Genomic DNA, 47464 nt, shown 5'->3' on the forward strand with positions numbered 1-47464 from the left:
TTTTAGGATTTCTAGTAGCAGTTGCAACAAATTTTTTAATAAATTAGTTATTTGCAACTTACATTAATTATTATTAAATAAAAAAGGTTCCTTTTCAATTAGTTGAAAGGAACCTTTAAAAAGAAAAATAGCGTTTGATGAACTTAAAAATTAAACGATTTGTGAAATTTGACTTTCCCAATCTTTAATAAAAGCTAGTAGTTTATCTTTAGAGGGTTTTGTTTTAAAAAATTCTAAAGCTTTTGGTTGGCTGCTTAAATGAGCAATTTTAGCTAATAAATGTAAATGGCGTTTATCATCTGCAGCAAATAAGAAAAATAATGTATTGACAGGTTTACCATCTAAGGCGCCATATTCAAGAGGTTTATCTAAAAATACAACAACAATGGCATCATGCTGGGCGTGTAAAGAATCCCTTGTATGAGGAATTGCAACGCCATTATTAAGAGCGGTAGGCATCATATTTTCACGGTCTAATAATAATTCAGTCATGACTTCAGCGTCGACGTTTAAGTCTTTAGCCGTTTTTTTCATTGTCTTGCGAATAATTTCTTCTTTTGTTTTACCAGATACATTGTATAGAACATCACCTTTATGAATCGCTCTAAATAAACTAAATTGTTTACTTCCACCTGTAGCAGGTTTTTTTTCTGCAACAGTTGTTTTGATTGATTGTGTAAATGGAGAACTACTCTGGTTTTTATCGAATTTATGAGAAATCACCCAATTTTCTATTTCAGTGCGAGAAAAATAATGATGTTTATTGATACTATAAGAAGGGATTTTTCTATCTGAAACCCAACGACGAATTGTTGTTTCTGATACATTCAATAAATCGGCAACATCCCTAATTTTTAAATCCTGGGTCATACTTCCTCACTTAATATTTATTAAATAATATTTTGAGAATGTTTATAGGAATAAACAGACTCTTACTATATCTATCGGATTATACACTTATATAAGACAAAGAGATTTTTCAAGTTTCGCAGAAAGATTAGATGAATCATGAGGTTATGTTCACAAGAAGCTTTGCCTGATGGATTATTATTATTAGGCATACAACTTTATCAACAAACTAACCGTAGATTTTCATTTTTAGTTCAACGAATAGCACAAAAAATCTACAACAAAATTAAAATTATTTCTTTTCTAATTATTCAATGAATGGTTTTATTTAGCAAGCTTTAAGTCTCTTGAAATAATTCAATAATTTCTTTTGGATTTGAAAGAGTCAATAATTTCTTTCTTCTCTCTTCATTTTTAATAGCTTGAGTTAAGTTAGATAATAATTGTAAATATTCGGTTTGTTTATCATCGGGTCCTCCAATCAGAAAAATAAGACGAACAGGTCCGCCATCTAAAGCATGCCATTCGACAGCTTTTTGAAGAATTCCAATCACAATAAAAAACCGATCATAGGAAGGGAGTTTAGCATGTGGAATAGCAGCCCCCATTCCAATACCAGTTGAAACAATTTTTTCTCGTTCAATAATTGCTTGGTAGAATAATTCTTCATTATCCAACTTGCCTGATTCATAAGCGACATGAACAAGCTCTCTTAAAGCTTCATTGCGTGTAGGAGTGCTTAAAAAAACGACCAAATTAGAATCGAGATAGTTAGAAATAGGCTTTTTTTTCATGTTCAATCTCAGAAGGCTTAACCGGTATGGCCAAATCCTCCCACTCCTCGTTGAGTAGATTCTAATTCTTCGGATAAAACAAAATTTGCTCGTAAGACTTGAGCTAGAACTAATTGAGCAATTCTCATTCCAGGTTCAACAATAAATGCGTTAGTTCCATGATTAATTAAAATAATTTTAATTTCTCCTCGATAGTCTGCATCGATTGTTCCGGGAGTATTTAAAACTGTCACTTGATGTTTCAATGCTAAACCACTTCTCGGGCGAACTTGAATTTCATAACCCTCAGGAATAGCTAATCGCATGCCTGTGGGAATTAACGCAGACTGTCCGGGAGGAATCTCTAGCGACTCTTTCAAATAGGCTTTAACATCTGCTCCTGCTGCTTCGGGAGTCATATAGAAGGGAAGTAGCTCTTCATTTTCAATTAAAGTAGGAATAGTCAACGTATTTGAATAAGATTGGGTCATGAAAATACTTAATTTTTATCTTTTGAAGGAGAAGTTTTTTTAATTAAATTTTTAGGAGTGGGGGAAGGCTCATCTTCTTCAGAAAAATTTCCTTTTAAAAAGTCAATAAGCTCGGCCAATTTTTGTTTGAGTTCAGGCCGTTTGACGATACAGTCGATCATTCCATGCTCAAGTAAAAATTCTGATTTTTGGGCTCCTGAGGGGAGTCGTTGACCAATAGTTTGCTCAATAACTCGTGGACCTGCAAAACAAATCAAAGCATTCGGTTCTGCAACAATAATATCACCTAAAGAAGCAAAAGAGGCTGTCACGCCCCCAGTTGTTGGATTCGTTAAAACAGAAATATAGGGGATACGCGCTTCATGTAACTTGGCAAGTGCTCCTGAGGTTTTGGCCATTTGCATAAGAGATAGAATCGACTCTTGCATACGAGCTCCGCCAGAGGTCGAAACAATAATTAAAGGAAGTTTTTCTTTTAAAGCATGTTCAATTAGACGTGTGAGCCGTTCACCTACGACAGACCCCATGGAGCCGCCCATAAAGCTGAAATCTAAGACTCCTAGAGCAATTTTATGTTTATTTATCATACACGTACCGACAACAACAGCTTCATTGCTAGTCGATTTTTCCTGAGCATTTGCAAGTCTTTGGGGATAGGGTTCCGTATCAACAAAATTAAGAGTGTCAACAGGTTGTAAGTTTTGAAATAACGGTTTAAAAGTATTAGGATTACTTAAACTTTTAATACGATCTTCAGTTGAAAGACGATAGTGATAATCACATTTTGGGCAGCAGTTGCTATTTTGTTCTAATTCATTAGCGTGGATTAGCTCATTGCAATGCGTACATTTTAACCATCCACTAAACCCATCCTTTTTGGTGGTTTGGATTTTAATTTTTGGCTTGTCCCGAGAGAATAATCCCATCGTTGGTATCTCAATTAATTTTTATAAGAAATATAGTATTTATTGAAAATTTGGGTAGATATATATGATTTCAATTATCTTAATAAACTATCTTGTATAACTCAAGAGCTTTTCTATATGAATTCGAAAATTAACCAATGATTCAGCTAATTTTCGAATGTTTTATTGAGAGCGTTTTTAGAAATTTAACTGCAATAAAAATTAAAAAAATTATTTACTTTTAGCAGCTTGGTATCTTTCCGCTACGTTTTTCCAATTAATGATGTTCCAAATATTTTTTACGTAATCAGCCCGGACATTTTTATATTGTAAATAATAAGCATGCTCCCAAACATCAATACCGAGTAAAGGAATGAGACCTTTTGTAGAGAGGGGGTCTTGGTTTTCACAAGTGGCAAGAGTTAAACGATCTTTAGCTTTATCATAGCCGAGCCAACCCCAACCAGAGCCTTGAATAGCGACTGCTTTCGCACTTAATTGTTCAATTAGGGTTTGTAAAGATCCAAACTCTTTATTAATCGCATCAGCTAAAATTCCCTCTGGTGCCATTCCTCCAGCTTTATTTTTTGGAGCAAGATTCGTCCAAAAAATCGAATGATTGACATGCCCACCTCCATTAAATTTAATGACTGATTGAAGAGCAATCATTGTAGATAAATCATTATTGGCTTCGGCTTCCAAATACTGTTCTAAAGCTTTATTTAAATTTGTTACATAAGTTTGATGGTGTTTGGTATAGTGAAGAGACATAATTTCTGCACTAATGACAGGCTCTAAAGCATTAAAATCATAAGAAAGATCGGGAAGTTTATAAGCTTGTGATTTTTGTTGATTCATATGGACTCCTTATAAAAGCATTTAGCTAGTTGTTAACGTTTTCTAATGGAGAGGAATAATTAACCATCTTATAATAAGAAATTTGCACTTGTTTATTTCATTAGTATGCTTAAATTAGTTTTTATTCAAAACTTGCATTTGGTTAAAATAATATTATTTTGAACAAATAGAGAAAATTAAGCAATAAATGAGACTTAAAAATGACCAAAAATCAACTGTTCAGTTGAGGTATGTAAGTTTGGAGGCATTGTAGGGTGATCGGACCAATTGTGACATATTTTTTATCGATGGGGAAATAGCCAAATATTTTTGCAAAAGCGTGAACAGTTGAAGGACTTGTAAAAACTATCTCGTCAAATTGTTCTAATGAAGGGATGTATTCAGGTTGCCGAAATTGAGTATCATAAAAAGGGCAAGCGTAATAATTCAAGTGACGATCAGTAAAAAAATCAATTAAAACAGAACGAGCTTGGGCAGAATGGGGCCAAAAGAAGCTGGCTTTTTGAAGAGAAAGGGGATGCAATTCAATGATAAGTCCCTCTGCCGTTTCTTCTTTAGCAATTAGCGCAGGTTGAATACCAAGGGCTCGCAAATGAGATCCCGAGACTTGACCAACAGCTATCGAAGTTTTAGATTTCCAATCGTCTAATGATAAACCGAAATGAGAAAGATGGTCATGTAAGAGATGAATACTCGTTTTAGAAGTAAAAATCAGATGCGTAAAAAGGTGAAAGTCGCGAAAAGCTTTTTGAATGCAGGGATCAGTCAAAGGGCGAGGAATAATTTTGATTAAAGGGCAATGAGTTAATTGGTCAGTGTAGCGATAATAAGCGGGATTTAAGCCTGTGTATAAGATTTTTCTCAATTTTTTCTCACATCTAAGCAGGCAAAAAGAGTTTGCATTCTTGTATCGTCCTTCCGTGCGATAATGGCCAGTTGGCCTTGCCCTTCTACCGTTGTTCCTGGTAGGCGAATACGATTCAAATGCGTTAAACCCAGCCGGATTAGTGCAGCTTCAGCCACCACAACACCGTCCGCCTGTTTTTTTTCAAGCAAAGCTAGTCTTTGGTCAATGGTGCCTCTCAAATCTAAAAAAATGAAATCGTTTCTTAATAATTTGACTATATTTTCTCTTCTTATAGAAGAAGTCGCAATTCGTGAGTGAGGAGGAAGAGTTTGTAAGGTTTCTCCATCGCGCAAGACCAAGACATCACTGCAGTCGACGCCTTTTGTTAGACAAATGAGTTGAAGGCCATCTGGAATTGGATCAGGGAGATCTTTTGCCGAATGGATGCCAATTTGACACTTTTTTTGAAGAATAGCTTCATCAATTTCTTTGGTAAAAAAATTGGTTTTATCAAGGTCTCGCAATGAAGTTTTTTGATCCAGATCACCTATTGTGTCGAAATAAGAAATGGTAAATTCTATAGAAGGATAAAAAGATCTAAGTGCTTTTAAAATCTCTTGTACTTGCGCACGTGAGAGTGGTGAAGAACGAGCCCCGACAGAGATAGAATAGGGTTGGGAATTATTTGAGTAAAGCATCGATCGCTTCCTCAACAAATTCTACGCCTTGTACCACAATCTTTCGAAGAATATCTTCAGCAATTCCTTTAGCGTTTCTTTTAGGGATAATGCAACGTCTAAATCCCATATGAATGGCTTCTTTAAGTCGACTTTCAATTCTCGGAACGCTTCGTATCTCGCCTCCCAAACCCACTTCTCCAACGACAGTTGTTTCGGGGTCAATGATTGAATTACGCATTGAAGAAGCCGAAGCTAAAAGAAGGCCTAGATCGATGGCAGGTTCTATAATTCTTAGACCTCCTGCGACGGAAACAAAAACATCACATTTATGAAGTTGATATCCCATCCTTTTTTCAAGCACAGCAAGTAGTAGAGCAAGTCTATTTTGATCTAATCCTGTGCATCTTCGTGAAGGAGTGCTAAAGACTGTTTGCGTCACTAAAGCTTGTACTTCAATAAGAATAGGGCGAGAGCCTTCTAACGTAGGTATGATGACAGATCCTATGCTATCTTTTCTTCGTTCTTCTAAAAAAATTTCGGAAGGATTGGGTACTTCAACCAGCCCTGATTGTTTCATTTGGAAGACTGCAATTTCATCTGTAGGGCCAAAGCGATTTTTAACAACTCGAATCATTCGATAATGGTGTTGTTTATCACCTTCAAAGTAAAGAACAGTATCCACAAGATGTTCTAAAACTCTTGGACCTGCAATTTCGCCAGATTTTGTGACGTGTCCAATTAAAAATGTTGAAATCCCACGTCCTTTCGCTAAATGCATAAACTCTGTTGTAGTTTCACGTACTTGTGTCACCGATCCTGGAGCTGAAGTAATTTCGCTTTTATAAACGATTTGAATCGAATCAACGATTAAAACATCAGGGTTGAGTTGATCGATTTGAGATTTTATTAAAGAGAAATTGGTTTCCGAAAGTAAAAATAGATTATCTGTTTGAATGCCCAATCGATTAGCTCTTAAAGAGGTTTGATCAACAGACTCTTCTCCACAAATATATAAGACAATAAGTCCTTGTTTGGCTAAAGCATAAGAAAGTTGTAGCATCAAGGTGGATTTTCCAATACCTGGATCACCTCCCACTAAAGTGAGCGAACCCGGAACAAGTCCTCCTCCTAATAAACGGTCACATTCTCCAATCTTCGTTTGAATACGTGGTGTTTCTTGGAGTTTTACTTCTTTCAATTTGATGGGGCGGGTTGTAATAGCGGTTTGGGACTCAAAACGTTTAGGGAGAGAAGATAATTCTAATTCTTCTTGAAAAGTATTCCAGTTTGTACACGAAGGACATTGTCCTAACCATTTAAGTTGTTTATGCCCACATTCAGAGCAATACCAGACAGTTTTTTGCTTAGCCATTTAAACGTACCTTTAAGAAAAACATTAAGGAAGTTCAACTCGTGAAAGAGCATCAGCAGCGGCAGCTTGCTGAGCTTCTTTTTTGGATGTTCCCTTTCCTCTACCTAATTCTCTATCTTGAATCCAAACAGAAATTTGAAAAACTTTACTATGATCAGGACCTGATTCATGTAGAACTTGATATAGAGGGGTTTGTTGATAATTTTTTTGGCAATAATCTTGTAATAGAGCTTTCCAATTACGTAGAGGGGTCGCTAATATTATTTCAATATGCTGATGGAAGTTTTTAAAAAGAAAATCCTTTGCTGCTTGGAGACCTCCATCCAAGTAAATGGCTCCAATGATAGCTTCAAATAAATCTGCCAAAATAGATTCTCTACCTCTTCCATCATTCATGCGTTCTCCTTTTCCAAGTAGTAAATAGCCACTTAAATCTAAGGATTGAATGTAATGCACACACGAGCTGGCTTCGACGAGGCGAGAGCGTAAATAAGAAAGTTGTCCTTCTGGAGTTTCGGGGAGTTTACAATAAAGATAATCGGAAATTAACATACCCAGTACAGAATCTCCTAAAAACTCCAAACGTTCGTTATGTTGGTTAACTTCTCGATTTTCATTGATAAATGAACGATGTACAAATGCAAGCACGAGGAGTTGTGGATCTTTAAAAGTATAGCCTAATTTGGCTTCAATGGCAGGAGCTTGTTTAATTACATGTTCAATTGGATTCATGTAAAGTATTCTAGGCAACAATCCTTTTTTCTGCTAGCCTTATTCGATTCAGTTAGTCACTTATAATTGAACGCATTATATTACCTCATTATTATAATTTTATTTTATGAAATTTGCTATTGCTAAAGAACATAGAGATTTTTTTCAAAAAAATGGTTTGATAGAATTTGAAGATTTTTTATCAGAAGAACAAGTATCAACTGTCAATCGGGCAATAGATCAAGTTTTGACTGAACGTTTAAAAGTGACTCCTCAACGTCTAAAACTTCTTTCTTCTGAATGCGCATTTTCTCAAGGAAGAGATTTGTGGCGATCAAATGAAGAGCTAAAAAAAATCGTTTGCCAGCCAAAATTTGCTGAAATAGCTGCTGAATTAATTGAAAAAAAACCTTTGCGTTTAGGATATGACCAGTTATTCCCGGCTCATTACCAAACTAAATTTAGTTCTAAACAACAAAGAGTTTATGCACAATTTCTTGAACAATCTCTAAGTTTAGAATCGATTAGTGGCGTAAGTGGCGTCCTTTGTGGTTTAATGATATGTCTTGGAGAAAAAGGTGAGTTTTTTTCACAAGAGCAATTCTCTATTGAAGGAATAGATATTTATTCAAGGCAAGCAGGCCATGCTATTTATTTTAATCCAAACGCTCTAGTGAATTGGCGTAATTTTTATGCGCATTCTGCTTATCGTTATTTTCTAATTGTTTATACGCAAACCCATTCTCATTATCAATTACAGGTAAATGATCCTCATACTCATTTTCTTAAACAATTAGGATATATTTTTAATGATAAATTGAACGATCGATTACATCCGATCGTTTATCGTTAGAGTTTAATCTCGTGGAATGGCAACTAATTGATTCTGGCAAATTGTCTCCGCAAGCCATTATGGCTAAAGATGAAGAATTACTAAAAAATCTTCAGCAAGAAAGTCTTCCTATTCTCCATCTTTATGATTGGAGTGTTCCTTGTTTAACTTACGGTTATTTTATTGATCCGCAAAAATATTTGAATTTAGAGGCATTACAAAATTATCAGATCGGTTTAGCCCGCCGTCCTACTGGAGGTGGAATTATTTTTCATTTAACCGATCTCGCGTTTTCTGTGTTATTGCCAAGTAGTTATCCAGGTTATTCTGTTAACACCTTAGAAAATTATGCCCTTGTGAATCGTCAGATTGCGCATGCAATTGCAGGTTTTAAAGATAAACAAGCGACTCCTGTACTTTTATCTAAAATTTCATCTCATGAAGCTGATTATCAAGGATTTTGCATGGCGAAACCTACTCAGTACGATTTAATTATTGATGGAAAAAAAGTAGGGGGCGCTGCCCAAAGAAGAACCAAACAAGGATTGTTACACCAAGGAAGTCTTTCTTTAGCCTTGTTGCCAGAAGAATTATTAAAAAATGTTCTTAAAAATCAAGAAGTGACTAGTGCAATAAAACAACAATCTTATTGTTTGCTTCCTGAAGCTTGGACTGATCAGGACTTGAGGCAAGCTCGACAAACTCTAAGGGATTTGATTCAGATGGAATTGACTAAGCGATCATGAGCTAAAAAAAATATGAGATTATTAGTGCGGAAATGATTAACTACATAATTAGATATGCCGCGAGCAATAACAAATAAAGGAACGGCTGGACAGATAATACTGATAATGATTTTGGTATAATAACGGATTCTATCCTGAGTAATAGACTCAACAATGGGATCAATCACTTTGTCAAAAATATTTTGAACTTCATAGTAGTCTCTATTTTTAAAGCAATAATCAGAAAAAGCAACTTTCAAAGATTCTTGTAAAACTCTCATACCTAAAATAGGAAAGAACGCGAAGTCAGTTCCTTTGAATAGTTTCTTGACATCTGGTTCAGAAATATCTGAAAGACCTCCAATTGGCTCGCCGTCAAATAGATAAACTTTATTACTTCCATCGCCTGCAAATCGAATGTTATTGATATGCATGTCTGTTAGATGAGTGTGCTTAATAACTAAACAGACTTGTTTAAGAATTTCAGCTAGTTCATTTGGATTGTTTTTTGCTAAATCAATAAATTTTTGGATATTGTCATATGAATTGAGAATAGAAACTTTTTTTGATATGACAACATATTTCTTATGAATTGGTGCATTTGTTGCGGTATCAGGAAGGCGAAATAAGTATTCTTTACACGCTTCAATCCGATCTAGATGCTGTTTTTTTATGTATTGTCTAGCTTTTTTCATTGTTACAACCCGTAAAGGGTTTAACACATCATTGGGAACTCGGATATTTTTCGTTCGATCTTGTGAAAACCAGTCTTTAAATCGACAAAGCCAAAAAGGAACACGGGCAGCAGAACAAAATCTAAATATTTTTCCCGATCCTGGATGTGCAAAAGAAGTCGTGATAGAAAAGTTTTGTTTGATGAGAAAATTAGGAATCAGAGGATGTCCAAGAACAATTCCTGCTATATCATCGCAAGATGAGTAAAGTTCAAATTGATTTTGTTTAAGCAGATATCTGTCTAGAGGAGTAATAATAGAGGATTTTTTTAGAAAATCCCCGATTTTAGCACCATTGACTTCAAGATGGAAATCTAAAATGTCTGCAACTAACTTTGCTTGCTCAGGTTCGCGAGAGTCAAAAGAATAATCATCAATATTAGCTTCTATATTTACTTCCGGAGAATGATAATAAGAAACATTTAGTTCATAGAAATTGCTCCAACTGTCAGATATAAAGTTTGCAAGAGATGTCATTGATTTGTTACTCATAAAGTTAATTATGAGAAATATTTTATTTTCTCTGATAATTTAAATCAAACTGATTTATTAATTAAATCTTCGTTTAATTGATTTAATTTTTATGGTTTATTTTAGACAAAATGAAAAATTAAACGGCTACTATTTTTTCAATATATGTATCCCACCTTTCTTGTCTTGCTTCAGGCATTAAAATTGTTTAGAGGAAAGAGTATTTTTGATATAATATATTCTCTTTAAGAATAAAAAATTTGCGTTTTTTTGTTTGTAAAAGTCCTTACAATGCAGATTTTATGAGATTGTAAAATTCAATCCTTACACATTTTGCTAATGATTTAAATCTGGAGTTACTTAATTATGCTCGATTTTTTCCGGAGATACCAAAGGTATTTTTTCTTTGTAATTACAGTTGTAATTATTATTTCATTTTCATTTTTTGGTACCTACAGCACACTTGGAACAAACTCCTGGCGTGAACAAGTCGCTTTTAAAGCTGTCGATGGGAAAGAAATTACTCGTGCTGAAGTAGATGAAATGGCAATTTTTCTAGCTACTGATAATGAAGATAAACGTTTATATAACGGAGTTTGGGGACCCAATTTCCTCAATGACGGAGTCATTCGTAAAGATTTTCTCGAAACAGGCTTAGCGCAAGAACTTGTTGAAGCATATCAAAATGAAATGAAAGATCCCTTGAATAAGCGCCTCGAAAAAGAAAAAAAATTCACTCTTTACACGCATCCACAAGCACCTTTTTTAAGCGTTGAAAATGCTTGGGGGTATTTTTCTCCTGAAATGAATGAGCATTTTAAAATTTTGCAATCGACTCATGATAACGTGAGTCCTAAAGCTTTTGATAGTCGTGTTAAGTTGTTTTTAGCAGAAAAGAAATTTTCCCCTGCAATGCTTAGACAAGTTTTGCGTTATCAAGAAAAACAATATAACTGGTTAACTCCTGATCAAGAATTAGATCGAATAAATCTTTCTTTATTTGGTTACCACACACTGGAAGATTGGTTTACCCCTTACTTTACTCGACTCGTTAGCGAATTTATTATTAATACTGCGCTTTTAGCAGAACAGCAGGGTTATGAAGTTACAAAATCAGAAGCAATTGCAGATTTGATTCGCAACACTCAAATCAGCTATCAACAAAATCAAAATAATCCTTCAATTGGAGTACCTTCTCCAGAAGAATATTTTAATGAGCAGTTACGCCTCTTGAATATGGATCAGGCAAGAGCAATCAAAGTTTGGAGGCAGGTACTTTTATTTCGTCGTTATTTCCAAGATGCGGGTCACTCTGCCTTAGTCGATACGTTAGCTTATCAAGTATTTAATAATTATTCGTATGAAAGTGTCACTGTTGATTTATATCGTCTTCCTGCTGCTCTAAAATTTGCTAATTATGATTCGCTTCAAAAATTTGAAGTCTATTTAAATATTATTGGTAAAGGAGATCGTAAAGATTCACTTTCACTTCCAGAAGAATTTTTAGATGTAGTAGAAGTAGAACGTGTTTATCCCGAACTTGTTCAAAAACGTTACGAATTAGAGGTCGCTCAAGTTTCTCAAAAAGTTTTACAGGCTCGTATTGGAATTAAAGAGTTATGGAGTTGGGAAGTTGATGATAAGAATTGGGAAATACTTAAAGTTCAATTTCCAGATTTAGCTTTAAGAAAAGCAATCACTCGTGAAGAACGTTTTAGTGTTTTAGATGACTTAGATAAAACGACGCGTTCGAAAGTCGATAGGTTTGCAAAAGAGGCTATAGTTCGCTCTCATCCAGAGTGGATTCTTGAAGGTCTATCTAAAGTGAATTCTCAAAAAATGAATGTTGGACTGCGAACAACTGGTGGTAAAATTCCTTTTACGGGGTTGGATAAGAAGGAAAAGCGCCAAGAATTTATGCAATTACTAGATCATGCTATATTAGGGGAGGCTCCTACGGGAGACTTGAAAGCATATACAGCTGATAATCAAAATTACTACCAGATTAAAGTATTAAATCGTGCTCCTCAATCTGAAATTTTAACTTTTGAAGAAGCCAATCAAGATGGAACGATGGATGAAGTACGTATGAAAGCTTTAGAAAAATATTACTTGGCAATCAGAGAGCAAAGTCCTAGCACTTATCAAAAAGAAAATCAAGAATGGAAATCTTTTAAAAGTGTTCGAGAAATAGTTGCAGGCGATTATTTTAGTAAGGTTTTAATAACTTTACAACCTGCTCAGAAAACTCTCTTAGCTAGTGAGAAGGAACCTGCAAATTGGAGTAAAGATCAAGCGGCGTCTCTTCGACTTTACTCCTATGTTCAACAAATTAAAGCGAAACTAGAAAAAGATCCTTCATTAGCAAGCCTATATGTAAAAAATCAAGAGTTAGAGCAAAAACCTGTATCTTTAAAAGATCAATGGTTATTAGAACGGACGAATGTCTCTTTAACTCGTCAAGATCAAAAAGATGGTATCAATACAGAAGAAGCTTTTATTCTTCCTGTAACGGCTTGGTCCAATTTATCCACTCCAGTTAATGGAGATTTAGCATTTTTCCAAGTTAAAGAAAAAGGGGAAGATGTTTCTAAAAAGGAAGTTGCTATTGCTGAGCAAACTAAAAAAGCTCAAGCCATTTTATCAATAGATGTTCAAAAAGTGTTAATGCACCACATCTTAGATAAAATTAAAGCTAAAGATGCTATTTCATTAAGTTACCTTCAAGTTTCCCAAGAGACTTCAACAGACGAATCAGCATTAGCAAATCCTGATTTTTAAATATTAAGAATCAGGAATCATATAACAATGATGGTTCCTGATTCTTTTTTACACGAAAGGGAAATTCTAGTTTTATGGATGAAAATGAATCTTTTTCTTTGAATCCTATTGAGTTTTTTGCTTTATCCTGTGATTGTCATCACTTAGCAAAAAAAGAACAGGTGCCTGCGTGGCCGTCATTTGGTTTACCAGACACTTCATCATTAACTCATGAGTATTTGTTTTCTAAAGTTGCGATGGGATGGCACGAAGAAGGGATTGCTTGGCAAATCCAGGTTAACCAACCCTACACAAGATCTTCCTATCCTGATTTAACGAAAGGGGACAGTGTCGAGTTGTTTATTGATACAAGAGATTTGAAATCCGCAGGATTCAATACCCGATTTTGTCATCATTTTTATTTTCTTGCTGAACCTTTAGAAGGAAATAGATGTGGAGAAAAAACGCATTTTCGAACAGAAGATAACCATCCCTTGTGCGATTCGCAACTCCTACACAGTCAGACACAATTAGCGAAAGATTCATATAAATTAAAAATTTTCATTCCAAAGCAATGTTTATATGGATATGATCCCAAACAATTTGATCGTTTAGGCTTTACCTATCGAATTAATCGCGTTGGTGGTCATTCTCAACACTTCTCGGTTGTTTCAGAAGATTTTCAAGTAGATCAACAACCCTCTTTATGGGCATCGGTAAAGCTTATTAAGTAACACCAAAATCCAAATTAAAATAATGCAAACTGCTTTATATTCTCGCCATCTTAATCTTCAGGGTAAAATGATTGATTTTGCTGGATGGAGCATGCCTATTCATTACAAAGGTATTTTAGCAGAGCATCAAGCTGTGAGAGAAAAAGTTGGGTTGTTTGACGTCTCTCATATGGGAAAAATCGATATTCGAGGACCTGATGCAGAGCGTTTTTTAGATTACCTTTCCACGAATCGTATTGTAGGAAAAGGGTCAAACACAGCTACTTATACTGTTTGGTGTAACTCTCAAGGAGGATCTATTGATGATGTTATTATTTATCGTCATTCTTCGACCCATTTTTTTGTCATTGTAAATGCAAGTAACCGCCAAAAAGATTTAGCTCATATGCAAAAGCAGGCAGCTGAGTTTCAAGTAACTATTCAACCTCAATTTGAAAATTCTGGGATACTTGCTTTACAAGGACCCTCCTCGTTTCCATTAGTCGACATGCTTTTTCCAGGAAATTTATCATTAAAACCTATGTCGTTTACGTCGATTCAAGAACTAGATCAACCTTTGATTCTTTCGCGTACAGGTTATACCGGAGCTGGAGGATTTGAATTTTATGGTACAAATGAACAAATAATTTCTTTATGGGATCGCCTGCTTAATACAGGAAAAACTTTGGGAATTGAACCTATTGGGCTTGGAGCAAGGGATACACTGCGTTTAGAAATGGGTTTTGCTTTATACGGGCACGAAATATCAGATACTATTGCCCCAACTGAAAGTGTATCTGCTTGGGCAGTAAAATTTGATAAAACTGATTTTTTAGGAAAGCAAGCCTTAAAAAGCCTTGAGAAATCACCCATAAAGCGAATGGCATATGGGATCAAATTAAAAGAACCTGGTATCGCTAGACAAGGCTATCCTGTTTTTAAAGATGGTATTAGAATTGGAGAGGTTACCTCAGGTTCTATATCCCCTTCTTTAAATGAGGCCGTTGCTTTAATTTTAGTGGATACACCACTCAAAATCAAACAAGATATTAAAATACAAATTCGGCAAACACAATGCCACGCTGAAGTGGTTCAATTGCCTTTTATTAGGAAAAACAGATGAAATATACAGATTCTCATGAATGGGTTGTTTTAGAATCGCCTGATGTAGCTCGTATTGGTGTGACGCAGTTTGCGCAAAAAGAACTCGGTGATATTGTTTATGTTGAACTGCCAACTCTACATAAAAAAGTTACTGCTGGACAGGAGGTGGTGGTTTTAGAGTCTACTAAAGCGGCCGCTGATGTTTATTCTCCTGTTAGTGGAGAAATCATTGAAGTGAATCAAAATTTGTCTACTCAGCCTGAACTCATTAATCAGTCTTCCGAAAAAGAAGGATGGTTATTTAAACTTCGTTTATCTAATTCCTCAGAATTAGACTTATTAATGGATGAAAAGGATTATCATGCGATGTTAAACGGAGCATAAATGGATTTTATTTCAAATAAAACTCCTCAAATTGAAGCCATGTTAACTGAAATTGGGATTCAAAATGTTGAAGAATTATTTAAATCAATTCCTTCTTCGTTGATTTTGCAAGCTCCTAGCGTAGATGACGGGCTTTCTGAATATGAGGGAATTCAATTAATAGAGTCATTAGCGGTACGTAATACTTTCCCTAATTTAGTCAGTTATTTAGGAGCCGGAGCTTATGAACATCATATTCCAGCCTTAGTGGGAGCTGTCTGTAGTAAATCTGAATTTTTGACTGCTTATACTCCTTATCAGGCCGAAGCTTCTCAAGGAATGCTCCAAATTATTTTTGAATTTCAATCTGCTATATGTGCATTGACGGGAATGGATGTTGCCAATGCATCTGTTTATGATGGAGCTTCTGCTTGTGCTGAAGCAATTTTAATGTCTCTTAGACATCATAAAACAAGGAGACGAATTCTCCTTTCTGACAGTTTACATCCCCACTATAAAAAAGTTATTGAACAATACCTCAAAAGTCAAGATTGTGAATTAATTACTATTCCTTTTTCACAAGAAGGAACTTTAGATGCCTCTTTTTTAAAAATGTATTTAAATGATCAAACAGCTGCGATTCTTTTACAATCCCCCAATTTTTTTGGTTGCATAGAAGATGTTCAACCTATTACTGAAATGGCTAAATCTCAAGGAGCCTTAACAATTCTTTGTGCAAATCCTATTTCTTATGGACTGTTATCTTCAGCTAAAGAATTAGGTGTAGATATTGCTGTAGGTGATTGTCAACCGTTTGGACTTTCTCTTTCTTTTGGAGGACCTTATGCAGGCTATATGGCTTGTAAACAAGAGTTAATGAGACAATTGCCAGGCAGGATTGTTGGGGAAACATTAGATGTTCAAGGGAGGCGTGGTTTTGTTTTAACACTCCAAGCACGAGAACAACACATTAGAAGAGAAAAAGCGACTTCCAATATTTGTACTAATCAAGCTTTAGCAGCTTTAGCTAGTTTAGTGGCAATGCTCTGGTATGGCAAAGAGGGTGTGAAAGAATTAGCATTAACGAATTATCAAAGAGCAAATTATTTGAAATTTCACTTAGATAAAATTTCTACAATTAATGTTTGGAATCAAGGAGCTTCGTTTAATGAGTTTGTCGTTGATTTTAAGCAAGATTCTAATCAAGTTTTAGAGTTTTTTCGGTTAAATGGAATTGAACCTGGGATCGAACTAAAACGATATTATCCTTCTTTAAAAACATGCTTACTGATTGCTGTCACAGAAACGAAAAATCAAATTCAATTGGATCAATTCATTAAAGTTTGTAAAGAACTCTTTTAAAACCTCATTTTGTGAAAACGTTATGACAAAAACTATTTTTGAAAAATCACAATTTAAACAAAAGGCTTACAGCCTTCCTTATTCTTGGGAAAATTTAAAAGAATTCACTTTGCCTAAGAAGTTTTTAAGACAGACCTCTCTTCCGCTGCCTGAAGTTTCTGAGATTGATTTAACTCGTCATTTTGCAGTTCTTGCTAAACGTAATATGGGAATTGATACAAATTTCTATCCTTTAGGTAGTTGTACGATGAAATTGAATCCTCGGATCAATGAATGGTGTGCAAATTTGCCTAATTTTACTAGGGTTCATCCATTAGCTCCAGATCATACCATACAAGGTAATTTGCAAATCATTGACGAACTCATTCAAATGTTATGTAAAGTCAGCGGAATGACGGCAGGTTCATTGGTTCCTAATGCAGGAGCTCAAGGGGAGTTTGCTGGTATTCAAATGATTGCTGCCTACCATCATCATCACGGGGATTTTGAACGAGACGAATTACTTATTCCAGATAATGCTCACGGCACAAATCCGGCTACAGCAGCAATGGCAGGATTTAAAACAATTTCTTTAAGAACAAATGCTCAAGGGGATGTAGATATTGATCATTTGAAAAGTCTTGTTTCAGACAAAACAGCAGGGCTGATGTTAACAAATCCTAATACGCTTGGTTTGTTTAGTTCGGTAATTAAGGAGATAGCTGACATTGTTCATCAAGTTGGTGGTTTTCTGTATTACGATGGGGCCAATCTCAATTCCATTTTAAATGTTGCGCGGCCAGGAGACATGGGATTTGATGTGATGCATATCAATCTTCATAAGACATTTTCAACTCCTCATGGTGGAGGAGGTCCAGGGTCTGGACCTGTTCTTTGTGGAGATCTTTTAAAACCTTTTCTTCCTAATCCAAGAGTAGAAAAAGAGAATGATCATTATGTGGTCAAGTGGAAGGATTCGATGAGCATAGGACAAATAGCGTCTTTTCACGGTAACTTTGCTATTTATTTAAGAGCTTATTTGTATGCCAAATTGCATGGTCATTATGGGTTAAGAAAAATTGCTGAAGTAGCTGTTCTCAATGCTAATTATTTAAAAAAGAGAATCTCGAAGTTATTTAACATTCCATTTGAACAATTTTGCATGCATGAATTTGTAGTACAGGCCGATAACTACTTAGGAAAAGGAGTTAGGGCATTAGATATTGCGAAACGTTTATTAGATTACGGCGTGCATGCACCAACTGTTTATTTCCCTTTGATTATTAAAGAGTGTATGCTCATTGAACCGACAGAAAGTGAATCTAAAAACACTCTTGATCAATTCGTTTCAATTTTAGAAAGGATCGTAGCAGAGATTCACCAAGATCCCCAGACTATAATAAATGCTCCTCATCAACAATCCGTTAGCCGTCTAGATGAAGTGTTAGCAGCAAAAAGGCCTATTTTAAAACACCAAGCTGATTGATTTATGAGCCTTTGCTTCGCGTCAAATAGAGATATTTGATAAACATGCGGACTAGATAAATGAGAAGTGAAATGGTGGCAAAAATAAACAATCCTAAATAGATGAATTCAATCGGATGTTGATAAGATAAATGAAACAATAGCTGCCCATTTTCTCGGTCAATCAAGAATGATCCTAAGAGGACAATACCGAGGTAAAGTCCAAAAAATAAAAAACCCAGACCAAACGTCATCCAAATTTTTTCTCTGAAACCTCTTAGCAAATGACTTAAACGATATCTTTTTCCTTTAATTAAGAAAACTAAATAACGCATACTAGTGTAACTCATCAGTGTAATGATAATAAGCCCTAATAAAACGCCTATCCATTGACCCATATTTAAAGACATTTGAATACCTATGTATTTTTCATGATTATGAAAGAAGATTTATTTGAAAATCAAAGAAAAGATATGATTTTAGGTCAAGGTGCTATTTTGTTTGCGGGGTTGGCCAAAAAAATAGACAAATCTTTGTTATCTTCAGTACAGGAAATTACTCAATTAGCACCGTTTCGTCATATGAAAACATCTGGAGGATTTGATCTATCTGTCGCTATGACAAATTGTGGTTTGTTAGGATGGGTGACAGATGAAGCGGGTTACCGCTATCAATCCTTTGATCCTTTAAGCGGGCTTGTATGGCCAAAGATTCCACCTCTTTTTTTAGAACTTGCTTTAGAAGCTGCTGAAAGGGCTGGTTATTCTTCTTTTGTTCCTAGCGCTTGTTTGATTAATCGCTATGTTCCCGGAGCGAAAATGTCTCTTCATCAGGACAAAGATGAAGACGATTTGGATTCACCTATTGTTTCTGTTTCACTCGGCTTGCCTGCTACTTTTCAATTTGGAGGATTCAATCGTACCGATCCTCTCCAAAAATTATCACTTATACATGGAGATGTAGTTGTTTGGGGAGGTAAACTACGGTTGGCTTACCATGGTATTCTTCCTTTAAAAAGTGGGCATCATCATTTAACGGGATCGACGCGTATTAATTTAACATTTCGCAAAGTTTTTTAATTTTTTAGTTTCCGTGTAAATTATTTCGACGATTTTTTAAGCATCCATCAATCTCACAAAGAATCTATTTTTAATGCCTGTCTTGTTTGCTTTAGTTTAGGCCCATCATAATGACAACAGTTACCAGCGATCCTGGGAGTGATTTCAATAGTTTTAGCAATTTGGTTCAGTAGCAGAGGCTCACTAACCTTTAGGGCTTGTTATCATTGGAAAATTGCTTTTTTCTTAGTTAATCACTCTTTTTTGTTATACTTGCTATTAACACTCTGTTTAGAGCGTTTTAATAATAAATGAATTTTTAAAAGCACCAGAACATTTTTCATTGATTTGCCCTATCTAGGCTTAGTAAACTGAATGCATTCAGCCCTGACTAGATTTTGATTTAAAGTTCATTAACTTCAAGCTATTCAGAATGACAAGTAATGTTACCCCAACATCTGCAAAAATAGCTAAAGCTAAATTAGATATACTTAAGAGAGCAAGAATAATAAAAAGAATTTTCACGGACAAAGCAAAAGTAATATTTATTTTAATTGTAGAAAGGGTTTTTCGACCAAGTTTAATCAGATAAGGGATGAGAGATAAATTATCATTTAAAATGACGATAGAGGCAGCTTCTAATGCTGTATCGCTGCCAAGCGAACTCATTGAAATACCAACACTTGAAAGCGCTAGTGCAGGTGCATCATTGACTCCGTCCCCAAACATGGCAACTGTGCGATGCTCTTTCAATAATTCTTCGATAGCTTTTGATTTGTCTTGAGGAAGAAGGTTTGCTTTAACAACTTGAATCCCCACTTGTTGAGCGATAGAATGAGCAACATTTAAATGGTCTCCAGTTAACATAATAGGGTAAACTTGTAATTGTTTTAAATCGGCAATAAATTGCGCACTATCTGATCTGATTTCATCTTCCAGAACAATTATCCCTTCAACTTTTTTATGAGTACTGACTACAACAACCGTTTTTCCTTTTTTTTGATAGGCATCGATGAGATCTATAAAGTCTTGAGGCAGATGATGTTCTTCTAAAATGAATTCCAATTTTCCGATACAATGATGTTTATCATCGCAAATCAAGCAGTCCGCTTTGGCACCTTTCCCAATAAAACTTTCAAAGTTTTCGACAGGATGTGGGGTAAGTTTTTCTATTTGAGCGGCTTGAACTATACTTTGAGCGAGAGGATGTTCAGATAATTTTTCGATGCCAGCTGCACAACTTAAAAGTAATTCTTTAGAATGATTTCCAAAAGGAATCACATGAGTGACGATAGGCTGACCTTTTGTGAGGGTTCGGGTTTTATCAATTGCCATGGCATTCACTTGCCCCATAGCTTCGAGATATTTTCCTCCTTTGATTAAAGCTCCTTTTGAAGAGGCATGGCCGATTGCAGAAAAGATAGAAATAGGTGTTGAAATGACGAGTGCACAAGGACAAGCGATAACGAGAAGAGCTAAAGCATCTGCTAGTCCTTGATTAAAGGGTTGATGCAAAACTTGCCAGTTAAAGAATGTCCAAAAAGTCGCTAATAAAATCACAAAAGGGGTATAAAATTGAGAAAAAATTTCAATAAATTGTTGCGTTTTAGCTTTCTGCTTAGTGGCATGAAAAGTTAATTCTCGAATTTTTTCAATGGTTGAATCCGATGCGGTTTTAGAAACTTCCATTTCAATAAAACCTTGTTTGTTCAAACTTCCTGCAAATAGTTCATCTCCTGTGCGTTTATCTTTAGCCAAAGGCTCCCCTGTAATCGCTGATTCATCTACAAAAGAACTTCCTGATTTAACGATTCCATCTAGAGGGATCATTTGGCCCGGTTTAATTAAAACAACTGTTCCAATTTTGACTTGAGAAATATCTATAGGGAGCTCTTGATCTTTGATGAAGACCGTTTTTGGTATTTTATTGAGAAAGGAGTCGATAGCAGACTGACTTTTTGCAATGCCCACATCTTCTAATCTTTCTGCTAATGTAAATAAAATAATAACAATGGTTCCTTCAGGATATTCGCCTAAATAGAAAGCTCCTACAACAGCGATGAACATCAATAAGTTAATACTTTTAAAATTCAAATTAAACAACGCTTTTAAACCATGCCAAAGTGTTTCTCGCCCAAAAAAAAGAGTGAAGGTAAGAAAAAAAGGTAAGGCAATTTCTTTAGGAAGGTGAATGCCCCCTAATGAAAGAAATTCAAAGACAGCAATAAATAAGGTGCCTGCTATTAGCCATAAAATTTTGGGTTCATTCCACATAATTGATATCTCTGTATCGTTGTTTAGCTGCAAAAAGTTTATATAATGCTGGAAGAACTAAAAGAGTCAAAATGGTAGCGCTAATGATTCCTCCAATCACAACAGTTGCCAAAGGTTTTTGCACTTCTGCTCCCGTTCCTGATGCTAACGCCATCGGGATAAATCCAAATGAAGCGACTAAGGCTGTCATTAGAACGGGGCGGATGCGTTGAAGAGCCCCTTTTTTAATGGCTTTTTCAATGTGGCTTTCAGTATCACGGAGTTGATTAATTGAGGTAACTAAAACAAGCCCATTTAAAACAGCGATGCCAGAAAGAGCGATAAACCCAACTGCAGCAGAAATAGAAAAGGGCATGTTTCTTATCCATAGAGCCAAAATCCCTCCTGATAATGCTAAAGGAACGCTTGTAAAAACAAGTAAAGCATAACGGGCAGAGTTAAATGCAGAATAGAGAAAAATAAAAATTAACATTAAAGCAATTGGAATGACTATAAATAAACGATTGCGAGCTGAAAGGAGGTTTTCAAACTGTCCGCCCCAATCTAACCAATAACTACTTGGAATTTTGACTTTGTCTCGAATTTCCTGCTTCGCTTGTTCTACAAATGTTCCTAGATCCGATCCTCGAACATTGGCTTGAATGGTAATAAATCGTTTTCCATTTTCACGTCTGACTTCATTGAGGTTATTTTGAATATTTAAAGAAGCAACTTCACCAAGTGGAATATTTGAAAAATAAGCTTTTTTAGATTCCATTTTTAGGGGAATGGGTAGTTGACTAATTGTAGTAAGGTCTTCTCGTGATGAATCAGGAAGTTTTACAATAATATCAAATCGGCGATCTCCTTCAAATAACTGACCTGCTTTCCCTCCTCCTAAAGCAATAGAAACGACTTCTAAAATATCTGAAACATTTAATCCTAATCGACCTGTTGTCTCTCGATCAATTTTAATATCTAAAACCGGAAGACCACTCATTTGAGACACTTTTACGTCAGCAGCTCCTGGAATTCCTTTTAAGGCTTGGGAAATGCTCTCAGCCGTTTTTTCCAACAAAGAAAAATTATCTCCATATACCTTCACAGCTAAGTCGCTGCGAACCCCTGAAATTAACTCATTGAAACGCATTTCAATAGGCTGTGTAAATTCATAATTATTGCCAGGAACGAATTGAACAGATTGTTCAATTTTATGAATTAAATCTTCTTTAGTCAGTTCCGGATTAGGCCACTCTTCTCGCTTTTTTAAAATAATAAAAGTATCTGAAACATTGGGAGGCATGGGATCAGAAGCCATTTCAGCAGTTCCTGTTTTAGAAAATACGAATGAAACTTCTGGCAGTGTAAGAAGTGTTTTTTCTACGTCCTTTTGCATTTCTGTTGACTGGGATAATGAGGTGCTTGGAATACGCATAACATGCATGGCTAGATCTCTCTCATCTAAAGTAGGAATAAATTCTTCGCCAAGTCTGAAAAAAAGAATGAGTGAGATAAGAACAACTATTAAAGATGACAAAGTTGTGGCCAAGGGAAAATGCAACACTTTTTCGAGAACGGATTGATATATTTTTTTTATGAAATGAGCAAATCCCTTTTCATTTTCTTGCATGTTTCCTTTCACAAAAAGAGAAATCATTGTCGGCACAAATGTAAGGGAAAGGATAAATGCCGAAATTAAAGCCATAATTACTGTCATGGCCATCGGATAAAACATTTTTCCTTCTACCCCTGATAAGGTTAAAATAGGAACATAAACAGTGATAATAATAGCTTGTCCAATCACGGTCGGTTGAATCATTTCCTGGCTTGCGGCTAAAACCTCTTCAGTTCGTTCTTGTTTAGTTAAATCTCTATTGATGGTCTTTCTTTTGAGAGAAAGTCTTCTTAAACAATTTTCTGTAATAATAACAGCTCCATCAATAATAAGTCCAAAATCAATGGCACCAAGGCTCATTAGATTGCCACTGATTTGTGTGTGTACCATTCCAATCGCTGTCATCAACATAGATAAAGGAATGACCAAGGCAGTAATTAATGAAGCTCGGAAATGTCCTAAAAAAGCAAATAAAATCGCAATAACAAGAATGGCTCCTTCACTTAAGTTTTTCGCAACTGTATCAATGGTGGCATTAACAAGCTTTGTCCGATTGAGCACAGGAGTAATGATGACATCTGGAGGAAGCGTGCGAGTGATTTCAGAAAGTTTTTGTTCAACAGCTTGAGACACAGTGCGACTATTAGAACCTATTAACATGAGAGCGGTTCCAATAACTGATTCTTTGCCATTGTGAGTTGCACTTCCTGTGCGCATTTCTTTCCCAATTTTTACATCAGCAATATCTCGAATGCGAATGGGGATACCTTCTCGTGTGGTAACAACAATTGTCTCTATTTCCTTAGGGTTGTTTAATCTTTCATCTGATTTAACGAGTAATCCTTCTCCTAATTTTTCAATATAGCCAGGACTAATACTTAAATTATTTTTTTGTACGGCTTGAATAAGGTTATCAAAACTTAATCCCAATGCAATCATTTTTTCGATGTTGGGCTCAATGTGATATTGCAGAACATACCCTCCGATCGAATCGATTTCAGCTAATCCTGGGATGCTCTTCAGTTGAGGTTTAATGATCCAGTCTTGTATAGTGCGAAGATAAGAAGCTTTTTCTTCTTCATTTTTTAAAATTTGTCCTTCTTGGGTTCGATAAGAACCATCAACCATCCATCCTGCGAGTTTTCGATTCTCATTTTTTTCAGAACGAGGGATAAAATCAACTGTCCACATATAAATTTCGCCAAGTCCTGTAGAAAGAGGACCCATGTGAATTTCAGCACCTTCGGGAAGATTTTTAACCGCTTCATTTAATCTTTCATTAATCTGTTGCCTAGCAAAATAAATATTGACGTTATCATCAAAAATAGCTGTAACTTGAGAAAAACCATTTCGTGATAAAGATCTTGTCATTTGAAGACCAGGAATACCTGCTAAAGCTGTTTCAATCACATAAGAAACTTGCTTTTCTATTTGAACAGGAGATAAACCACCTAAAATGGTATTGATTTGAACTTGATTATTAGTAATGTCAGGTACAGCATCGATGGGTAATTTAAAAAAAGAAAAAATTCCATAGCAAGCTACTAAAGAAGTGAAAAGGATAACCTTAAGCGGATGAGATAAGGAATAGCGAAGGATTTTTTCAATCATCCCTAATCCTCATGTTCAGCTGAATTTTTTCCTAATTCAGCTTTTAATAGAAATGTTTTGTTTACAACATAGGATTCCCCAGGTTTTAAGCCAGAAAGAATTTCTGTATTTTTTCCATCACTTTGACCAAGCTGAACAATTCGCTTTTCGAATTCGTTTTTAGAACCGACAAATAAGATTGGTTGATCATCGATCATTTGAATCGCATCATTGGGAACTACGAGAGGACAGGGCAGTTGATCCGTTTCGATTAAAGCTTTGACAAAAACTCCCGGACGCCAATCTCCTGTTTGATTATCAAGTTCTGCAATCGCTTTAGCTGCAATTGTTTCATCTGCCACAATAGGACTGACATAAATGAGTCTAGCTTGCGCCGATTTATTTTCGCTAGGTATTGTAACGACAACCGATTGTCCAGCTTTCACTTTATACAAATCTTTAGGATAAATGCCAATTTCAACCCATACTTTAGAAAGATCAGCTACTTCATAAATGATATTTGTATTTTCTATGAATTCTCCTATTGTAATATGCCTCATGATTACTGTTCCATCGATAGGAGAGCGTATAGAGTAGAGTCTCAAATTAGGATCGCTTTGGACGGTTAATTCCTCTATTTCGCTTGAAAGTAAACCAAATGCTTGCAGTTTCTGTTTAACCAACTGAAGATTAATGAAAGATTCTTCATATCCATTCTTAGCATTGAGATAATCTTGCTCTGAAGAAACTTTTTCTTGAAAAAGCTTTTTTTCTCTTTTTAAGATCGATTGAGCTAATTTCTCGCAACTTAAAGCAGCCAGAAAAGCCGCTTTATAATCTGCCATGTCACTACTTTCTAAGATGGCCATTATATCTCCACGTTTGACTAAATGACCAAGGTTATAACTAGCCTCACGAGTAATCCCAGAAACTTTTGGAACGATATGAGCTAATTGATCGGGTTGAAGAATAATTTTTCCGGGTGTAGAAAGTGATAAAAAGAGGGTCCCAGCTCCTGCTTTTTTTATTCTGATACCAAGTTGTTTGATTTGATCTGTTGTCAAATAAACAGAATTTTCTTCGTGCTCTTCTTGAGAATGAGAAAATAACTGAACTGATGAAAGTAACACACACAGAATAAAATAACGGAAGGAGTTTCTGTTCATAAAGTTAATCCAGTTGACTGTTTAAATAGTCCATATCGGCACGTTTGGTGTGGTAATTGATTAATGTTTGAATATAGTTTTCTGTGATTTCAAACAATGTTCTTTGAGCATCTAATACGTCCAAATATTCGAATTTTCCTTCTAAATATCCTTTATGCGCTAATTCAAAAGCTTGTTTCGCTAAAGGAAGAGTTTTGCTTTGTATTTCTTGGGCTTCTAAGTAAGAGCGATTAAATTCTTCATGAATAATAGACAGTTTAGATTGGAGAGTAAGGGCTAGCAATCTTTTCTGATCATCAACTTTTAACATTTCAAAATAGGCTTCTGAGATGTTGCCTTGATTTTGGTTAAAAATGGGAATAGGGATGGATACTCCGGCAATTAATCCCTGATTTTTTTCTTCATAATTGATTTTATATCCTACTTGCATAGTCACATCGGGAATACGATTCGCTTTTTCCAATCGCCAATGATGTTTTGCATTTTGAAATTGATAGAGGAGTTGAGTAATTTCTGGTTGATTGCAAAGATCTTCAATGTAAGTTTGAAGATCTTTCGGCATTTCGAGGTCAAAAAAGGGAAATAAAACGGTTTTAAAGTCAGGACACGTTTCAGCCCAAAGCAAAGATAATCTTCGTTTGGCATTTTTTAAATCTATTTGAGCTTTTTCAGAGTTAATTAATGTTAGAGAATAAGCCACTTGTGCTTTATTTTGTTGGATTAAAGAAACTTTACCAGCCTCCACTTTTTTTGTGGCAATGTCTAGCATTTCTTTAGCAATTTGTGATTGTTGAATTGCGTTTTTTAAAAGTTCCTGGTTGGCAGCTACTTGTATGAAAGTGCGATGAAGACGATTTAGCAGGACAAGTTTTGAAATATCATAACCCACCATAGCTGCGTAATAGCGATAAGATGCAGCTTGCGTTCGTATTTGCCGTTTATCTCCGGTTTCAAATAATTGAGACCAAATATAGCTCTCTTCTCGATGATTCCAACCTTTCCAGGTGCGTCGACCAGAGAAGTTTTCGACTTCATAGCTCAGAACGGGACTAGGAGCGAGTTGGGCTTGTTTAACTAAAGAGTATTTAGCAGTGGATTCTTCTTTGGCAATTTGTAGTGAGGGTGAAGCAGTTAAAACGCGATATACGGCCTGATTCAAGTCTAAAATGGGGAGATTGCTTTCCCTATTTTCATCTACTTCGGCGTGTAAAAATGAAAGAGTGGGAAATACAAAAGTTCTCAACATGAAAAATAAAAAAAAAGGATATGATGCTAAAATTTTAACGAATTTGGAGAACATCTATCCTCTCTATTTGTTCACAACCCGAGTTTTTAAGCACGTCATTCCGAATAAGAAAGGCATACTCTTGTTAATTAATTTCTTCAACAAAATAGATTGAGACTAAGAATTTATTCGACAGAAAATTTTATCATTTTTGCCGTGTTGAAGATTTGTTAAGTACTTATCACAAATCCATACAAGCTTCAAGTCCATTATTTAATCAATTTTTAGGAAAAATTAAGCTTATTAATCATTCTACAAGCATTCCGTTTAATCTTTTCGTGAATCATACATATCATTAATTTGAATCTGAAATGCCCTGATCTGATTTTTTTTATCTAACATTGTAGAGTTTATGGTAAAATTTTTTTATTAAAAGCTATAACTAGGGAGTAAAAATGATCCAGAACGAACCAATTGGCTTTCGAGCTCAGAATGCCCAAACAACATTCATTGACACATCTGATAAACTCTGTGGGGTATCAGTGCCAGTTGAAATCGTTACTCATATTTTTACTTTTTTAACGGAAAATTCAAAAAATTTGCTTAATCTAAGGTCAGTTTGTTCGCGGTTTAAAGCAATCATCGAAACAGATGGCAATAAACGATTCTTCAAAATGAGCACTTCTAGGGATCCGCTATTTCAAAACAGTTCAAAAATTCCAAACTATCTCAGCAAATTCCTCTTACATCTAACCCCACTCTTAAGCTCTCAAGAAGGCTTTAATAGGTTATTAGTCCGCCCATCTTTTAAAGATCGTTTTGCTATAACTATTCTTAATCTATTCTTGCAAAAAGTTTTAAAAAATCCTGTTAGTTCAGCTGATAAACAAGCTTTACTAAAAAAAATCGATTACCTAAAAACCCGCCTTTTTATTCTCATAGAAACCAGCTCGACTTCCACAAGTTTTGAGTTGCAAGAAAAGCAAAACCAGGAAATCATCAATCCTCTTTTAAAATTATTTATCAAACTCGGAGTTGATCCAACAGCAATTAATTGCCAAACCGATCAGTCTTTGTTAAGAGAAATGGCCGCCTTACAAAATGCTGAAGGCATAAATATCATTTTGGAAGCTCTTAAAAACGAGAAAGTAACTGACAAAGAGCTAATCAAAAAGCTAAATACACATAATGCTGAAGGCATAAATATCATTTTGGAAACTCTTAAAAACAAGAAAGTAACTGACGAAGAGCTAATCAAAAAGCTAAATACACATAATGCTGAAGGCATAAATATTATTTTGGAAACTCTTAAAAACAAGAAAGTAACTGACGAAGAGCTAATCAAAAAGCTAAATACACAAAATGCAAAAGGCATAAATATCATTTTGGAAGCTCTTAAAAACAAGAAAATAACTGACGAAGAGCTAATCAAAAAGCTAAATGCACAAAATGTAAAAGGTATAAATATCATTTTGAAAGCTTTTAAAAATAAGAAAGTAGTTAACAAAGAGCTAGCCAAAAAACTAAACACGCAAGATACGTGGGGTGAAACTGTTCTTCATCATTTAGCAATGAGCGATGATATGCCTTATTTTAATCAAAATAAAATGGAAGAAACCTTGAGGTTATTGCTTGATCATGGTGCTGACTTATATGTGAAAAATTGGAGTGGAATGACGGCTCTTCGTTATTTTCAAACTGTAAAAGAATTTAAAAAAATCCTTAAGAATATTTCTCCTGATTATGAGATTCAAAAAAAATCAGAAAAACCTTCTAGCCAAAGTAATGAATTGCACGCAGCGATAAAACAAGGCAACAAGGATAAAATCAAAGAGCTCCTTGAAAAGGATAAACAACTTGTAGATTATCAAGGCTTCTGCGGGATAACACCTTTAATACGTGCTTTAAATTGCGGAGATTTAGAAATTATTAAGCTCATCCTTTCTTATAATCCTAATTTCTATGAAACTGGTGATGATTACACTATTTTTGATTATTGCGTAACCAGTAGAAGACTTAAAACAAAGGCTAAAGCTAATATTCTTAAAGAATTAATCCGCAGCGCTTCAAGAATTTGGTATAATGGTATTCCGCTTTCAAGAGGGGAAAAACGGGGATATTATACCCTCCTTAGTAGAGCAATTATAGATAATAGCGATCCTTTAGAACTCGTACAAGTGCTTTTACCCTATTATCGTGATGAAATAAATGAAAAACCCTACTTATCCATGGCAGCTTATGAAAATCAGATTGAAGTTGTTCGTTTATTAATAGAAGAAGGAGCTGAAATTAATTCTGAACAGCTCTATCTTGGCCATTCTCCCTTGTATTGGGCAGTCTTTAACAGAAATGTAGAGATGACAAGACTGCTTCTTGAGTTTGACAAAGATTCCCATGAAATGAATGCAAATCACGAGGACGGAAGGATTATCTTGCATGTTGCTACCACAAATATGCATCTGGAAATGATGGAATTTTTACTTTCTCAGGAAGGAATTAATCTTCATGCCCAAGATAAGCAAGGTCATACGCCTTTGGATATCGCTATAGAGTCAGAATATTATGAGGGTATCAAGCTACTGATTGAGCGTGGAGCTCAAATAAAGTTAACCGAGACATCAAAGATTTTAAGTGAAGAGAGGCCTCATTTTGATAAGCTTAGACAGTATTTATTATATGTATTCATCAAGAATAAAGATTTGGATTCCCTTCAATTACTTTTTAATAGCCCTTTCGATCTTCAGCTCACAACAATAGATGAAGAATTTGGTAAATCTCCTATTATGTACGCAAAAGAAATCGATCCTAAGATAGTGCAAATGATTTACAAACTAATTTTGAATAAATCAAATAAGAGTGGAAATTATTCGAATTAGTAAACGCCATTGCGTGAGATGAATTCTTTTATTTTGCTTGAGCATTGCTTTAATCATTACAAAAGGACTGATAGCTTCAATGAAGCTATCTACTCCTGCAGATATTTTTGAGCCGTCTTAACTCTTTATAGTTGGTTAAAAACTTCAAATCTTAATGGTAAAAGTTTAAATTAAGCTATGCAAGTTTGTTACTCGTGGAACATTTCTGATGCGTGGCTATCAAAACTCTTAAGATAACCAGTTTATAAAAGGCCTTGGTAAGTAAATCTCTTGTTGTTCAAACCGTCTCTGTACTTACGTTTAAAAATTTCAAGCATAAATCTCCTTAAAAACAAATCAGCGAAAGCTTATCTAGGTAAAATAGGCACTTTGAGACGCACAATCGGGCAGTTATCGGGTAAGCGCACAAAGGCTTGATTGCGAGACAAAAATTGAATATCAGTCTTGGTAATTAATTGTTGATACTGCGTTTGTTGATTTAAACTCACCCCATCTCGAATGTCATTGGCTCCATAAGACAGCCCTTTTTGATACTCTCTAATTTCTTGCTCCCCAAACATGTCGGCAAGACGACCTGCATGAAGGGGATTTTGTTCAGCAAAGACAATTTTGATGGCACAATTGCCGATCAACGTTTGCGTCACAGATGGCGGCCCATAAAATGCCTCTAATTAGAACGCCAGTTTAACGTAAGCTATCTTCGGGATATATTTTGAAGGGTCTTTGTTGAAAAAAGATCTCTTTTCTGTTAGAAGTTTTTGTTTTCCAGAACAATAACTAAGGAAAGAGGCCAAAATGAACGAGATAGAGATGATCAAGCTGTTTTGTCTTGTGGATGATTTTTCTAATCAATTTCACCAAATGTGTTCCCAAAAACAAATAGAGTAGACGAAAAGAAAAGTCCGCAAAAGAACTTTTAGAAGAACTTTAAGTAAAGTGCTAACGATTTTGCTTCTCTTTCATCGTTCCAATGACAGAACATTTAAACACTTTTACTTAAACCATGTAAAAATAACTTTAAAATATTTATTTCCTCATCTTGTTGGGTACTCAAGATTTGTTCAACTCACCTTTGAAGCATTGAACACCAAACTATCTGTGAAGGGATTTTATTGATGGACTCTACCGCATTAACGGTTTTCCTGCGTCAAACGTGCCTTTTCCCATCGTGTCTTTAAAGAGCCACGCTAAATGGGGAAAAACAACCGTTGGCTGGTTCTTTGGGTTTAAACTCCATCTTGTGATTAATCCTCATGCAGAGATTATCGCATTTAAGTTGATAACTGGCAATAGCGATGATCGTAAATCCATTCCAGAAATAGTAGAAGGGATGAAAGGAAAAGCATTCACGGCTAAAGGGTTTATTTCAGAAAAACTGACTCATACTTTAATACAAAAGGGAATTCATCTTTTCGCAAAAGTAAAGAAGAAGATGAAAAATCAATGGATTACATTAGTGGATAAACTCATGCTAAAAAAGAGGGCTATGATTGAAAGTGTGAATCATCTGTTGAAAAGTAGCCGTTAGATAAAACATCATCGGCGCCGAAGTCGATGGAACTTTCTTAGCCATCTGATGGCAGGTCTTGCTAATTATTGCTTGAATCCATCCAAGCTTCGACTGTTCTTTTCAAAGCCAGAAATGAAGCTGCTAGGCTCCTAAAATATTTTTGAGGGTTTCTTACGTTAAACTGGCGTTAAAATAAAGACAACAAATTGGAATCTTGGATTCAAGAAGCAGAAAAATTTAAGCGATTAATGGAAGTGAACAACAAAAGTGCGATATTTCAAAAGACATTTTCAATTCCAGTATGTTGTGTTTATAAAAATAAAGAAAAAATGCTTAAAGATTTAAGCGCTATTCTCATGAGCGTTAAAAAATTAAATGATCACAGTCTAATAATATGCTCTTTCTTATCCCCAAAAAGATGAAAATAGAGGAAACAGTATTTTATCTTAGAATAGATATCATTTTTTTGCCTAAACTGACAAAGAATTTTCGGAATAATGATGTGTCATATGTGAATAATAAGGTTGCTGAACGTTAACGACTGTAAATAAATGAATATGAAGATCAATTCCTGTTAGTTTAGTTTTTATTGAGACAAGCCCTTTTGTTAACAAACAAGCACATTGGCTGATAAATTCAAATATTTGAAATAAAACTTTAAAGATAGGTTGGGCAATGGCGATTAGCTTTAACAAAAAAGGCTTTTCTTGAGGAATTTTTTGATTGGTACGAGGACGTTTAACAGGATTTATAGATTCTAATGGCTCTTGTTGCGACGAAGATTCTGAATAAAAAGAGTGGGAATTATTCGAATTGATGTTGTTCATACACTTCTACCCTTTTTTGATGGCTTAAGAAAAATTCGCATGTCTCAAAATCTTTGTCAACTAAATTTTGATAAAAAGGATTATCAGCATATTGATGAAATAAACGCGATATATCCTCGATAGCCCGGTGATGAATTTTTGCAAAAACTTTAGCTGGTAACATTATTTTCCTTTTTTGTTCACTATCAATGATAGCCCAGGAATCAGATGGTAGATCAATGTAGTTTGCTTTATGAGTGACTAAACGAAAATTTTCCAATTCCGTTTTAGGCAATTGGCTGAGTAAACAATCCGCATAGTCATCTGGCAAAGGAAGCGAGTCTGGTTCGATTATTATTTTTAAGCTTATAAAATCATGTCCATAGGCCCTATTCAAGACCCAATTTGGCAAAAAATTAAATAATTCTCGACCAATACCATTTTCCACTAATTTAATACATTCTTGATATTCTCGGATGGCTTTTTCAGCAATTCGTGTAGTTTTATCAAGTTGTATTGCTAGTTCATTATCAAAACCTTTTGAGTCAGCAATCTCTTTGGATTGATAAAAATAAAATTTGTAAAGTTTATAACTGAGATAAACAGGAAGTTGCATCGACATATCTGTTAAAAATTGCATTTTAAGTAAAGAAGAAGGTGGAGAGCCTAAGTCATTGAAAAGTTTCTGTGCAGCAGCAGTAATTGTAGAATCAGGACAAGGAGAATTACCTTTCTCATCAATTTGAGTATTTTTACAAAACTCTATAGTTGAGCTAATAAAATTAACACAGAGATCGATTATCATATTCTTCCTCAATCTAACTTAGATATATATAATTTAAAAATGCAATATATTTTTTAAAAATTCCCATAAGCATTTTTTTAAGCGAAGTTTAAATGTTTTTTAACTTAAACAATTAGCTAATTTAAAAAGCATTTTACCTTTATGTAAAATAAAGTCAAAACCTGTAAAAAACAGGTTAAATTAATCAAATATTTTTTAATAATAAAATTTAATACCGTTTTTTTATATAAATTATTTTTTTTATCTAACTTACACTTTCGCATATCCTAAAATGGCATTTCACTTTACAGAATTGTTTCAAAAAAAATTAACATAATAAAAAAATCCATACTATTTACTGAAAAAAAGCAAAATAAATCAGAAAAAAAATTTTCAGAAGAATAAAGCGTGAAAATTTGGAAAAAGTTATTTCATTACGTCAGTCCTAAATGAATCCTGAATGAAAACTATTTTGAATGAGTGCTCAGTCATTTACTTCAATTATGTAGAGCAGATGCTAAAAACAAAAATTGGGGTTCATAATTAGCCAGAAATTGCACAAAGAAGAGAATAATTTAAATTAAAAGCAGTAAAGCTTGAAAAAGCTTATGATAAATTAACAGATCCTCTAGCAGCATTATTAATTGCTTCTGGCTGGATCTCATAGCGTTTTCGGCACTCCGTCTATTACGGAGCAAGAAACTAAATTTATTTAAAAAAAGCTTTAAAAAAAGCGTTACTTACAAAGTAGCTCTTATGATGAAAACTTTTGCCTTTGGCATAATTTGAAAGAATAGTTAAACAATTTTTTGTAAAAATGACAAATAATTCTTTGGACTCTTTTTAAGATAATTCTTATTTGCTTAACGTCAATGTTTCCTGAGAGGAAGAATCATCCGATAACGCCAATTCTTTTAAAGTTTGTTCAGAAGTAGCTTCTGGTGGCGAAGGATCAGCAAGCTTGATTCCAGTAAACCCCATAAATGCCATAGACATTAATCCTGACATGATAAAAGTAATCCCCATTCCTTTTAATTCGGGAAGCACATTAGATATCGCTATTTTTTCTCGAATAGCTGCAATCAAAGCAATGGCAAGCCACCAGCCTATAGCTGAACCGAAGACGTAAATAAGGTTAGGGAAAAAAGGATAATCTCGAGTCACTGCAAATAAGCAAGCTCCTAAAATCGCACAATTGACTGCAATGAGAGGAAGATAGAGTCCAAGCGACATATAAAGAGCGGGAGAGACTTTTTCAATAATGATTTCGAGGATTTGTGTAAAACCTGCAATCACAGAGATAAATAGTAGAAACTCCAAAAAACCGAGATTGACTTGAGAACTATCTATTCCGAATGCACTTAACCAGGTTAAAGCTCCCGGGCCTGTCACAAAACGATGCACAAACCAATTTAAAACTCCAGAAACTGTCAATACAAAAACAACAGCGACACCCAATCCATTAGCTGTTTTTAGTTTATTAGAGCAGGCTAAGTAGGTACACATTCCTAAGAAATTGACAAGTAAAAAGTTCTCAATAAATACAGCTTGTAATAATAAACCAAAAAGGTTTAGCACGCTGTAGGGTCCCATCCACATGATAAAGTCTCCTCTTTTTCAATAAATGGTATTAAGCATTACCTTGCATTTTTTTAGATACGTAAATGAGACCACCGATCAGAAAAAAAGCTGCCGGAGGACTAACCATCAGAACAAAGTTCTCATAGCCGTCAGGATTTGCTGCTGTGGCATACCATGATTGAGGAATAACTTGATAACCAAATAGTTGGCCAAATCCAAATAACTCTCTAATAAAAGCAATAATGAATAAGACAATGGCATAACCTGTTCCAGCACCTAACCCGTCTAAAAAAGCTGCTAAAGGCCCTACATTTTTCGCCATCCCTTCTGTTCTTCCCATCACAATGCAATTTGTAATGATCAATCCAACAAATACACTTAAAACTTTAGAAATACCAAAAAAATAAGCTTGTAAAAACTGATCAATAATAATGACAAAAACGGAAATAATGGCTAATTGAACGATCATGCGAACACTGTCTGGAGTAATTTTTCTCAGTAAGGAAACAAAAAGAGAGGAAAAAGCTGTGACAAATGATACTGAAAGCCCCATCGTAAGGGCAACACTTAATCGGTTGGTAATCGCTAAGGCAGAACAAATTCCCAAAACAGCTACTAAAACTTGGTTACTAGACCAAATTTGTGAGGTAAAATAACTCGAAACTGGAGGTTCGGGCTGGTTCATGAATTCCCTCTATTGTGATTGAATTTTAGCAAATTTATCTTGAGATTTAATTAAAAAAGGCCTGTAAGCTGCTAAGACATTTTTATATGCGTTTGTAACCCCATTACCGGTTAGTGTGGCTCCAGCCATACCATCTACTGCACTTAAAGCTTTGGGCGAATTTCCCAGAACTTCGCTGACTTTTCCTTTAACAACCGTAATTCCAAGTGTTGCGGTTTGAAAATCTGTTTTTCCATCAGCATTTTCTTGAAAAATGTGCTTACCTGGAAATTGGCTTTGCCAAGGAGCATCTGCAATATTTGCCCCTAAACCAGGAGTTTCTTTTTGATCATACCAAGAAATTCCAATGACTGTATTTCCGTCTGGCTTAATGGCTAAATAGCCATAAATTGCATCCCAAAGTCCCATTCCGTTCACCGGAATTACATAACCTTCAATCGGAGAGTTTTCATCTATATCTTTAGAATTTTTTTTGTTGGGGAAAATTTTGTAAATCAATTTCCATGGTTGTCTATAGTACCCTGTTTTACGGTATTGAGCCACATATTGAGATTCGTCAATTTTAGCTTCTTGGAAAGTTGTTATTTCCCCTTTAGAATTAGTTAAAAACGGTTGAATGCGATTTTTATAAATTTCTAAAATCTGTTCTCCAGTAGGGATGATTTCGCGATCAATTTGTTCTAAACTTCCTCCTGTTACGAATTTAGCAGGAAGAAATTCACCTTTCTCGTTTTGTATTAAAAAATATCCATAAGGGCTAATGATTCGAGCAGCAATAAGCATTTGTTTGCTTCGATCTAATTCTTTAGAAAGTTCTTGAGGGCCTTTTAAAGAACTAGCCAGTACTGACAAGATCAATGCACAGACCAAACTTAAGATAACCATGAAAATGAGCGTATATTGATTTTGGCTCATTCGAGGTTTTTGATTAGGCTCTGACACGTCGTAAACTCCTGTTCCTTTCATATTGGACTACATAATAATCGATTAAGGGAGCAAATACGTTAGCCATTAAGATCGCTAGCATAACTCCTTCAGGATAAGCGGGATTAATAGTTCGAATGACAATGGCAATCATTCCAGCAAATGCTCCATAAATCCATTTAGCTAACTTTCTAGAAGGCGAAGATACAGGGTCTGTAGCCATGAAAACGATCCCAAAAGCTAATCCACCTAAAAGCAAATGTTTATAGGCCGGAAATGTAAAAGCAGCTGGATTCCATGCTCCTCCCTCAGCTCCTAATAGACGTGTACCAAATTCAAAGAGTAATGCTGTCATAAAAGCTCCCAATGTCATACCTACCATAGTACGCCAAGAACCTACTCCTGTCCAAATTAGGAGAATAGCTCCTAAAATGCAGGCGAAAACAGAGGTTTCTCCCATGCAACCTAATTTATCACCTAAAAAGCAATGCCAGTCACTATTATGTCCAAGACCGTAGTTTAAGGAGGCAAAATGATAGGCATCTTCATAATTTCCTGATGCTAATCCTAATCCTCCATCCTGAAGAGGGGATGTGACAAATTGCCTAAGTTGATCAGATTCGAGTTGTGTTAAAGTGGCTTGATGTTGTCCGACTTCTTTCCATTGATTAAATTGTTTTTCAATGATAGGGAAGGAATGAACTTGATTTCCTAAATCCTTGGAAGCAATGGCGTCTACATGAATGCGTTTGATCTCTGGAGTTACATTAAATCGAGCAAGATGTGTCGCTTGACTATAGCCATCTAAACTTCCTGTGTGAGCATCTTGATTCATTTTAAGTAAACTTTCACGTACCAATGTAGGATTTGTTCCAACCCAAACATCACCGGACATTTTTCCAGGAAAGGTGAAGAATAAAAAAGCTCGGCAAGCCAGAGCGGGATTTACGATATTCATACCCGAACCACCAAAGACTTCTTTTCCTAAAATGACTCCTGCTGCTACCCCGACTGCCACCATCCAATAAGGGATTGTAGGAGGAAGAATTAATGCGTATAGAATACCCGTGACTAGAAGTCCTTCTGTGATTTCATGACCTCTTAGAATAGCAAATAAAGCTTCACATAATCCACCCACGGCATATGAAATAAAAATAATGGGAAGTAATGTTATCAGCCCTATTTTGATAATGGTTAAAAAACGATTATCTTTCAAAGCGAAGTCTATGTAGCCTTGTAAAGAATTAGATCCTGATAAATATTCATTCATCAGTTTAAAATCACCACTTGTATAAATGAAATTTTGCAAACCTGTATTCCAAATTGCCACTAAGAGACAGGGCATGAGAGAAAAAATGACGATCATCATCCAACGCTTAATATCTACCGCATCGCGGATATGAGGTCCTTTCTTCGTATTTAAAGGAGCTTCGTATAAAAAGGTATCTGTCGCTTCAATTAAAGGACGTAATTTATGTAGGGGTTTTCCTTTTTCGGTCAAAGAAAGTTGATAATCTAACAGTCGTCTTAGCATTCGCGCATCCTTCTAATCTTTAACAATATAAGTATAAAAATTGTTTTTAGATTGCATACATTGGTGTGTTTTGAGTTTCAAAACTTCTATTGTACTTTGTGTCAGGCTATCAAATTAGCTGGATCTTGCAAATAAAAAAATAATGAACAGCAATACGAAAATTATAACGATTGTTTTTCGTGTTATATTAGATCGTAAAAAATCTTTAAAAATTCTTATTTGTTAAAATTTTTGAATGAGGGAAATTTATTTTTGGGATGAATTTATTCAATAATAGGCAAAATTTGATAGTGGATAGTTGCGGTGGTAGATTTATAAGGAAAAGGGCAAATGACTTTATATGGAAGACCTGTTGAAACTTGATAAGTAAAATAAACAAGTTGATTCGATTCAATTTTAGGTTTGTGCATGATAGAAACATCAAAGATTTTATAATCTGTTAAGCGATGTTCAAAAAAAATAGTGGGTTGAGCGCGTTCGAGTTCAATGCGCTCTTTGTAACTATTTTGATATGTTTTAATACATTCAATATATTCAAATTCTCCTCCTTTCCACAAAAAATTTGAAAGTTGTGCAAAAGAAACTAAATGGAGAGGGTCTGAAAGTTCAGGTAATGCTTCCACTAAAAGCCAGATGTGAGGATAAAGTCGATCCTGATATTTAATAACTGGTAAATTTTCATTCCAACTTAGACAAACTGTGTAAGGACCAATAACCAGATTTTTTGGTGGTAAATTCATATGCTTTCTTTGCTGTTGCTATTTGCTATTACATTCAACAATATGGAATGTGATCTTTCCCTTCAATTTTTTTATCTTTTGTAAACAATTGTTTCCTGCATTTGATCAACCTCTATTGAGTGTTAGTGGTAAATAAGTTACACTAATCTTTTTTTTCAATCACTTGAACGCAAGTTTTCCTTTTGGAAAATCCTAAGTTTTTGAGTTTTAAAGTATGTTTAAAAAAGTTTGCCTTATTACATTCGTCGCTTGTGTGGTAGGGATAGTTTTGTTTTATCAAGCGATTGAATCATCCATTTTAAAATGGATGATTCAAAATTATTCTGCGCGTTATTTTGAAACCCCGCTTCAGTTTAAAAAATTTATTTTACATAAAAATCAAATTGTTTTGCTTGAGTTACATACAGAAGACGATCAGTTTTCAGCTGATAAAATGGTCTTAGATTACAATTTAGATCTTTGGAATAGACAAGTTAATTTTTTTATCACTCTGGATCAACCAAATTATAGGTTAAAAGAAAAACAAGATAACCAATTATCTCGATTGCGTTCATGGACTGAAAAAACAACCTGGATTAATCTCCAAGCAGATCTGAAGATTAATCAAGGAGCTTTGATTTGGAACTCTTCTCAATTAACGCATCAAATGCAATTTGATTTAGCATTCAATCAAAAAGACGGTGGATATGTTAAAGCTTATTTTCAAGATTCAGAAAAAAATAATAACTATTTAATTTTAGAATCTGTAAATCACTCAAATTTCATGCAAATTAACTTGCAATGTCATGAAATTGAGGCGACTAGTTTATTTTCTTTAGCTAAGACGGTATGGAAAGGATTGAATCATTGGCAAGTCTGCTCAGGAATTTTAGACGGAAAAATAGAAGCGATTTTTGTTCCTTATTCACGTCCTTATTTAACAGGAGATTTGTATATTGATCAATTAGCGTTTACAGACATTACAGCTAATTTAAAAGGAAATATTCAACGAGCCTGGTTACATCTAGAAAAAAATAGTCATTCTAATGAAAAGGAAGACGCCTTAACAACTGTTGGTCATGTTGAGTTTTTAAAGCCCGCTCACTTAAATTACCAGTCAAAGCAGATTGACAGTTGGTCTATAAACCACATTCTAGGGCGTATCTCTATCGATAGTTTAGAAAAAATGTTTGTTGATTTAAAAGCGAATGGTCTTTATCAACAAGAACAATGTGATTTCAATCTCATTGGTGAAGCGAATTTAAATTCCCGACGCCATCTAAATTTCAATCTGGATTTATTTTGTCGTTCTCCCAGCCAACAAGAAGGTCATGTCTATTTTTTTTTGGATGAATTATCTCAAGATCCTAAAAAAATTGAAATTAAGTTAACAAATCTTTCGCATGTAGAGTTTGGTTTCATACAAAGAATTTTGAGTATGTACTGGCCTAAACTTTCAAATATTGAATTAAAAAGTGGGATTTTTCAGGCTACTCTTGAAGCACATCTCATTAAAAAAAATCTAGAAAACATTCAATTTAACCATTTTCAAGTAGATGATTTGAAGTTTAAACTTTCTAATTTTAATGCTGAATTTTCTCTGAAACATGCAAAAGGTAATGGATCTATTCAACCCTTGGTCCCAGAAATATGGCGAACCATTAATACCGAATTGCATATTGATAATGGAAATATTCAATTATTAGGTTTAGATCAAGTTCCTTCTTTGACGTCTATTCAGACACATTTAAAAGTAGTCAAAGGGCTTATTCCTCATGCTTTGGCATCCCTGCAATTTGCAGGTCTTCAAGGAGACATGGATATTGAGTGGGGAGAAGAGGAGGACCTTATTAAAATCAAGTTAAATGGAGAAATGCAAGATCTAGCAAAATTTTTTCCTCAACATTTGAAACAAGGAATTCACAATCATTTAAATCATCATCAGTTAGCTATTGTAGCTGATATCAAGAAACAAGCTTCAAATGTCGATTTAACAGGCATTGCTAACATTTGGCAGAAAAACCCTGAAAATGCGCAGCTTATTCATTTTGGAGGAGAATTAAAAAAAATTGCTGATTATCCCGAACGGAAATTTGCCCCGCTTGGTTGGTTTTATGCTCATAATGTCAATCTTGAAGAATATATTGCGCCTTTTATATTCAAGCCAGCTTCTGTAGAAGTAAGAGGAAATGCTGAAGTCAAAGGTTCTATTGATCAAGAATTTCTGACAATTAATTATGATATCGATCAATTAGTGATTGAAAATGAAAATTTATTAATTGAATCGAAGCAATTACATTCATCGGTCCCCGGAAAACTTTTAGGTTTCCATGAACTCAATTTCAGGTCGTTACATCATCGAGGAATGCTTCCTATTCGCTGTGCTACCTATTTAGAAAAAAATACTGGGCTACATTTTGACAATATCCAAGGTAAGGTCTTATTTAAAAATCAAACAATTCATATTCATTCTTTAGAAGGAGAGTGTCAGGATATTCAATTCGCTGGCTGTTTGGCATTAGATTATGAAGATCCAGCTCCAGAAGTATTCAGTTTAAAAATCCATTGTCCGACTTTCAGTGGTAAAATTTCTCAAATACAGCATGTTTTAGAAATGCTTCATATTTCTTCCCCTGTTACAAAAATGAGAATTGATGGAGAATTAATAGGGAAAGGGGAAGGATTATTTTTAAAATTTGAATTTTTCCCAAATGATTATCATCTATTTGCAAGAGCTAATGGAGCTTTACTAGATGGGTATTTTCCTTTCGAAAAAGAAAATTTATCTTTAAAAGGACTTTATGCTGATGTAGATTATTTGCATTCTGAATCTTGTTTAACTCTCTCTGATATTCAAGGGACATTACTCATTGGAAGGCCAAAAGTAGTTCAAGAATGCGATTTAAACGGGCATCATCTCTCTCTAAAAAATTTAAATAAACCCTATATTGATATTGATTTAGACATTTGTGTGAAAAAAGAGCAAGATGAACTAGCTCGTTTAGTTGCTATCACGCGAGAAACAATAGGGGGGAGTAAACAGATTGTTATCAATCCTGATTTATCGCATTTGAGTCATATTTACCCAGAAAAATTTCAATGTGAATTTTCATCAGAGGGACATCTATCTTCTTTTGAGTTTGCATCTCATTTTAAAATTCATCCCCTTATAAAAAATTTATGTTTATTTAAAAAATCAGGATTGTTTTTCTTACCAGCTTCTTTCATTGCTAAAATAGATCAATTAGGACCTGTCGAAGGGGTAGCAGATTTTAGTTGGCATTATGATAAGTCAGAAAATAGCTTTTCTTATCAACTAGAAAGTAATTCTATACATTCTATCTCTCGTCCAGTTCATAAAGCTTTTCTGGCAGGAAAGTTAGCAAACCGGCGATGGACCATTGATCAAATTCAATGGGATAATATCCATTTATCTGTTGATTTTCTACAATTAGAGGACAGATGGAAAATTAATTTTTTTGGATTAAATGATTCTGAATCCACCGTTTTGGGTTTAGAAGGAGAATTTATTCCTGATAAGGGGTTGTTAAATCTTCAAGTGAACTTATTAGAGCTTAATTTAGAACGAATAGAGCAATGGTCTATTTGTAAAAATTTTGCTATTAATTGGAACCCTCGAGGACAGTTACAGCTAAAAGGAAAGCTTAAGTTCGATCTTCTTTCTGACTCATATTGTCATTCGATGATGGGATATTTAAAAGGAACGGCGAGAGCACTTTCTGTTCGTAATTGTTCTTTTGAAATTAATCGACCGATTCAGATCGATTTTTTAGAAGAAAATGAAATTTTCATTCACGAACTTCCTATCAACTTGAATCGACAATTTCGACAATTGGCTGAATGTAATTTTAAAATGCTTTATTTCAATCCAATAAAAAAAGATTGGACATGCGAACAATGTGATTTTCTTTTTCCTTCTCAGACTTTGAAAGAACTTTCTACCATTTTATATCGTCATTTTCCTGATTTTATCGAGGAAAATAGTTTAGAACTGCTATCAAATTGTAAGCAAGAAGGCAATTTAGTTGGGAAATGTACTTTTAAAATGAGCCCTTCCCGTCAAAAATTTCAAGTGAATCTAGAAAATGGGGCTTATTTCTTAAATAGCCAGCTATATGATTTAAAAAATACTCAGTTTATCATTGATAACAGCTTGTTGACATTTTCCGCAGACACCCAACAAGAGAGATGTGCATTTCAAATTAAAGGGACGGCAGTTTGGCCAAAGCTTAATCAAGGAGAATGTTTTTTCGTTGATGAGAAAGTGACTTGTTTCCCTTTGAAAATTTCTTGGAATCGAAATAAAAACAAAGAATTTCATATTCAAAAAATAAAGGGACATTTTTGTGGATTAGATGTAAACCTTGTAGAAGTTTGTGAAGAGCCTTCTTCGCAATGGTTTGCTCTAAAAGGAACAATTGGCTTAAATTTTAACTTAATCGGTCCTTTACTAACTTATGATCTATCTAAAAAAATCCAAAAACTTATGCTGGGCCCTCAGTATAAAATGGTTGGTCATTATTGGTTAAATAAAAAAAGAGGTCTATCTTTATTAGAGTCATTTTATTTTCAAGGGAAACTAACTGCTGATGAAGCGATTTTAAAAGGATTTATTTTTAAGCAAGTTGAAGCCATCATTAACTATCAACCTAAAAAATTAGAAATCAGTCAATTCCGCATAGAAGATCCTGCAGGTATTTTTCAATGCTCCAAGTTAACAGTATTTCAAAATAAAAATAATGTGTGGCAATTTTGCCTTCCTCAACTGTCTGTAAAAAATTTCAAACCGGCTTTGTTAAAAGAAGAAGTACAAACAGTGACATTTGCACATAAATTTAAATCTTTGTTAGTCAAAAGATTAGATTTAGAAGGATTTCAAGGTTACTTAGGTGATGTCTCAACTTGGCAAGCCGAAGGTCGTTGTCATTTTCTGAATTCATCACCTAAAAATGTTGTTCATACTCCTCTTTTAGCAATTCCAGCTGAGATCATCTTAAGACTCGGTTTAGATCCACAGGTATTAAACCCAGTGAACGGAACAATTTTTTTTAATGTGTACGGCAATCGCCTTTATTTGACTCGACTTAAAGATGTTTATAGCGAAGGAAGAGGATCTAAATTTTACTTGGTTAATCATGAAAGACCTTCCTGGATAGATTTGGATGGAAAATTATCTATTTTGATTCGAATGAAACAATATAATCTCATTTTTAAAATTGCTGAATTATTTACTGTCTCTGTTCAAGGGAATCTAAAAAAACCGACTTATTCTTTGCAAAAGCAAGCAAAAACTTCAAAAAAAGGAGCTGCAGCTTTGTTTAGTAAATAAATATTTAATAAAATTAAGTTTCGTTTATAATTTTTCAAAACAAAAGTAAATAAAATTTAATAGAGAAAATAAATGTTTTTAAATAAATGGTTTGTTGTCTTTTTAATTTTCCTTCTCAGCTTTCTTGGAATCTACTTTTACAATTCTTTAACTGATGGTTTTCGAATTGCTCATATCACTCATCAGTTAGATTTTACACCTTGCTGGAAGACATCCAATTTATCGGAACATGAAAAAAAGTCTTTGAAAGCTATATTAGATCAAAAATATACTTATCTTGGCAAAGGAGCTCAGTCTTATGCCTTTGTTAGTGCAGATCACCAATATGTTCTGAAATTTTTTAAATTTAAAAACTTTAAACCACATTTTCTAGTAAAACTTCTTCCTTCCTTACCACCTTTTAATCACTACAAACAGCTTTATCTTCAGCGCAAGCAAAAAAAATTGATGAGTGTGTTTAATGGTTATGATATTGCCTATCAACAAAACAAACTTGAATCAGGTTTAATTTATCTCCATTTATTACCTACAAATTTTTTGAATTATAAGGTAACTCTCGAGGATAAAATGGGGATTATTCATAAAGTAGATTTAGATTCTGTCGCTTTTTTAATTCAACGTAAAGGGGAGACTCTTGGTAATCATCTAACGAGTCTATTAGAACGAGGAAACCAAGAAAAGGCAAAACAAGCTATCTCAAAAATTTTTACTATGTATATGCAAGAGTATCAAAAAGGGATTTATGATCGAGATCATTCTGTGATCGATAACACAGGATTTATTGGAGAAAACCCTTTTCATTTAGATGCCGGCAAATTGACACGGGATGATCTGATTAAGCAACGAAAATTTTATAAAAAAGATTTAGAGCAGGTCGCTTGGAAGATTGATCAATGGATCAAAAAAAAATACCCAGACTATTATTATTCTATTTCTTCTTACCTCGCAAGCAATTATAATGAATGGATAGGAGAAATATTTGATCCTGCAAAAATTGATTTAAATCATTATCGAAAAAATCGTCATGTTTTGAATCAAGCGGAGGAATAAAAATGTATTGGTGGCAGGAGATTAAAAAATCCTGGATCCATTTTGTTTTTCCCGCTACCTGTTTATATTGTAAAGAAAGTTTACAACCTAGCCAAGCTGTTTTTTGCTATGCTTGTGCTTCTCTATTAGAATTGATTAATCCCCAAGAAAGATGCCCCATTTGTTTTGATTTAAAAAAAAATACCTTCATGCATAAATGTGAAAGATGTAAGGCTTTTCCTTCACTTTTTTTACGCCAAGCTTCAGCTTTTGATTATTTTGGTCCAGCTCAAACGCTTGTCAAACAATTAAAATATGGAAATCAACCTCACTTGGCGAAGGGGATGGCAGCATTTTTAATGACTCAATTTGATCGATTAAAGTGGCCATTGCCTGATATCATAGTCCCTGTTCCTATGTCTTTTTCTCATTGGTTAAAAAGAGGATATAATCAAAGTTTTTTATTAGCTGAAGAAATGGCAAAAATTCTTCACATCCCTCTTTTAAATTGCCTTAAACAGATTTCGGGTAATTACGGGCAAGCCTCTTTGAATTTAGGACAAAGAAAACAGCTTAAACAAGTATTCAAGTTGAAAAAAACGTTTCAGATTCAGGATAAGAGAGTGCTACTCATCGATGATGTCATGACAACAGGAACAACTCTTCATAAATGTGCAGAGGCTTTAAGTGAAGGTTTTCCTGGAACTCTTTATGCTCTAACTTTTTGCCGTACAACTGTTCATGATTAAATCCATTTTTTTTGTCGGAAGTAATGCAGCATCAATAAGCTCAAAGTTAGCATGAACAACATGATCAACGGATATCCAAATGGATAATGTAATTCTGGCATGCTATCAAAATTCATTCCATAGATGCTTGAAATAAATGTTAAAGGAACGAAAATTGTGGAAACAATTGTCAAAACTTTCATGATTTCATTTGAGCGAATATTGATGTTAGATAAATAAATATCTAACATTCCTGAGACTACATCGCGAAACCCATCAATGATATCATTATTTTGAATAATATGATCATAAAGATCTTTTAAGAAAATTTGCGTATGCGTATTGACTAACGGAGGTTCAATACGTTGAAAACGATTAACCACCTCCCGCATAGGCCAAATAGATCTTTTCAAAACAGCTATTTCTTGTTTAGCTCGCTGAATGCTTTGTAAAGTACCGGGTTTTGGAGAACGGACAAGTTCTTCTTCTAAATGATCTAAATTGGTATCAATTTTTTCTAAAACGATGAAATAATGGTCCACAATAGTATCTAACAAAGCATAAGCCAAATAATCTGCTTTTTGTTTGCGTATGCGAACGTTACCTTGTCGAAGTCTTTCTTTAACAGAAATAAAAACATCTTTATCTTGCTCTAAAAAAGAAATGAGTAAATTTTCTCCAAAAATAAGACTGATTTGCTCGTCTTGGATTTGATGCTCTTGTTGATTATATTTTAAAAATCTTGCGACAATGAAAACTTGGTTTTGGTAGATATCGAGTTTTGGACGTTGAGAAGTATTAAGAATATCTTCTTGGATAAGTGCGTGTAAGTCAAAACGTTTGCCAATCGACGCAATGCTGGCAGGATCATAAACGCCAAACACTTGAATCCAAGTCATGTTAGGAGTCGTAAGATGATCTAAACATTCCTCTATGGATACGTTTTCTTTTTCAATAAACTCTGATTCAGAATATTCGATGATGGAAAGTTTAATTTCGTGGGGAGGTTTTTCTCCTATTGGAATTAAAGATCCAGGAGAGAGGCCAGTTTTTTTAATTCTATTTTTTAATAGTCGATACATAATGCACTCGCTAAAGTCTAAAAATTCAAGTGATCAACAACTTAAAAACTTAAATGATTTCAAATATATAAATTCAAAATCTAGATGATTAGCTTACATTTGATGGATGATCAAACATTTGCTAGAGTTGATTGATGACACCAAATGAATCTTTTATTTTAGAGATAACGCATTTAATGTCTATCTTTAGTTCGTTTATAAGTATGTATGAATATTGGAGTTCTTCTGAAACCTGAATTTTAATGACGTTTAAGCTATTATATCACCAAAAATCTGAGGTGATATGAGATTTGAGAACATTAAAAACTTGAAACCAGAAGATTTCCGCCGTCTAACAGGGGTTAAATTAGAGACTTTTAAAAAAATGGTGGAGATGATAGAAGGAGCTCTCCGAGAAAAGAAGTCTAAGGGGGGTCGTCCAAATAAACTTTGTCCAGCTGATATGATCTTGATGACTCTGGAATATTTAAGAGAATATCGGACCTATTTTCACATTTCTACCACTTATGGAGTAAGTGAAAGTAATTGTTATTATAACATTCGTTTTGTTGAGAACACATTGATTAAAAGCGGACATTTCAAATTACCTGGCCGTAAAGCGTTAGTAAAAAGCGATGTCGAATATGAAGTGATTTTAGTAGACGCAACTGAGAGTCCTATTGAAAGGCCAAAAAAAAGCAAAAACATGACTATTCAGGCAAGAAGAAACGACACACTCTGAAGACTCAGTTAATTGTCAACAGAGCGACGACAGAAATCATCTGTACAAGCTATGGGAATGGAAAATGCCATGACTATCGCCTCTTTAAAAAATCAAAGACAGGAATTCATCCCGGAATAAAGGTGGCTGTAGACACGGGTTATCAAGGCTTGCAAAAGATACATACTCAAACGGTTTTACCCAAAAAGAAAAGTAAGAAAAATCCTCTGACCAAGGAAGATAAAAAGAGAAATAC

General features: G+C 34.6%; 37 protein-coding genes and 3 pseudogenes. 16 read left to right on the forward strand and 24 right to left on the reverse strand.

The genetic code is table 11. From position 1 onward, the window contains the following. Window positions 1-150: 150 nt before the first annotated feature. The 9 genes from TY19_RS06140 to rnc form a co-directional block, all read right to left on the reverse strand. Window positions 151-870, reverse strand: a complete 720-nt coding sequence (locus TY19_RS06140; RefSeq protein WP_042281006.1) for a PTS sugar transporter subunit IIA — start codon at window positions 868-870, stop codon at window positions 151-153. Between the two features lie 317 nt (window positions 871-1187). Further along, window positions 1188-1643, reverse strand: coding sequence for a PTS sugar transporter subunit IIA (locus TY19_RS06145; RefSeq protein WP_042281007.1), 456 nt, complete (start codon window positions 1641-1643; stop codon window positions 1188-1190). 17 nt (window positions 1644-1660) lie between these two features. Beyond that, window positions 1661-2113 carry a dUTP diphosphatase gene (gene dut / locus TY19_RS06150; protein WP_011174818.1) on the reverse strand — a complete coding sequence of 151 codons (453 nt, stop codon included), beginning with the start codon at window positions 2111-2113 and terminating at the stop codon, window positions 1661-1663. An 8-nt stretch (window positions 2114-2121) separates the two neighbouring features. Then, window positions 2122-3039, reverse strand: coding sequence for an acetyl-CoA carboxylase, carboxyltransferase subunit beta (gene accD / locus TY19_RS06155; RefSeq protein WP_039356395.1), 918 nt, complete (start codon window positions 3037-3039; stop codon window positions 2122-2124). 210 nt (window positions 3040-3249) lie between these two features. After that, window positions 3250-3876, reverse strand: coding sequence for a Fe-Mn family superoxide dismutase (locus tag TY19_RS06160; protein ID WP_042281010.1), 627 nt, complete (start codon window positions 3874-3876; stop codon window positions 3250-3252). A gap of 211 nt (window positions 3877-4087) precedes the next feature. Then, window positions 4088-4741: a uroporphyrinogen-III synthase gene (locus TY19_RS06165; RefSeq protein ID WP_042281013.1), complete on the reverse strand. Its 654-nt coding sequence runs from the start codon at window positions 4739-4741 to the stop codon at window positions 4088-4090. After that, window positions 4738-5421 (reverse strand): hydroxymethylbilane synthase, encoded by a 684-nt coding sequence (locus TY19_RS06170; protein WP_226988491.1) that lies wholly within the window; start codon window positions 5419-5421, stop codon window positions 4738-4740. The genes TY19_RS06165 and TY19_RS06170 overlap by 4 nt, the downstream gene beginning before the upstream one ends. Continuing rightward, a complete protein-coding gene (gene radA, locus TY19_RS06175; RefSeq protein ID WP_042281018.1) occupies window positions 5405-6775 on the reverse strand; it encodes a DNA repair protein RadA in 1371 nt (456 codons plus the stop codon). The genes TY19_RS06170 and radA overlap by 17 nt, the downstream gene beginning before the upstream one ends. A gap of 24 nt (window positions 6776-6799) precedes the next feature. After that, window positions 6800-7507, reverse strand: a complete 708-nt coding sequence (rnc, locus tag TY19_RS06180; RefSeq protein ID WP_042281019.1) for a ribonuclease III — start codon at window positions 7505-7507, stop codon at window positions 6800-6802. A 106-nt stretch (window positions 7508-7613) separates the two neighbouring features. Between rnc and TY19_RS06185 the strand changes: the two genes are divergently transcribed. Both TY19_RS06185 and TY19_RS06190 read left to right on the forward strand, forming a co-directional pair. Beyond that, window positions 7614-8339, forward strand: coding sequence for a hypothetical protein (locus tag TY19_RS06185; protein WP_042281021.1), 726 nt, complete (start codon window positions 7614-7616; stop codon window positions 8337-8339). Window positions 8340-8350: 11 nt separating this feature from the next. Then, window positions 8351-9064, forward strand: a complete 714-nt coding sequence (locus TY19_RS06190; RefSeq protein ID WP_042281023.1) for a lipoyl protein ligase domain-containing protein — start codon at window positions 8351-8353, stop codon at window positions 9062-9064. Here the strand turns inward: TY19_RS06190 and TY19_RS06195 are convergent. Further along, entirely contained in the window at window positions 9037-10254 is a 1218-nt protein-coding gene (locus tag TY19_RS06195) for a hypothetical protein (RefSeq protein ID WP_042281025.1), read from the reverse strand. The two genes, TY19_RS06190 and TY19_RS06195, sit on opposite strands and share 28 nt — an antisense overlap. A 360-nt stretch (window positions 10255-10614) precedes the next feature. On the opposite strand from TY19_RS06195, the gene TY19_RS06200 reads away from it, so the two are divergent. From TY19_RS06200 to gcvPB, 6 genes are all read left to right on the forward strand, one after another. Then, window positions 10615-13029, forward strand: coding sequence for a SurA N-terminal domain-containing protein (locus TY19_RS06200; protein ID WP_042281027.1), 2415 nt, complete (start codon window positions 10615-10617; stop codon window positions 13027-13029). A gap of 74 nt (window positions 13030-13103) precedes the next feature. Further along, the gene (locus TY19_RS06205) at window positions 13104-13742 is read left to right on the forward strand and encodes a hypothetical protein (protein ID WP_042281029.1); all 639 of its coding nucleotides are present in this window, start codon (window positions 13104-13106) and stop codon (window positions 13740-13742) included. Between the two features lie 22 nt (window positions 13743-13764). Next, window positions 13765-14844, forward strand: coding sequence for a glycine cleavage system aminomethyltransferase GcvT (gene gcvT, locus TY19_RS06210; protein WP_193354027.1), 1080 nt, complete (start codon window positions 13765-13767; stop codon window positions 14842-14844). Continuing rightward, window positions 14841-15209, forward strand: coding sequence for a glycine cleavage system protein GcvH (gene gcvH / locus TY19_RS06215; RefSeq protein WP_042281033.1), 369 nt, complete (start codon window positions 14841-14843; stop codon window positions 15207-15209). Before gcvT ends, gcvH begins: the two co-directional genes overlap by 4 nt. Further along, window positions 15210-16550 carry an aminomethyl-transferring glycine dehydrogenase subunit GcvPA gene (gene gcvPA / locus TY19_RS06220; protein WP_042281035.1) on the forward strand — a complete coding sequence of 447 codons (1341 nt, stop codon included), beginning with the start codon at window positions 15210-15212 and terminating at the stop codon, window positions 16548-16550. It begins immediately after the preceding gene. Between the two features lie 22 nt (window positions 16551-16572). Continuing rightward, window positions 16573-18015, forward strand: a complete 1443-nt coding sequence (gcvPB, locus tag TY19_RS06225) for an aminomethyl-transferring glycine dehydrogenase subunit GcvPB (protein ID WP_042281038.1) — start codon at window positions 16573-16575, stop codon at window positions 18013-18015. 1 nt (window position 18016) lies between these two features. Here the strand turns inward: gcvPB and TY19_RS06230 are convergent, their stop codons facing one another. Then, a complete protein-coding gene (locus tag TY19_RS06230; RefSeq protein ID WP_042281040.1) occupies window positions 18017-18403 on the reverse strand; it encodes a hypothetical protein in 387 nt (128 codons plus the stop codon). Between the two features lie 27 nt (window positions 18404-18430). Between TY19_RS06230 and alkB the strand changes: the two genes are divergently transcribed. Beyond that, window positions 18431-19072, forward strand: coding sequence for a DNA oxidative demethylase AlkB (gene alkB, locus TY19_RS06235; RefSeq protein WP_445082250.1), 642 nt, complete (start codon window positions 18431-18433; stop codon window positions 19070-19072). Window positions 19073-19432: 360 nt separating this feature from the next. On the opposite strand, the gene TY19_RS06240 is transcribed toward alkB, so the two are convergent. Genes TY19_RS06240 through TY19_RS06255 form a run of 4 tightly spaced genes read right to left on the reverse strand, consistent with a single transcriptional unit; the run spans window position 19433 to window position 26975 of the window. After that, the gene (locus TY19_RS06240) at window positions 19433-21325 is read right to left on the reverse strand and encodes a heavy metal translocating P-type ATPase (protein WP_042281046.1); all 1893 of its coding nucleotides are present in this window, start codon (window positions 21323-21325) and stop codon (window positions 19433-19435) included. Further along, window positions 21315-24530, reverse strand: a complete 3216-nt coding sequence (locus tag TY19_RS06245; RefSeq protein ID WP_042281048.1) for an efflux RND transporter permease subunit — start codon at window positions 24528-24530, stop codon at window positions 21315-21317. Before TY19_RS06245 ends, TY19_RS06240 begins: the two co-directional genes overlap by 11 nt. Window positions 24531-24532: 2 nt before the next feature. After that, window positions 24533-25675: an efflux RND transporter periplasmic adaptor subunit gene (locus tag TY19_RS06250; RefSeq protein ID WP_042281049.1), complete on the reverse strand. Its 1143-nt coding sequence runs from the start codon at window positions 25673-25675 to the stop codon at window positions 24533-24535. 4 nt (window positions 25676-25679) lie between these two features. Beyond that, the gene (locus TY19_RS06255; protein WP_052354821.1) at window positions 25680-26975 is read right to left on the reverse strand and encodes a TolC family protein; all 1296 of its coding nucleotides are present in this window, start codon (window positions 26973-26975) and stop codon (window positions 25680-25682) included. Window positions 26976-27355: 380 nt separating this feature from the next. On the opposite strand from TY19_RS06255, the pseudogene TY19_RS26845 reads away from it, so the two are divergent. Both TY19_RS26845 and TY19_RS06260 read left to right on the forward strand, forming a co-directional pair. Then, a pseudogene (locus TY19_RS26845) lies at window positions 27356-27541 on the forward strand (F-box-like domain-containing protein); the annotation flags it as partial. Between the two features lie 432 nt (window positions 27542-27973). Then, window positions 27974-29776 (forward strand): ankyrin repeat domain-containing protein, encoded by a 1803-nt coding sequence (locus TY19_RS06260; RefSeq protein WP_226988492.1) that lies wholly within the window; start codon window positions 27974-27976, stop codon window positions 29774-29776. Between the two features lie 347 nt (window positions 29777-30123). On the opposite strand, the pseudogene TY19_RS06265 reads toward TY19_RS06260, so the two are convergent. Further along, a pseudogene (locus TY19_RS06265) lies at window positions 30124-30435 on the reverse strand (type IV secretion system DNA-binding domain-containing protein); the annotation flags it as partial. A gap of 494 nt (window positions 30436-30929) precedes the next feature. Here TY19_RS06265 and TY19_RS06270 point away from each other — a divergent pair. Then, on the forward strand, window positions 30930-31304 hold the full coding sequence (locus tag TY19_RS06270) for a transposase (protein ID WP_052354822.1): 375 nt from the start codon (window positions 30930-30932) through the stop codon (window positions 31302-31304). 452 nt (window positions 31305-31756) lie between these two features. Here TY19_RS06270 and TY19_RS06280 read toward each other — a convergent pair whose 3' ends face one another. The 7 genes from TY19_RS06280 to TY19_RS06310 form a co-directional block, all read right to left on the reverse strand. Further along, window positions 31757-32113, reverse strand: coding sequence for a hypothetical protein (locus TY19_RS06280; protein ID WP_042281060.1), 357 nt, complete (start codon window positions 32111-32113; stop codon window positions 31757-31759). After that, window positions 32091-32897 carry a hypothetical protein gene (locus TY19_RS06285; protein WP_042281063.1) on the reverse strand — a complete coding sequence of 269 codons (807 nt, stop codon included), beginning with the start codon at window positions 32895-32897 and terminating at the stop codon, window positions 32091-32093. Before TY19_RS06285 ends, TY19_RS06280 begins: the two co-directional genes overlap by 23 nt. Before the next feature lie 834 nt (window positions 32898-33731). Continuing rightward, on the reverse strand, window positions 33732-34475 hold the full coding sequence (gene nqrE / locus TY19_RS06290; RefSeq protein WP_042281065.1) for an NADH:ubiquinone reductase (Na(+)-transporting) subunit E: 744 nt from the start codon (window positions 34473-34475) through the stop codon (window positions 33732-33734). 31 nt (window positions 34476-34506) lie between these two features. Beyond that, window positions 34507-35142, reverse strand: a complete 636-nt coding sequence (locus tag TY19_RS06295; protein ID WP_042281068.1) for an NADH:ubiquinone reductase (Na(+)-transporting) subunit D — start codon at window positions 35140-35142, stop codon at window positions 34507-34509. A 9-nt stretch (window positions 35143-35151) separates the two neighbouring features. Beyond that, the gene (locus TY19_RS06300; RefSeq protein WP_079979250.1) at window positions 35152-36084 is read right to left on the reverse strand and encodes a Na(+)-translocating NADH-quinone reductase subunit C; all 933 of its coding nucleotides are present in this window, start codon (window positions 36082-36084) and stop codon (window positions 35152-35154) included. After that, entirely contained in the window at window positions 36071-37600 is a 1530-nt protein-coding gene (locus TY19_RS06305) for a Na(+)-transporting NADH-quinone reductase subunit B (RefSeq protein ID WP_042281070.1), read from the reverse strand. Before TY19_RS06305 ends, TY19_RS06300 begins: the two co-directional genes overlap by 14 nt. Before the next feature lie 263 nt (window positions 37601-37863). After that, window positions 37864-38340, reverse strand: coding sequence for a hypothetical protein (locus TY19_RS06310; RefSeq protein ID WP_042281071.1), 477 nt, complete (start codon window positions 38338-38340; stop codon window positions 37864-37866). A gap of 214 nt (window positions 38341-38554) precedes the next feature. Between TY19_RS06310 and TY19_RS06315 the strand changes: the two genes are divergently transcribed. The 3 genes from TY19_RS06315 to TY19_RS06325 all read left to right on the forward strand — a co-directional run bounded on the left by TY19_RS06315 (window position 38555) and on the right by TY19_RS06325 (window position 45447). Beyond that, on the forward strand, window positions 38555-43669 hold the full coding sequence (locus TY19_RS06315) for a hypothetical protein (protein ID WP_148300645.1): 5115 nt from the start codon (window positions 38555-38557) through the stop codon (window positions 43667-43669). A gap of 72 nt (window positions 43670-43741) precedes the next feature. Further along, window positions 43742-44719, forward strand: coding sequence for a hypothetical protein (locus tag TY19_RS06320; protein WP_052354823.1), 978 nt, complete (start codon window positions 43742-43744; stop codon window positions 44717-44719). Between the two features lie 2 nt (window positions 44720-44721). Continuing rightward, window positions 44722-45447 carry a ComF family protein gene (locus tag TY19_RS06325; RefSeq protein WP_042281075.1) on the forward strand — a complete coding sequence of 242 codons (726 nt, stop codon included), beginning with the start codon at window positions 44722-44724 and terminating at the stop codon, window positions 45445-45447. On the opposite strand, the gene corA is transcribed toward TY19_RS06325, so the two are convergent. After that, the gene (gene corA, locus TY19_RS06330) at window positions 45444-46508 is read right to left on the reverse strand and encodes a magnesium/cobalt transporter CorA (RefSeq protein ID WP_042281077.1); all 1065 of its coding nucleotides are present in this window, start codon (window positions 46506-46508) and stop codon (window positions 45444-45446) included. The genes TY19_RS06325 and corA overlap by 4 nt on opposite strands. Before the next feature lie 283 nt (window positions 46509-46791). On the opposite strand from corA, the pseudogene TY19_RS06335 reads away from it, so the two are divergent. Next, window positions 46792-47464 (forward strand): annotated as a pseudogene (locus TY19_RS06335) (IS5 family transposase); the annotation flags it as partial.

The sequence above is a fragment of the Candidatus Protochlamydia sp. R18 genome, assembly GCF_000648255.1.
Classification (GTDB): domain Bacteria; phylum Chlamydiota; class Chlamydiia; order Chlamydiales; family Parachlamydiaceae; genus Protochlamydia; species Protochlamydia amoebophila.

What these genes read in the sequence shown, in the direction of transcription:
- TY19_RS06205 (WP_042281029.1), top strand. Translation starts at nt 13,104, where the DNA reads ATGGATGAAAATGAATCTTTTTCTTTGAATCCTATTGAGTTTTTTGCT.
- TY19_RS06145 (WP_042281007.1), bottom strand. Translation starts at nt 1,643, where the DNA reads ATGAAAAAAAAGCCTATTTCTAACTATCTCGATTCTAATTTGGTCGTT.
- TY19_RS06230 (WP_042281040.1), bottom strand. Translation starts at nt 18,403, where the DNA reads ATGTCTTTAAATATGGGTCAATGGATAGGCGTTTTATTAGGGCTTATT.
- nqrE (WP_042281065.1), bottom strand. Translation starts at nt 34,475, where the DNA reads ATGTGGATGGGACCCTACAGCGTGCTAAACCTTTTTGGTTTATTATTA.
- TY19_RS06255 (WP_052354821.1), bottom strand. Translation starts at nt 26,975, where the DNA reads ATGTTCTCCAAATTCGTTAAAATTTTAGCATCATATCCTTTTTTTTTA.
- TY19_RS06170 (WP_226988491.1), bottom strand. Translation starts at nt 5,421, where the DNA reads ATGCTTTACTCAAATAATTCCCAACCCTATTCTATCTCTGTCGGGGCT.
- rnc (WP_042281019.1), bottom strand. Translation starts at nt 7,507, where the DNA reads ATGAATCCAATTGAACATGTAATTAAACAAGCTCCTGCCATTGAAGCC.
- gcvPB (WP_042281038.1), top strand. Translation starts at nt 16,573, where the DNA reads ATGACAAAAACTATTTTTGAAAAATCACAATTTAAACAAAAGGCTTAC.
- corA (WP_042281077.1), bottom strand. Translation starts at nt 46,508, where the DNA reads ATGTATCGACTATTAAAAAATAGAATTAAAAAAACTGGCCTCTCTCCT.
- gcvH (WP_042281033.1), top strand. Translation starts at nt 14,841, where the DNA reads ATGAAATATACAGATTCTCATGAATGGGTTGTTTTAGAATCGCCTGAT.
- TY19_RS06140 (WP_042281006.1), bottom strand. Translation starts at nt 870, where the DNA reads ATGACCCAGGATTTAAAAATTAGGGATGTTGCCGATTTATTGAATGTA.
- TY19_RS06315 (WP_148300645.1), top strand. Translation starts at nt 38,555, where the DNA reads ATGTTTAAAAAAGTTTGCCTTATTACATTCGTCGCTTGTGTGGTAGGG.
- TY19_RS06250 (WP_042281049.1), bottom strand. Translation starts at nt 25,675, where the DNA reads ATGAACAGAAACTCCTTCCGTTATTTTATTCTGTGTGTGTTACTTTCA.
- TY19_RS06240 (WP_042281046.1), bottom strand. Translation starts at nt 21,325, where the DNA reads ATGTGGAATGAACCCAAAATTTTATGGCTAATAGCAGGCACCTTATTT.
- gcvPA (WP_042281035.1), top strand. Translation starts at nt 15,210, where the DNA reads ATGGATTTTATTTCAAATAAAACTCCTCAAATTGAAGCCATGTTAACT.
- TY19_RS06295 (WP_042281068.1), bottom strand. Translation starts at nt 35,142, where the DNA reads ATGAACCAGCCCGAACCTCCAGTTTCGAGTTATTTTACCTCACAAATT.
- TY19_RS06325 (WP_042281075.1), top strand. Translation starts at nt 44,722, where the DNA reads ATGTATTGGTGGCAGGAGATTAAAAAATCCTGGATCCATTTTGTTTTT.
- TY19_RS06285 (WP_042281063.1), bottom strand. Translation starts at nt 32,897, where the DNA reads ATGATAATCGATCTCTGTGTTAATTTTATTAGCTCAACTATAGAGTTT.
- TY19_RS06185 (WP_042281021.1), top strand. Translation starts at nt 7,614, where the DNA reads ATGAAATTTGCTATTGCTAAAGAACATAGAGATTTTTTTCAAAAAAAT.
- TY19_RS06320 (WP_052354823.1), top strand. Translation starts at nt 43,742, where the DNA reads ATGTTTTTAAATAAATGGTTTGTTGTCTTTTTAATTTTCCTTCTCAGC.
- TY19_RS06195 (WP_042281025.1), bottom strand. Translation starts at nt 10,254, where the DNA reads ATGACATCTCTTGCAAACTTTATATCTGACAGTTGGAGCAATTTCTAT.
- alkB (WP_445082250.1), top strand. Translation starts at nt 18,431, where the DNA reads ATGAAAGAAGATTTATTTGAAAATCAAAGAAAAGATATGATTTTAGGT.
- TY19_RS06200 (WP_042281027.1), top strand. Translation starts at nt 10,615, where the DNA reads ATGCTCGATTTTTTCCGGAGATACCAAAGGTATTTTTTCTTTGTAATT.
- gcvT (WP_193354027.1), top strand. Translation starts at nt 13,765, where the DNA reads ATGCAAACTGCTTTATATTCTCGCCATCTTAATCTTCAGGGTAAAATG.
- TY19_RS06160 (WP_042281010.1), bottom strand. Translation starts at nt 3,876, where the DNA reads ATGAATCAACAAAAATCACAAGCTTATAAACTTCCCGATCTTTCTTAT.
- accD (WP_039356395.1), bottom strand. Translation starts at nt 3,039, where the DNA reads ATGGGATTATTCTCTCGGGACAAGCCAAAAATTAAAATCCAAACCACC.
- TY19_RS06280 (WP_042281060.1), bottom strand. Translation starts at nt 32,113, where the DNA reads ATGAACAACATCAATTCGAATAATTCCCACTCTTTTTATTCAGAATCT.
- TY19_RS06305 (WP_042281070.1), bottom strand. Translation starts at nt 37,600, where the DNA reads ATGCTAAGACGACTGTTAGATTATCAACTTTCTTTGACCGAAAAAGGA.
- dut (WP_011174818.1), bottom strand. Translation starts at nt 2,113, where the DNA reads ATGACCCAATCTTATTCAAATACGTTGACTATTCCTACTTTAATTGAA.
- radA (WP_042281018.1), bottom strand. Translation starts at nt 6,775, where the DNA reads ATGGCTAAGCAAAAAACTGTCTGGTATTGCTCTGAATGTGGGCATAAA.
- TY19_RS06245 (WP_042281048.1), bottom strand. Translation starts at nt 24,530, where the DNA reads ATGATTGAAAAAATCCTTCGCTATTCCTTATCTCATCCGCTTAAGGTT.
- TY19_RS06310 (WP_042281071.1), bottom strand. Translation starts at nt 38,340, where the DNA reads ATGAATTTACCACCAAAAAATCTGGTTATTGGTCCTTACACAGTTTGT.